Below are 56,087 nucleotides of genomic sequence, written 5' to 3'. Positions count from 1 at the left end.
CGGTCTGGCGGGTTTCCGGCGTGGCGGCGACGATGGTCTCGATGTCGTCGATGAAGCCCATGTCGAGCATGCGGTCCGCTTCGTCGAGCACCAGCATTTCGAGGCGCGAGAAGTCGACGCGGCCCGAGCGCATATGGTCCATCAGGCGGCCCGGGGTGGCGACCATCAGGTCGACCGGACGGCTGATCGCGCGGATCTGGAAGCCGAACGGTGCGCCGCCGACCAGGCACACGGTACGCAGCCAGCGCAGGTGCTTGCCGTACTCGAGGGCGTTCTTCTCGACCTGCTGCGCGAGCTCGCGGGTCGGGGTCAGCACCAGTACGCGCGGGCCAATGCTCTTGACGTCCGAGCGCTTGGCCATCTTGGTCAGCGCCGGCAGCAGGAAGGCCGCGGTCTTGCCCGAGCCGGTCTGCGCGGAAACCAGCAGATCCTTGCCGGCCAGCGCGGCCGGGATGGCTTCTGCCTGGACGGAGGTCGGCTCTTCGTAGCCTGCTTCTTCAAGTGCGGTGAGGATGGAGGGCTCGAGGCCGAGTTCGGAGAACTTCATGATGTCCTTTCTTGCCGGGGTGCCGGCGTTTGCCTGGTAGGCGTGTTTTAGCCCGTTTGGCCAAAAATCATCGGCACCAACCTGGCAAGCGGCGATAAACGGCCCGCCCGTGCGGTCGGGTCGCGGCAAGATCGAAGCCTCGAAGATAGGTCAGGGACGATGAGGGTGACGCCAGAGGCCGCACTCGCTGGGCGGCCGGCGTTGACGTGAGGGGCGCACAATACGCGAAAAAACCGGACCGGGCAAGGATTTCCGCAAATTAACGCCGCTAAGTATTTGATTTTTGCGGGAGGATGCGGCGTTTTTTACAAAATTCCGCGCAAAAAACCGGACGGCGCGGGCCGTCCGGTTTGCGCTGGGGCTTTGGCGGGGCTTACGCCTTGCCTTCGGCGCGCAGCACTTTCAGTTCGCGCACGAAGGCGCGCATCTCGTCCGGCGTGCCCAGCGACAGGCGGTTCCAGCCGTCGGTGTGGTCGAACGGGCGACCGACCATCACGTGGCGGGCCTTCATCGCGGCGCGGTAGTCGGCGCTGGTCGAGTTGACGCGGTGGAAGATGAAGTTCGCGTGCGAGGGCAGGTAGGCGAGCTTGAGTTCCTTGAGCGCGTCGGTGACGATGCGGCGCGACTCGGCAGTTGCGGCCAGGCTTTGCTTGATGAACGGAGTGTCGTCCAGCGAAGCGCTGGCGGCGACGGCGCCGGCGAGGTTGGTGTTGTCGATGCTCGCCCAGGTGTCGAGCTTGCCGACGATCTCGGGTGCGGCGTAGCCGTAACCCACGCGCAGACCGGCCAGCGCGTAGATCTTGGAGAAGGTGCGCGCGACGACCAGGTTAGTGCGGCCGGCTTTCACCAGGCGCTCGGCCGAAGCGTAGCGCGGGTCGGTCACGTACTCGTGGTAGGCCTCGTCGACGATGAAGAACACGTTGGCGGGTGCGCTGTTGATCCACGCCTCGATTTCGGCCGCCGGCAGGATGGTCGCAGTCGGGTTGTTCGGGTTGCACAGGTAGACGACGCTCTGGCCCTTGAACGACTCGGTTGCCTTCTTCATCGCGGCCAGGTCGATTTGCAGCGTGTCCGGCTTCAGGCGCACCTTGGTGATCTTGGTGCCCATCGGCTCGGCGTAGAGTTCGGCGTAGTTGAAGGTCGGATCGGGCACGACCAGTTGGGTGCCCTTGCCGCAGAAGGCGTGAATCGCCATCTGGATCACTTCGCTCGAGCCGTTGCCGATCACCACGTGTTTGTCGGTAAGGCCGGCGCGGGCCGCGACCTTGCCGACCAGATCGGCGCGCGCGTCGTCCGGGTAGCGGAACACCTTGGGCAGTTCGCTGACGACGGCGGCCTGCGCCTTGGGCGACATCCCCAGCGAGTTCTCGTTGAAGTTCAGCAACAGCGGAGTCTTGGCGGACGGAACGACCGGTGCGGCAGCGGGCGCGGCGGCCGGCGCGGCAAACGCGGTACGGCTGGCCAGCGGAGCGAGCCCCAGTGCGCCAATCAGCATGCCGGAAGATTTCAGTAGCGTGCGGCGATCCATGTTTTTGTCCTCATCCTTTGGTTGGTGATATTTCGAGGACATTTTGTATTCAATAGTATTTAGTTTCTTTGATGGAAATCAATCTGGGATAGCGCGTGAAACCATTTAAAGCCGTCGGCGGTGCTGCGGTACTCGGCGCCGCTGTAAAAAGGGTAGGGCAGTTGCGCGATCAGCGGCCACAGTTTGCCAAAAGGGAAATCTCCGCTGCCGGGCGCGCCGCGTGCCGGGGTGTCGGCAAACTGCAGGTGGCCGATGCGCGGCCAGTAGGCGGCCAGGTCGGCCAGCACGTCCTCGCCCATGCGCGCCATATGGTAGACGTCGTACTGCCACCACAGGTTGGCGTGGCCGACCCTCTCCTGTACCGCCAGCATTGCAGCGGTGCTGTCGATAAGAAAACCCGGCATGTCGTAGCGGTTGATCGCCTCGAAGGTGCAGCGTGCGCCGGCATCCGCCAGGCGGGCGGCGGCAAGCGCGAGGTTGTCGCACAGCGTATCCATCGCGTGCCTGGGGTCGACGCCCGCGGGCAGGCGTCCGGCCAGCACGTTGACGGCGGGTACGGTCAGCGTCTCGGTCCAGCGGCAGGCAGTGTCCAGTGCGTCGGCAAACTCGCGGATGCGAGCGGGGTGGGCGGCGAGGCCTGCGCCGCCTGCCATCAGGTCGCCTGCCGGTACGTTGATCAGCGCAAGCGGCAGGCGGTGCGTGTCGCGCAGGCGGCGGATTTCGGCGAGCCCCGCCTCGTACGGGAACTGGATCTCGACGGCGGCGAAGCCCGCCCCAGCCGCTTGCGCCCAGCGTTCGGCCAGCGGGAGCGACGTCATCAGGGTGGACAGGTTGGCGCTCAGTTTCAACATTGGCCGGCCCTCGCTCCCAGCACCAGCGTCGAGAGGTCGGCGTCGGCGTGGCCGGCTGCCGCGTGTGCCGCGATCAGCGCGCGGGCGTGCGTGGCCAGCGGCAACAACGGCGTGCCCTCGGCAGCAGCCAGCGCGTTGTCCAGGTCCTTGAGCAGGGTCGACACTTTCCACTGCACGGGCTCGAAGCTGTCCGCGCTCATGCGCGGCGCGAGGATCTGCAGCGGCAGCGAATCGGCGAAACCGCCGGCGAGTGCCGGCGCGAGCGCGCGCGCGTCGACGCCGCCTTGCTCGGCCAGCGCGACCGCCTCGGCGATCAGTACCGCGTTGCTGGCGACGATCAACTGGTTGCACAGCTTGGTGAGTTGCCCCGAGCCGGTGTTGCCCATGCGGGTGAGGCGGCGGCTGAACGCGGCGGCGCACGGCCGCAACCGCTCGATGTCGGCCTCGTCGCCCCCGGCGAATACCACCAGTTCGCCGCGCTCGGCGCCGCCGGTGCCACCGGATACCGGCGCGTCGATCCAGCGCGCGCCGCAGCTATCGAAGAGGCGCGCCGCCATCTTGCGCGTGGCGGCCGGCGAGATGCTCGAGCAGTCGACGAAGAGGCTGCCTGCGCGCATGCGCTCGGCGGCGCCGTTTTCCCCGAACAGCACCGCGTCGACCGCCTGCGTGTCGCTGACACAGCAGAACACGATGTCGGCGCCCTGCGCGGCGTCCGCGGCCGTGGCGGCCAGCGTGCTGTTCGCGGGCAATTGCAGCGAGGGCAAGACGCTGCGGTTCCACAGCGACAGCGGGTAACCTGCGTCGGCGAGGCGGCGGCTCATGCGGCTGCCCATCAGCCCCAGTCCGAGAAAAGCGATCCTCATGGCGTGCTCCATATATATTGGGTATGCAGATTTCGTGGGGAATCTGCCGAACGGCAATGCTTTTGGCAAGTTTTGCCTTCAGGGTTATGCCCGCGCGCGCCTTTCGCTAGAATGCGCGCTTTTTCTTCGAGCGAGGATCCGCGATGTCAATGCCGTACGCAGCGCAGCGTTATGCCGCCACCCGCCCGTGGGCCAAGCGCGCCGGGCAGATATTCAGCCAGACCCTGAAGGTGGAGGATGCCAGCGCAAGCTTGGCCGAGGCGGTGCGCCGCGAACTGGAGCGTGCGGCGCAGGTATTCGCCGTCAGCGAAGAGACCTGCCGCAACGAAGGCCTGCTCGCGCTCGCCTACGGCTGTTTCGTACGTGGCGGCCGCGTGATCGCGCACCTGGACGGCGCGCTCGCCGCAGCGCTCGCAGCCACGCGTCTGCCGACCCAGTTGCCGGACACCTTGAGGTTGCCGGCCGAGTCGTGCTTCTTGCACGTCGACGGGCTGGGCGGTGCCTTTCTCTACCACGACAGCCGCGACGCCGCACTCGACCTGGTGCTGGTCGGCGCTGAGCTCGGCGACGACAGTACGGCGTGGCTGGAAGAGGCCGAGCCGGTAGTCGCCTTGCGGGTCGGCTACCCGGGTGAACTTGCGGCGCAACTCAGTGAGGTGCCCGAAGCTTGGCAGCCGCTTCTGAACGCCGTGATCGGCGCGATCGCGGTGCTGACCCAGCCCAAGGCCGAGCTCGCCCGCGAATGGGAAGCGGTGGCGCCGGCCGAACTGGTCGCCGCCACGCAAGACGGCGCGACGCCCAAGGCCCGGCAGAAGGCGCGCAGCGCCTTGCTGACCCAGGGCTACGTCGAAGTCACCCATTGCCGTTACCCCGAGCTGGCCGCAGGCGTGGCGTACGGCACGCAGGGCTACTGGCGGCGCCAGCAGTTCGGCGAGGACAAGGCAAACTCTCGCCTCGTTTGGGTGCAGCCGCGCTGAGCGTCTCGCGGCTGACGTACCTTGGCGCGCCGCGTACAATCAACCTTTTTTATAGATTCCTCGCTGCGAACCCAAGACGATGATGTGGCTGTCCTTGTTCGCGCTGTCTGCTTTCGGGGCAGGCGCGTTCTGGTGTTACCGGCGCGGCATGGCGCCGCGCGACGTGCTCGCGTGGCTGCGTGCACGCGCGTTCGGCTTTATCGACGACGCCGACGCGCCGCTCGGCGTCGTGCCGGACGACTTCTCGCCCAGGTTGGCAGAGAAGCCGGCTGCATCCGTCCTTCCCGTGCAGGGTGCACCGGTACGCCCGCCGCGGCGCAGCCTGGCTTTGGGCGAGGAGCCGGTAGCCGCCGGGCGTGCAAAGCCCGAGCCTGAGCCTGTGCTGGTGCCGCCTCCCCGTGTTGCCGCGCCGAAGCAGACGTTGCCGCGGGCGGAGCTGATCACCAGCATTCCGCGCCACCTCGTGAAGAAGCGCGCCGAGGCGCAGGCCCCGGCAAGCGCTACGGCAGCCTTGCCGGAAATCAGCCTGAACGACGTGCAGCGCAACCTCGAAGCCGAAAGCCGTCGCCGCCTGCGGCGCGAGACGGGGCAGGTGTCGCCCGAGCCGGCCTTGCCGACCATTGCCCCCGAGGCCGTGCGCGAGACGGTGCGCCAGTTGCACCCGAAACCGGTGGTGTCCGAGGCTGCCAAGGCCGAATTGCCGCTGTTGAAGGTCGAATTGCCCAAGCGGCACAAGCCGGTCGTGCCGCCGTCGGCGGTGCCGTCGTTCCGGCCTGCCGCCGACGTCGTCTTCGTCCCGACCAAGCCCCAGGCGCCCCGTCCCGCCCCGCAAGCGCCGGCCGTACCCGCGCCGCGCGAGGAAGAGGGGTGGGTGATGCCGCCACAAATGCAAGCCGCGCCGCAACCGGCCTCTTTCCATCCGGTGCCGTCGCCGTCCCCCATGCCGTCTGCCGCTCCGTTCCGGCCGGCGTCCGAGGTGGTGTTTGTCGCTCCTGCTCCTGCTCCTGCTCCGGCGCCCGCGCCCGCGCTACAGCCACGTACCGAGCCTGCCGTCGCAGATGCCGCCGCCCCCGCCCAGCCAGCGCCTGCCGCGGTCTGTCCGCCTTCCGGGGCTGTTGCGCCTGCCGTGACGTGTCCGCCGGCTTCGGCCGCTGCTGCCATCGAGCGCGGCGACCTGGTCTGGCATCTGCTGGACGACGGGGTGTCTGCGCAGGGTGGTGAACCGGATGCGGGCGTCGACGAAGCGGTGCAGGCGACTGGCGAAGTCGAAGCGGACGCGCCGACGGTGGCTTTGGCGTCTGTCGTGCAGCCGGTGGCTGCCCCAGCCCCAATCCCAGCCCCTGGCCTCGTTTGGCAGGTGGTCGACGACACACCGGAGCCGCCCGCGCCTGCAGACCAGGCCGCGCCCGCGTCCGGCCTGGTCTGGCAAGTGGTCGATAGTGCGCCTTCTGTGGCGCCCGTGCGCGCAAGTTGGCACGAATTGCCTGCGCTCGGTTTGTTGCGGCCGGCCGAAACCAAGGCGACGGTGTGCGACCAGGATGCGCTGATCGAGCGCGGCATCGTGATCGAGGAGAAGCTCGCCGAATTCAAGGTGAAGGTCGCCGTGGTCGACGCGTACGCGGGGCCGGTGATCACCCGTTACGAGGTCGAGCCGGCGGTCGGCGTGCGCGGCAACCAGGTGGTCAACCTGATGAAGGACTTGTCGCGCGCGCTGGGGCTCGCGTCGATCCGCGTGGTCGAGACCATTCCCGGCAAGACCTGCATGGGCCTCGAACTGCCCAACCCGACCCGGCAGATGATCCGCCTCTCAGAGATTGTCGCGTCCGACGCGTTCCAGGGTTCGCGCTCGCGCCTGACGCTGTGCCTCGGGCACGACATCACCGGCGAGCCGGTGGTGACCGACCTGGCCAAGGCGCCGCACCTCTTGGTGGCCGGCACCACCGGCTCGGGCAAGTCGGTCGGCGTCAACGCGATGATCGTGTCGATGCTGTACAAGGCGACGCCCGACGAGGTGCGCTTCATCATGATCGACCCGAAGATGCTCGAATTGTCGGTGTACAACGACATCCCGCACCTGCTGGCGCCGGTGGTCACCGACATGAAGCTTGCCGCCAACGCGCTCAACTGGTGTGTCGGCGAGATGGAGAAGCGCTACCGGCTGATGAGCGCGCTGGGCGTGCGCAACCTTGCCGGTTACAACCAGAAGGTGCGCGAGGCGGCCGCGGCCGGCCACAAGCTGACCAACCCGTTCACGGTGACGCCGGACGATCCGGAGCCGCTCGAGCACATGCCCTTCATCGTGGTGGTGGTCGACGAATTCGCCGACCTGATGATGGTCGCCGGCAAGAAGATCGAGGAATTGATCGCGCGTCTGGCGCAGAAGGCGCGCGCGGCCGGCATCCACCTGATCCTTGCCACCCAGCGCCCGTCCGTCGACGTGATTACCGGCCTGATCAAGGCGAACATCCCGACCAGGATCGCGTTCCAGGTGTCGAGCAAGGTCGACAGCCGCACCATCCTCGACCAGATGGGCGCGGAGAGCCTGCTGGGGCAGGGCGACATGCTGTTCCTGCCGCCGGGCACGGGCTACCCGCAGCGGGTGCACGGCGCGTTTGTTACCGACGACGAGGTGCACGCCATCGTCGAGCACCTGAAGTCGCAGGGCGAGCCCTGTTACGTGGAGGGGCTGCTGACCGGCGAGGCGGTGGCCGACGACGAGCAGCAGGCGGCGACGCGCAAGGAGGGCGCGGAGTCGGACCCGCTGTACGACGAGGCGGTCGAGATCGTGCTGCGCACGCGCAAGGCGTCGATCTCGTCGGTGCAGCGCCATTTGCGCATCGGCTACAACCGGGCGGCGCGGCTGATCGAGGAGATGGAAGCCTCCGGCATCGTCTCGGCGATGGAGAGCAACGGCAACCGCACAGTGCTGGTGCCTTCGCGCGATTGAGCACGCCAAGAGCACGTAAAAAAGCGCGGCTGTTAGCCGCGCTTTTTGTTTGGGAGAAGCTGGGGTTCAGCGACGCCGGCGTGGCGAGGCTTCGTGGCGCACGCGGATTGGAACCAGTTTCGGTTGCGGGGTCAGCGCCCCCTGTAGTGCCCGTTCAAGCGCTCTTGCCAGTTGCCGGATCCATTGCTTCATCGCTCGTACTCCCTGTCGGCGTTTTCCGGCTGCAGCCGGAGGGTTTGGTTCGGTTTATATGGGGACGGCGCGCCGGGCGTCAAGCCCTGCTCAGGTGTGGCGACCGATCCGGTGGCGCACGGGCAACGCGGTGGCGCGCGGCGGGGTCGGACGGGCGTGCGGGCGGGCTGGGTTGGGGGTCGGTACGATGCTTGCGGCCTGGCCAAAGGGTAACAGGGTCGGGATTTTCGACTTCATGGCGGACTCCATCGAACAAACAGGGCGGCGCGGAGGCGCCGCCCTTACGTGATGGCATAGCAGGCGGGTGGCTGCAAGGCTCAGTGCGAAGTGCCCTGCCAGGAGAAGACCGGCAGCCCCAGCTGCCAGCGCAGCGCAACCATGCGCAGCACGACGCCGACGAAGAAGCTGGTGAAGATGCCGACTTCCTGCGGCACGCCCAGCTTGACCATCAGGATGAAGGCGAAGGCGACCACCAGCGACACGCTGGCGTACAGCTCTTGGCGGAACACCACCGGCACCCGGTTGCACAGCACGTCGCGCATCACGCCGCCGGCGATGCCGGTGATCATGCCGGCCATCACCACCACCGGCGTTGCGTAGCCCATGCCCAGCGCGACGTCGCAGCCGATCACGGTGAAGGCGACCAGGCCTAACGCGTCGAGGAACAAGAAGAGCGGGGTGAGCCGCTGGATGTGGCGGGCCAGCGGAATGGCGACAAGGCCTGCGCCGAGCACCAGATAGATGTATTCAGGGTGTTGCGTCCAGCCGATCGGGAAGCGGCCGAGCACGATGTCGCGCACGGTGCCGCCGCCCAGCGCGGTCAGGAAGGCAATTACGGCGACGCCGAAGATGTCCATGTTGCGGCGGCCGGCAGCCAGCGCGCCGGTCATTGCCTCGGCGGTAATCGCAATCAGGTAAATGAGGGTCAGCATGCGCGCACCCCCGGCAGGAAGTGGCAGGAAAACGACAAGAGAGCGACATCCACGCTGGACATAGCGAGGCCTTTCTGCGGTAGTGCCGCGTATGTGCCTCTCCCCTTGTCCTTTTACCTGAGAGTTTACGGCACAAGGCCGGCTGCCCCTTCGGTGGGCCGCGTCGCGGCCGCTCTCCAATCGGCGTATCGAAATGCCCGCAGTCTGTTTGCCTGAGCGATCATGGGAGTTTGCGCCTTCGGCGGGCCTGGCGGCCGCTCTCCTGCAGGGGAGCGCGGATGTTAAGCGGCGCGCGCGCTTGAGTCAACCAGCGGTGTTTGCGTTCCGGTAATTTGGATAGCACATGGGATTTATTATGACCGTTCCATGTTAAAGTGGCCTTTTGTCTGGCGAGGCAGGGCCCGCCACGCCTTGGAGGCTCGATGTTGGGAAGTCAGGTTGCCGCAGAGTCGGCACTGTTTGGCGCCTTGCGTGCGTATCAGGAAACTTGCTGGATCAACCCCTCGCGCGTCGCCGCCGCCGAGGCGCTACCGGACGTACCGCTGGACGCGGCCGCGCTCGAGGCCGCCCGTGCGCGGCTGGCGCGCCATGCGCCCGCGCTGGCCCGCCTGTTCGGGCAGGACGAAGGCGACGGGGTGATCGAGTCGCCGCTGGTGCGCCTGCCCAGGTTGCAGGCGGCGATGGGCGCGGGGCAGGGCGCGTTGTGGATGAAGCTCGACAGCCATCTGCCGCTGGCGGGCTCGGTCAAGGCGCGCGGCGGCTTTTACGAAGTGCTCGCGCACGCCGAGGCGCTGGCGTTGGCGCATGGTCTGCCGGTGGGCGGTGCGCTAGCGCTGGACGCGCCCGAATGCCGCGCGCTGTTCGCCCGGCACAAGGTGGCCGTTGGTTCGACCGGCAATCTCGGCTTCGCGATCGGCACGCTCGCCGCCAGGCTCGGCTTTGCCGCGACCGTGCACATGTCGGCCGACGCGCGCGAGTGGAAGAAGGCGCGCCTGCGCGCGTCCGGCGTCAACGTGGTCGAACACGCCGGCGATTACGGCGCGGCGGTCGCGGCTGGTCGCGCCGACGCGGCGGCCGATATCGGCTGCCATTTCGTCGACGATGAGAATTCGCTGGCGCTGTTTACTGGCTACGCGCTCGCCGGCGCCGAAGTCGCCCGCCAGCTCATGCAGGCCGGCGAGGCGATCGGCACGGATCGGCCGCTGGTCGTCTACCTGCCGTGCGGGGTGGGCGGCGCGCCCGGCGGCATCGCCTACGGGCTCAAGCTGGCCTTTGGCGACGCGGTGCGCTGTTACTTTGCCGAGCCGACCCATTCTCCGGCGATGCTGTTCGGGCTCGCCAGCGGGCTGTTCGAAAATGCCTCGGTGTACGACCTGGGGCTCGACAACGCGACACGCGCGGACGGGCTCGCCGTCGCCCGCCCGTCGGCACTGGTCTCGCGCGCGCTTGCCCGGCTGGTCGACGGCTGCTACACGGTCGACGACGGCGTACTCTACCGCTTGCAGGCGGCGCTGGCCGAGAGCGAGGGTCTGCGGCTCGAGCCTTCCGCGCTCGCCGGCGTGCCGGGCCTGTTGCGGGTGGACGACGCGCTGCCGGCCGACACCCTGCACTTGGCGTGGGCGACCGGCGGCGCGCAGGTGCCCGAAGAGGTGATGGCGGCCGACCTCGCCGAAGGCGTGCGCCAGCTGTCGCTGGGTGCGCCCTTGTGGCACGCGTAAGGTAGTCACAAAAAGAAGCCGCGCGATCGCGCGGCTTCTTTTTTGGAGCGACAGCTTTGCTGGTCGGCTCTAGAACAGCTGGCGCCAGCCCAGCGTCAGCGCCTGGCTCGTGCGCTCGCTGTCCGCTTCGAGCGCGTAGTCCAGCGTCAATGCCCCCTTGGCCAGCGGCCGCGCCAGGCCCAGCTCCAGCGTGCCGCGCAGGCGCTGGGTATCGGCCTGTTGCGCGTAGCTGAAGCCGGCAAAGCGCTGGTTCAGTTCGAGGCTGTCGCCGTGCAGCCGGGCACGAGCGCCCAGCGCAGCGCGCGGCTGCCAGGCGTGCGCCGCGTCCTGCCACACCAGCCGCGCGCCGGCGTCCAGCGACGCGGCGCGTACTTTTTCGATTTCGCTATCGGCCCACTGCGCGGCAGGGTTGTCCCAGCCCAGCCGGTAGCCGTCCTGGCGGTGCCACAACTGGTCGAGCGAGCCTTCGAGGGTGAGGGTGCTGCCCAGCGGGCGCGACAGCATGCCGTACAGCCACACGCTATGCGCGCTCGTGTCGGCATTGGCGCGGGCGGCCAGTTCGCGGTCGTGGCGCTGCACGTCGATGTCCGCGTACTGGTAGCGTGCACCGGCACGCAGCGTGGTGTCGTTTGGCAGCGTCCTGAGTGCATGCACGCCGACGCCGAAACGGTCGGCCGTATTGCGGCTGCCCTGCATATAGGCATCGCTGCGCTGGAAGCGGTCGTTCTCGACCGAGAAATCCACCCCCCAGCTGCCCTTGCCCAGCGCGCGGTTGAAGCCGAACAGCGCGCCCGAAGTGTTGGCGCGCCAGCCGCCGTCTTCGTCGCCGCGCACATGGCGGTAGAGCGGGGTGACGAAGCTGCTGTTGCCTGCCGCGATGGCCGCATTCAGCGGACGCATTAGCGCGCGAGTGCTGTCCGTCGCATAGCTGGCGGCCAGCGCGTCGGTGCGGGTGCCCCGGGCGCCTTCGGCCAGCGAGAGCGTCATTTCGGCGGTATCCCAACTGTTGCCCGCGATCGACGCGGCCAGCATGCGGTGCGCGGACTCGACGCTGGCGATGCTGCCGGAAGCGGTGGCGCTGCCATCAGCCGAAATATGGTCGACCAGCTTGAACTGCTGCTGGCCGCCAAAGCCTGCGCCCGGGCTGAGGATCAGCTTGGTGGCAGCAAAATTGAGCGTGCCGCCGTCTTCCACCCGGAACGCGCGCAATTGTTCGTCGGCGGCAGGCGCGCCGACGCCCAGGTGGTAGCGGGTGATGTCCAGTTGCCCGCCGCTTAGCAAAACCTCATGCGCGGTGTTGTTGCCACCGCTGGCGGCTACCTCGATGCGGCCGCTGGCGTTAAGCGTATGCGTGCCGCCACCCTCGATGTAAATGCCGTAGGCGTTGGCGTCGCGGCCAGCTTGCGCCTGGGCGTTAACCATGAGGAAGCCATGCTGCTCGATTGTACTGTTGGTGCCTTTAACCATAATGCCGTAGGCGTTGCCTTTGGCGGAGTTGGAGTCACCGTCCAGTTTGCTGCCGCCGCTGGCGCTCACCTCCAGCGTGCCCAAGTTGGTGATACGGCTGCCGTCGCCATCGGCGTACAAGCCGTACGCGTAGGAGTACGCGTAGGCGCTGGCGGGGCTAGAAGGCGTCTGCTTTCCGCCTTGTGCGCTGACCCGGATCAGCCCTTCATTGCTAAGCGTGTTGCCATTGCCCCTGGTTTCCATTCCGTAGGCGGAAGCCATATTGTGGCCATCCAGGCTGCCGCCTTGTGCCATCGCGTCGATTTGTCCGCGGTTGCCGAGGGTATTGTTGTCGCCCATGGCGGCCAAGGCGCTGGCGCGGGCATTGCCTAGGCCGGACGTGCCGCCGAGGTGTCCGCCCTGCGCGCGCGCCGCAATGGAGCCATCGTTGCTGATTTCGTTGTCATGGCCGCTAGCGGCGAGGGCCCAGGCGTCCGCCGTGCCGCTGGTGGCCTGCGCCGCAACGGTGAGCCGGCCCAGGTTGGCGAGCCGCCCGTCCTGCAGGATGGAGTTGTTCCAGTCCTCGGGATCTGCGGCCAGCATGCCCGCCGCCCGCGCGGACCGGCCGCCGCTGGCGCTGACGTTGAGCTGGCCGCGGTTGGTCAGGGTGGACGCCGTGGCGACCGGAGTGGCGGACAAATCCATGCCGATAGCCATGGATGTGCCGGCTGTTGTCGTGGCCGTCGCGCGGATGTCGAGCCCGCCGCTGTTGTCGATTAGTCTATCCACGCCGCCGAATGCCACCAGTCCATCAGCCACGGCGGTGCCGCCTTGCGCACGGGCGATGATCTGGCCGCTGTTTCGCATGTCTTGCGCGCTATGTGCTGCTGCAGTCATGGCGGACTGATCTCCATCGGCCACGACCTCGATCAGGCCGTTGTTGTCAAAGGTGGCGTTTTCCAGTATTGCGCCGTGTGCATAGGCCTCCTGGCCGCTGGCGTGCACGCGCAGCGTGCCGTGGTTGGTTAGTCCGCTGCCGCCGGCAAGCATGGCCCCGTAGGCGGCGGCCAGCCCGCCGCTGCGGGCGGTGATCTGCAGTGAGCCCTGGTTGACGAAACTCGCGCCGTTGGCAGGGGTGTAAACGCCGATTACGCTGGCGTCTTCGGTGTCGCCGACGACCGTCAGCGAAAGCTGGCCGCGGTTGCCGCTGCTGCCGGCTAGGCCCAGCAGGAGGAGTTCGCTGCCGTCTGCCGGTGCGTCCAGCTCGAAAACATGGGTACCGTCCTGCCACTGCCCGTCGCCGAGGACGGGGAGCAGCGGCACGTAGGGGTCAAACGGGTTGGCGTATGCCGGGCTGCCGATCAGCGCGAGAGAGCAGGCGAGCAGGGTGAGGCGGGGTAAGGTGGAGGCCATTGCGATTACCGCCAATAAATAAAGACAGCAACCAGTCTCTGTTGTTTATGCTTAATAGGTTTTGATTTTAGTCAATTGATGTAAATGTCGTTAATTGGATGGGCGTGGAGCGTTGTGTCTGCTAAAGGCGGAATGGGTGGAGGTTGCCGGTATCGAGGGGCAGGCGTGGCGGCGCCGATACTGAGGTGCTGGCAGGGGCTGTGTGCAGCTTGGTGTCTTGGGGGGGGGGCTGTTGGGCGAGCGGGAAATAAAAAAGACGCCTCGCAAGGCGTCTTTTTTGAATCGGGTGGTGGAGGGAGAAGGATTCGAACCTTCGAAGGCAGAGCCGTCAGATTTACAGTCTGATCCCTTTGACCGCTCGGGAATCCCTCCACTCGAGGAGGCGAATAATGCCCGTTCAGGCCGTGTACGTCAAGTTTTTTTACTATTGATTATCAAATTTGCCGGTTTTGCACCGAGGGTATGCGTGTCAGGTGCCTGCCTAAACGTAACCCTACCGAAGTTCCGGTTGACGCTGATGATGAATGCATTCAAGATCGCGGCTGCTCCGGGGTGCCGGGCCTGGTAAGGCCCAGCTGAGATGGTGACAACCGAACCCGATGGACTTGATCCGGATAATGCCGGCGTAAGAAGAGCCAAGACTGCATGCGCATGCCGCCCCTCCGGGCGGCGTTCCAACGTCACCCGCCCCGGGTGCACGCATGCGTCTATCGCACTCGCAAGCCCCGGAGCGTTGACCCCAACGCTGCCGAGGCCACCATGAACGCACCCGACCGCTTTACCGCCCTGCTCGCCGCTGCCTGCGAGCCTTTTCCCTCTTCGGGCAAGACTTATCTTGCCGGCAGCCGGCCCGACATCCGCGTACCGCTTCGCGAGATCGCGCTCTCCAACGGCGAGCGCGTCACCGTGTACGACACTTCCGGCCCCTACAGCGACCCGTCCTGCGCGCCTGACGTGCGCCGGGGCCTGGCGCCCATGCGCGCGGCGTGGCTGGATCGGCGCGGCGACACCGAGCCTTACGCCGGGCGCGTGGCGACGCTGGGGGACGACGGCGCGCGCGACGACGAAGCCTTCCTGCGCCTGCGTGAACTCTCCGCCGGCCTGCAACGTACGCCGCGGCGCACCAGGGGCGGTGCCAACGTTACCCAGATGCACTACGCACGGCGCGGCATCGTCACCGACGAGATGGAATACGTCGCGCTGCGCGAGAACGGGCGGCGCGAGTGGATGCGCGAGTACCTGGGTGACGACGCGCGCGAGGCGCGGCTGGCGGGCGACGCCTTGGGCTTCGCGCTACAGCCGATCTCGCCGGAAATGGTGCGCGACGAGGTCGCGCGCGGCCGAGCGGTGATCCCGGCCAACATCAACCACCCCGAGCTGGAGCCGATGGCGATCGGCCGCGCGTTCAAGGTCAAGATCAACGCCAATATCGGCAATTCGGCGGTCACCTCGTCGATCGAGGAAGAGGTCGAGAAGCTGGTGTGGTCGACCCGCTGGGGCGCCGATACGGTGATGGACCTGTCCACCGGACGCCACATCCACACCACGCGCGACTGGATCCTGCGCAATTCGCCAGTGCCGATCGGCACGGTACCGATCTACCAGGCGCTGGAGAAGGTCGGCGGCGTGGCCGAAGACCTTAGCTGGGCGCTGTTCCGCGACACGCTGATCGAACAGGCCGAGCAGGGCGTCGACTACTTCACCATCCACGCCGGGCTGCGCCTGGCGCATGTGCCGCTGACCGCGCAGCGGCGCACCGGCATCGTCTCGCGCGGCGGGTCCATCCTCGCCAAGTGGTGCATCGCGCACCACCAGGAAAACTTCCTCTACACGCATTTCGAAGAGATCTGCGAAATCATGAAGGCGTACGACGTGACCTTCTCGCTGGGCGACGGCCTGCGCCCGGGCTCGCTCGCCGACGCCAACGACGCGGCGCAGTTTGCCGAACTTGCGACGCTGGGCGAGCTTACGCAAGTGGCGTGGAAGCACGACGTGCAGACCATCATCGAGGGGCCGGGCCATGTGCCGATGCACATGATCCGCGCCAATATGGACGAGCAGTTGCGCCTCTGCCACGAGGCGCCGTTCTATACGCTGGGGCCCTTGACCATCGACGTGTCGCCCGGCTACGACCATATCGCATCTGGCATTGGCGCCGCGATGATAGGCTGGATGGGCACCTCGATGCTCTGTTACGTGACGCCCAAGGAGCATCTGGGCCTGCCCAACCGCGACGACGTCAAGCAGGGGCTGATCGCCTACCGCATCGCCGCGCACGCGGCCGACGTCGCCAAGGGGCACCCAGGTGCGCGCGCGCACGACGATGCGATGAGCCGCGCCCGCTTCGAGTTCCGCTGGGAAGACCAGTTCGCGCTGGCGCTCGACCCGGACACCGCGCGCGCCTACCACGACGCGACCTTGCCGGCGCCGGCGGCCAAGAGCGCGCACTTTTGCAGTATGTGCGGCCCCAAGTTCTGCTCGATGAAGATCACGCAGGAGGTGCGCGCCTACGCCGAGGAACACGGGCTGGGTGAGGCGGACGCGCTCTCGGCGGGCATGAGCGAGGCGTCGCGCCGCTACCGCGAGGCGGGTAGCGAGCTGTATATCCCGGTCAAGGAAGTCTGAGCATGGCCAGAGTTGCGATTGCCGGTGCCGGCGTCGTTGGCCGCCTGCTGGCCTGGACGCTGTCGCGCCGTGGTCATGCGGTGACGGTGTTCGATCCGGCGCCAGGGGCCGGGCCTGCGGCCGACGGCAAGGGCGCGGCCGGCTTTACCGCGGCCGGCATGTTAAGCCCGCTGGCCGAGCTTGAGCACGCGCCGCCAGAGATCGCGCGGCTGGGCTTGCGCTCGCTCGGGCTGTGGCGGCAAATCGCCGCGGAGCTCTCGCAGGCGACAGGCGAAGCGGCCTGTGCCTTTGCGCGTTTTGACGACTCCCTGCTGCTCGCGCACCCGGGCGATGGCGGCGCGGCGGCGCGGGTGCTCGCGCGTCTGGCGCTCGCACCGGATATCGGCGCGCCCGAAGCCCTGAACACGCAGGCGCTGGCCGCGCTCGAGCCCTCGCTCGCGCCGGGGCTTAACGGCTGGCGGCTGGCGGGCGAGGGGCAGGTGTTCCCGCAGCGGGTGCTGCCGGCGCTGGCCGAAGCTTGCCCGGCCAGTTGGCGCTGGGGCGAGCGGGTGGAGTCGGTCGGGCCGGGTTGTGTGCTTACGGTGAGCGGCGAGCGCTGTGCGTGCGATCTGGCTATCGACGCGCGCGGTGTCGGCGCGGCGTTGGCAAACCTGCGCGGCGTGCGCGGTGAGGTGTTGTGGCTGTACGCGCCCGGTGTGGCGCTGAACAGGCCCTTGCGGCTGATGCACGCGCGCCACCGCGTTTATGTGGTGCCGCGCCCGGGCGATGTCGTAGTGGTCGGCGCCAGCGAGATCGAAAGTGCCGACCGCTCGCCGGTGAGCGTGCGCACCGCCTTCGAATTGATGGGCGCGGCGGTCAGCGCCATCCCTGCGCTGGCCGAGGCGCGCGTCCTGCACATGGAAACCAATCTGCGCCCGGCCTTGCCGGACAACCTGCCGCGTGTCGAGCTGACGGACGGCTTGCTGCGCGTCGGCGGGTTGTTCCGGCACGGCTGGCTGATCGCGCCGGCGCTGATCGAGGACGCGCTCGCGGCCGCCGCGCTGCACTAAAGGAAACCATATGATCACGATCGAACTGGACGACCAGCCGCTGGAGCTGCCTGCCGTGCTGACGCTGGACGCATTGCTCGACAGGCAGGGCGTCGCGCCTGAGACGGTGGCGACCGCCGTTGACGGGGTGTTTGTCGCGCGCAGCGCGCGCGCGAATTGCCAACTGGCCGACGGCGCGCGGGTGACGCTGTTCCAGCCGATAGTCGGGGGCTGACATGGAAGACATTTTCGAGGTATACGGCGAGCGGCTGTCGAGCCGCCTGCTGGTCGGCACTGCCGGCTATCCGTCGCCCGTGGTGCTCGCCGACGCGATCGACGCGTCGGGGGCGGGCGTGGTGACGGTCGGCTTGCGCCGCACGCTGGCATCTGGCGGCGACAACGGCTTTCTGGCCGGACTCGTCGGGCGGTTGACGGCGCGTGGCGTGCGTCTGCTGCCGAATACCGCGGGCTGCCGCACCGCCGTCGAGGCGGTGTCGCTGGCGCGCATGGCGCGTGAATTGTACGGCACGCACTGGATCAAGCTGGAGGTGACCGGCGACGAGTACACGCTGCAACCCGACCCCTGGCAATTGCTCGCTGCCGCCGAGACGCTCGTGGCCGAAGGCTTTGCCGTCTTCCCGTACGCGACGGATGATTTGGTGCTGTGCCAGCGTCTGTTTGACGCCGGCTGCCAGGTGCTGATGCCGTGGGGCGCGCCGATCGGCTCGGGGCAGGGCTTGCTCAACCCGTGGGCGCTACGCACGTTGCGCGAGCGCCTGCCGCAGGCGGTGCTGGTGGTCGACGCTGGCCTAGGTTCGCCCGTGCACGCGGCGCAGGCGATGGAGTTGGGTTTTGACGCCGTGCTGCTCAATTCGGCGATCGCGCACGCGGGCGACCCGGTGGGCATGGCGCGTGCGTTCGGCCAGGTGGTCGCCGGCGCGCGCGCGGGTTATCGGGCAGGGGTGATGGCGCCGCAAGCGATGGCGGTGGCCAGCACGCCGGTGTTCGGCCAACCGATGCTGGAGGGGTGAGCGATGCAGATCACGACGGATGAGGTGTTGGCCCGCGCGTGCGCGGAGCGTGGCGAAGCGTACTGGCTAATCGACGCGCACGCGGGCGTCGACCGGCTGTGCACCCGCGAGGTTGGCGGGGTGCTGGTCGGCCACCGCGGCGCGCCGCTGCCGGTGCTGACCGAAGCGTGGCAGCGCGCGGTGGCGGCCGGTCATGGCGACGCGGACGCGGTGGTGCTCGCCTCGCTCGCCGTGCGTGGTTGTCTGCCCTGGTTGGGGCTGGGTGACGCGCTGCCATGGGCGTGCGAGGGCGTGCGCTTCGCGCCATTCGACGCGCCGTCGCCGCTTTACGGCATCGTCCCCGACCTGGCTGCGCTTGACGAGGTGCTGTCGGCCGGCTTGCGCTTGGTGCAGTTGCGCGCGAAGCGGCCGCTCGAATCCGGCGAGCTGGCTCGTGCCACGGCGCTTGCGCTGCAGCATGGCGCCCAGCTGTGGGTGAACGACGATCACGCGGCGGTGCTCGGCGACGAGGGGGGTATGGCCGGCCTGCACCTGGGGCAGGAGGACTTGGCTGCACTGCCTGCAGCTGCGGTGCGCGCCTTGCGCGCGCGCGCAGCCACGCAAAGGCTGGGCTTGTCCAGCCATTGTCCGTGGGAGCTGGCCCGGGCGGCCGGCTGTGCACCCAGTTATATCGCGTGCGGCCCGGTAAACCCGACCACGACCAAGGACATGCCTTGGCGGGCGCAGGGGCTGGACAACCTGGCGTGGTGGGTTGAGGCAAGTCCCGCGCCTATCGTCGCCATCGGCGGTTTGCTGGATGAGCGGGATGTCGGCTGGGCGATGGGCGCCGGGCCGGCTGCCGTGTGCGTGGTGCGCGGCTTGCAGCTTGGCAGATCGCAGCTGGCCAGCCGGGTCTCGCGCCTGGCGGGGGCGGCGCAAGGCGTGACGCCCGGGTTTCGTGCTCCGGCATGGCCTCGGCCCGCCATCTGACAGGCGCGGCCGCGCGAACGGTTTCAGCGGTTCTTGCCGCGTAGCAGCAGCATGTGCAGTTGTTTTGCCCACGCTTGGGAGAGTGCCTCCAGGTCGCTCCATGAGAGGCGGACGCCTTGGGAGAGGGTGGTGTCTGCCTTGCGCGAGAAAATGGCTGCGCCCAGTTGGCGGTTGTTGGCGTCGAGGACTTCCACCTCGCCGCTCAGTTCCGCCACGCGCGGCGACTGGCCTGCCATCGCGCGCCCGGCGTTGAAGATTGCCTTGACGGGAATGAAGTCGGCAGGGGTTAGTGCGGGGTCGACCGCCTGTACGCCGGTCAGCGCGAGGCGAACGCGCAGGACGTCGGCGCCGGGCGTGTTGACGAGCTGGAAATCCTGTCCAAGTTCCTTCTTCATGGCGGCGGTGATGCCGTCCGCGATGCGTGTCTGAGTGGCGGGCGGCAGTGTGTTATCGCTGTATTCCGGGTTGCTGCTCAGGATGACGGCGACGGGTTCGAGCATGAGCTTGTTGTAACGCTTGAGGCTGGCGGAGCGGTCGAGGTACTGCAGCGTGCCCCGGTCTTGCGGTTGCAGGCGGGAGTAGTCGGTCAGGAACCCGGCTTGCGGCATGTCCGCGACTGCGCTGCCTTCGCTGATCCTGGTGCTGCGGGTGCTGGCGCAGCCGGCCAGGGTGGTGGCCAGTAGTGCAGCCATGGCGATTGACCTGATTTCCATCGGGAGGACTCCATGCGGCGTGTAGGGAGGGGCGCTGTGCGCGGCCGTTTATCTCTCTTGATTAAAGTCTGGCCGGCAAAATATTCCAAAATGATTTTTAGCCAAAAACCACACATTGCGGAGGGCGGATGATTGACGATGCTGCTCAAGGTGCGTATAACGTTCCTCGCAGGATCTTCAAGCAGCAGAATCATTGCGACATCGTAGGCCAAGCGGTACTTCCTTGTTCCATGCTTCATTCCTTGATCGTCATGCATTTTCGGGCTCAGGCCCACCCACAGTAATCCCAAAAGGAATTCATCATGGCTACCGGTACCGTTAAGTGGTTCAACGACGCTAAGGGCTTCGGCTTCATCACCCCGGACGAAGGCGGCAGCGACCTGTTCGCGCACTTCTCTGAAATCCAGTCCCAGGGCTTCAAGTCCCTGCAGGAAGGCCAGAAGGTCTCCTACGAGCCGGGTATGGGTCAAAAAGGCCCGCAGGCTACCAAGATCCAGCCGCTGTAATTTACAGCCCTGATCTGAAAAAAGCCCCGCATCGCGGGGCTTTTTGTTTTTGGCCTGCGCCTGTTCAGCCGCCGGTCATCGACATGAAGCGCACCACCTTGCCCGGCGCCTCGACGAATTCGTGGCGTTCGGGCTTTAGTTCGATCGCCGCGCGGATCGCCGCCTCGAGCTCGGTGTTGCTGGCGCCGCTGCGCAGCAGCGGGCGCAACTCGTAGCTTGCCTCCTGCCCCAGGCACATGTAGAGCGTGCCGTCGACCGACAATCGCACCCGGTTGCAGGTCGGGCAAAAGTGTTGCGACATCGGCGTGATCAGCCCCAGCGTGAACCGGCCGTCGGCGCGCTCCCAGTAACGGGCCGGTCCGCCGCCGAGTTCCCGCGAGGAGGGGCTGAGGCCGAAGCGCTCGCGCAGTCGCGGTAACAGCGCGTTCAGGTCGACGCCACGGGTGTTTTGTCCGGTCTGCCCCATCGGCATCGCCTCGATCAGGCGCAGGATGAAGCCGTGCTCGATACAGAACGCGACCATCGCTTCGATCTCGTCGTCGTTCACGCCTTCCATCGGCACCATATTGACCTTGACCGATGCAAAGCCAGCGCCCGAGGCGGCTTTCAGTCCGGATAGCACCTTGTCCAGGCAGTCGCTGCCGCTGATTGCGTGCACGCGATCGCGCCTGAGCGAATCGAGGCTGACGTTGATGCGGCGCACGCCCGCCGCGGCAAGTGCCGCGGCCTGGCTTGCCAGTTGTGTCGCGTTGGTGGTCAGCGACAAATCTTCGACGCCAGACAGGGCGGTCAGCTTGCGGGCGAGGGCGGGCAGGTTCTTGCGCAGTAGCGGCTCGCCGCCGGTCAGCCGGTAGCGGCGCACGCCCAGGCGTGCGAACGCGGCGATCACGCGCTCGATCTCGTCGAAGGTCAGCCAGTTGGCCGGCTCCTCGAAGCCCTTGAAGCCCTTGGGTAGGCAGTAGGTGCAGCGCAAATCGCAGCGGTCGGTGACCGAGACGCGCAGGTAGTCGATGGTGCGCCCGAAGCGGTCGCTCAGCATGACGAAAGGCTCTTGGCTTGGTTGAATCGTGCCGTCATTGTAAACCAGATGGGCGGTGGCTTGCCGGTTCAATGCACGGAGCGTGCCAGCAATTGTGCTGCGCCGGTCGATGCGTGATAAAATTCACGTAATACGTAAGGAATAATCATGGCCGACGATATTTACGCGAAAATCCGCGCCGCCGCGCAGGAACTGCTGGCAGAAGGGGTGTGGCCGACGGTGGTCGAAGTGCGGGAGCGGCTGGGCACCGGTTCGAACACGACGATCAACAATACGCTGAAAGCCTGGCGCAAGGATTTCCTTGCGCGCGCCGCGGCGGCAAACCGCCGTCCCGAGTGGCCGGCAGCACTGGGCGCGGCGTTCGACGCGGTATGGCAGCAGGCGTGCCAGCACGCAGAGGACGCACTGGCCGAAGCGCGGCGCGAGGCGTTCGCCGAGCGTGACACGCTTGCCGCGGCGTGCACGGCGCTGGAGGCGGAGAAGGCTGCGGAAGCGCAGCGTGTCGCGGCCTTGCGGCTGGACCTTGCCGCGACCCATCAGGAGCTCGCGCAGGCAAAGACACAGGCCGTGCTGCTGTCCGACGAGCTCGCCACCTTGCGCACCCAGCTGGCGGCGCTCGGCGCCGAGCGCGACGCGGCGACGCGGCGCCTCGCGGACGCGCAGGCCGACGCGCAGGCGAGACTCGCCGAGCGCGATACGCAGGCCAAGGCGGAGCTTGCCCACGCGCGCGAGACGGCCGAGCGGCGCGAGGCGCTCGCCTACGAACGGCTGGAGGGCTTGCGCATCCGCCTCTACGAGCAGGTCGAGGACGAGCGGCGGCGCATGCAGGAAGAAAAGTCGGCGGCCGAAGACGCACTGCGCCTCATCCGCCGCGAGCACAGCCGCCTGTCCGATGAGTGGCGCGAACGGCTGGCCGAGCGCGAGCGCGAGATCGGCCGGCTGGACGGCCAGTTGCTCGCCGCGCAGCAAGCCGGCGGTGAAGCGCGCAGCGAGGCCGAAACCGCACGCCTGGCGCTGGCCGCGCTACAGGTAGCCTGGCAGCAACTACCCGCCAGTATGACGGCGCTGGCGGCTGCCCAAGAGGAAGTTGCCGGGGTGCCCGTCGGGGTGCTCGCCGGCCTGGTCGAGGCTGCGCAGCAAGGCTTGCTTACACCGCCTGTTGCGGCGTCAGGCGCATGATCGCCGCGTCGCACGGCGGCGCGAAGCGGTGGCGTACGCCGGCGGGAATCTCGATCACCTCGCCCGGGTCCGCCTGCACGCGGCCGCCGTCGGCGTCTTCCAGCAGTAGCGCGCCTTGCAGGCAGACGATGAATTCCGTCGCGGGGTGCGCCTCGTAAGCGTGTTCGCCCGGTTCGACCCGGCACAGGCGCATCTCGCTTTGCGCGAGCCGCAAGGGCTTGTGCGGGGCATCCTGACAGCAACAGGCCGGGGTGTGGCAGATCATCTCGGTCATTCGTGTTCTCTCTCTATGCATTTCGCGGCTTTTGCTTCATTGGCAAAAGAGACGGTTGCAACGTAAAGCCAGACTGACCCGCGTTGCAACCAGCCGGTTCCACGGAAGTGGATGTTTTGAAAGAGAATGTCGCCGCCTGATACGGGTTTTTTTTAGACTAATCGATCAGGCGAGTGGCCGTTCATCATTCAGCCAACGGTAAAGCAGGCCGCCGATCACGCCGCCGACAATCGGCGCGAGCCAGAACAGCCACAGCTGTTCGATCGCCCAGCCGCCGGTGTACAGGGCGACACCGGTACTGCGCGCCGGGTTGACCGAGGTATTCGTGACGGGAATGGTGACCAGGTGGATCAGGGTCAGGCACAGGCCGATCGCGATCGGTGCGAAGCCGGCCGGCGCCTTCTTCGAGGTCGCGCCCATGATCACGAACAGGAACATCATCGTCATCACGGTCTCGATCAGCGCCGCCGACGCGAGGTCGTAGCCGCCGGGCGAATGCGCGCCGTAGCCGTTGCTCGCGAAGCCGCCGGCGGTCGAGAAGCCCGCCTTGCCGCTGGCGATCAGGTAGAGCACGCCGCCGGCAATCAGGCCGCCTGAGACCTGCGCGATGATGTAGGGCAGCACATGGCGGCCCTCGAAGCGGCCGCCCGCCCACAGCCCGATGGTGACCGCCGGGTTCAGGTGGCCACCCGAGATATGACCGACCGCGTAGCAGGCGGTCAGCACGGTCAGCCCGAATGCCAGCGCGACGCCGGCAAAACCGATGCCAAGATGCGGGAAGGCCGCGGCGAGCACCACGCTGCCGCAGCCGCCCAACACCAGCCAGAAAGTGCCGATCAGCTCGGCCGCGTACGCTTTCATCTTGCTCTCCTTGGGATAGGTACGCGGTCGTTATAGCAAGTGCGGCTGGTGCGCCAGACCTCAGTCGGGCAGGCCCAGCGGGTAGGGCTGGTAACGCGGCGCGGCCAGCCGGTCGCAGGTGACGAAGCCCGGCGGCGCGGCAAGCAGCTGCGGGATGCGGTTGACCAGCGTCGCACAGGTCAGCGCGACGGTGTCCGGCGCGGCGATCTGCAAGGTGGTGGTCGGCTCACCGCGCACGGTCCAGTCGTTGCGGTCGACTTCGCCCGGCAGGTAGACCTTACCGACGCATTGCGCCTCGATCACCACCCCCTGGTAAGTCGCAAGCGTGACCACCGCGCGCATCCCCAGCGCGTGGCCGGATGGGATGGTACGGCCGAGCGTCGCGCTCTTAACATCGTGCGGCGCGAGGATGGGCTCGAGTACCTGGCACACCGACCGCACGCTGAAGTTAAGCTCCGCAGCCAGCCACTCGGCGCTGTTCCACATATACGAAGGCAGTGCTTCCGCGTCGGTGATCCGCCGCTTGAATTCATCTGCCGACAAGCCGGCGCCATGTGCCTCGGCCAGTGCGATGCCGTAATCCTCGACGTTGTAGCTGGACAGCCCCTCGATGCGTTCGATGCGGTGCGTCGCGCCGGCCAGTGCCGACACCAGCTTGCCCCAGAACACGTCCTGGTAGCCCGACGCCGACAGCGTCACCCCGTGCTGCTTGGCCAGGCGGTCGAGCCGGTTGGTCAGCGCCGCTGCCGTCGTCCACGGGTAGAACGCCTCCTCGCAGGTCGACAGCGCGCACACCCCGTGCCGCGCGGCAAGCGCGTACGCGTCTTCAAGTTCGCCGATCAGGCTGCGCGTCGCGATCAGCGCGACATGTGCGTCGCAGCCGGCGAACACCGCCTTGGCGTCCGCCGTCACCTGCACGCCCAGCCGCTGGCCGAGGCCAGCCACCTCGCCGGCGTCGCGCCCGACAAGCGCCGGGTCGGCGTCGATCGCGCCGACGATGCGGCAGCCTTTCTCGTGCAGGTAACGCAACATGATGCGGCCCATCTTGCCGCAGCCGTACTGGATGACGCGGATCTGTTCCATGACTTGCTCCTTCTCGGTTGCCATCATGGACTATCGTAAAGCGCCGGCGCGGGCATACATTTGACATGGCGCAACAAGGCGCTGCCGGTGAAGGCATAGCCTGAAGGAGGTGGGAGCATGCAAGCGCGGATGCGGGCGATGGTATGCGACGGACCGGGGCAAGCCCTGCGGATGCGGCACCTGCCGGTGCCGTCCCCCGGACCCGGACAGTTGCTGGTGAAGGTTGTCGCGTGTGGCGTCTGCCGTACCGACCTGCACGTGCTCGACGGCGAGTTGCCGGGCATTGCCTACCCGGTCACGCCGGGGCACGAGGTGGTCGGCACCGTCGAGCGCAGGGGCGTTGGCGTGACGGCGCTGGCGGTCGGCGCGCGCATCGGCGTGCCCTGGCTGGGGTATAGCTGCGGGCTCTGCGCGGATTGCCGGGAAGGGCGGGAGAACCTTTGCGCGACAGCGCGCTTTCACGGCTACACGCTGCCCGGCGGTTACGCTGACTACATGCTCGCCGACGCGCGCTACGCCTTCGCCTTGCCCGCGCTGCTCGACGACGTGCACAGCGCGCCACTGATGTGCGCCGGGCTGATCGGACAGCGCGCGCTCAACAAGGCTGGGCATGCCCGCAAAATCGGCCTGTTCGGCTTCGGCGCGGCCGCGCACCTGATCTGCCAGGTGTGCGTCGGGCAAGGGCGCGAGGTGTACGCGCTGACCCGGCCGGGCGACACCGCCGCGCAGGCATTTGCACGCGAACTGGGTGCGGTATGGGCGGGAGACGCCAAGCCGCCGTGCCTGCTCGACGCGGTATTGATCTTCGCGCCGGCCGGCGAGCTGGTGCCGCTGGCGCTTTCGAGCGTGCGCCGCGGCGGGGCGGTGGTGTGTGCCGGCATCCATATGAGCGACATCCCGTCCTTCCCCTACGCGCTGCTGTGGGGCGAGCGGCGCGTCGAATCGGTGGCGAACCTGACCCGGCAGGACGCGCTGGACTTTCTGGCGGCGGCAAGCACGCTGCCCTTGCAGGTGCATGTGCGCGCCTACCCGCTGGCGGATGCCAACCGGGCGCTGGACGACTTGCGGCACGGGCGCTTGCAAGGCGCGGCGGTGCTGGTGCCGGGCTTAACGTGAAGGAGAGCAAGATGCGTGTCAGTTTTCTCGGTGCGGCCGGTACGGTGACCGGCAGCAAGACGCTGGTCGAATACGACGGACGGCGGGTGCTGGTCGACTGCGGGCTGTTCCAGGGCTTCAAGCAGCTGCGCCTGCGCAACTGGCAGCCTTTCGAGGTGCCGCCCGCCGAGATCGACGCGGTGGTACTCACCCACGCCCACCTCGACCACTCGGGTTACCTGCCGGCGCTGGTGCGCGACGGCTTTTGCGGCGAGATCCACACCACGCCGGCGTCGGCCGAACTTGCCGCCATCCTGCTCGCCGACAGCGGCCGGCTGCAGGAAGAAGAGGCAGAGTACGCGAACCGGCGCGGCTATTCGCGCCACCAGCCGGCCAAACCGCTGTACACCGAACAGGACGCGGCACGGGTCAGCCACCGCTTCGCGCCGCTGCCGCTGCACACGCCGCGGCAGATCGCGCCGGGCATCACGCTGACGCTCAAGCAAGCCGGCCATATCCTCGGTGCGGCTATGGCCGAGCTCAAGGTGGGCGACAAGACCCTGCTGTTCTCGGGCGACCTGGGCCGGCCGCACGACCCCATGCTGTACCGCCCCGAGCGCGTCGCGCGTTGCGACTACCTGTTTGTCGAATCGACCTACGGCGACAGGCGCCACCCGGCCGAGGACACCGAGGGGCTGCTGGAAGAGGTGGTACGGCGTACCGTGAGGCGCGGCGGCGTGGTGGTGATCCCCGCCTTTGCCGTCGAGCGTGCGCAGACCCTGCTCTTGCTGTTGTGGCGGCTCAAGCAGGCCAGACGCCTGCCCGAGGTGCCGATCTACCTGAACAGCCCGATGGCGACCGAGGTGACCAAGCTCTTTTACGAATTCCACAAGGACCTGAAGCTCGGGCAGGACGAGGTCGCCGCCATGTGCCAGGGCGTGCACTGGGTCCGCACGGTGGAGGAATCGAAGGCGCTCAACCGCATCGACCATCCGGCGATCATCATTGCCGGCAGCGGCATGGCGACCGGCGGGCGCGTGGTGCACCACATCAAGGCCTTCGGCCCGCACAAGCGCAACACTCTCCTGTTCGCGGGCTTTCAGGCCGGCGGCACGCGCGGCGCGCTGATCGTGGGCGGCGCCCCCAGTGTGCGCATCCACGGGCAGGACGTGTTGATCAACGCCGAGGTGGTCTCGCTCGAGCACCTGTCCGCGCACGCGGACGCCGACGAGATCTTGCAGTGGCTGGAAGGCTTCGAGGCGCCGCCGATCCGCACCTTCGTGCTGCACGGCGAAGCCGAGGCAGCCGACGCGCTCAGGCGGCGCATCGAGCACCGCTTAGGCTGGGACGTGTGCGTGCCCGAGCACCGCGAGCAGCACCTGCTCGCCGACGGCTGATCAGGTGCGGCCGGCTTGCTGCTGCCAGCGCCAGAAGCCCGCGACGCGCTCGCGCATGAACGCGTCGGCGCGCGCGGCTTCGGCGGCGTCTGCGCCGGCCTCGACATGCCATGCGCCCTCGCCGCCGTCGCTGTTGTCGACCTCGACGGTGAGGCCGGCGATCTCGGCCTGTTCGCTCAGGTAGGCGAGGTAGGCGTTGACCGATTCGATCAGTTGCGGCCCGTGCGACTGGCTGTCGAGCAGCGCTTTGACGAAGTTGTGGCCGTGGATAACGATGGTGCTCATGGCGCTCTCCTTCAGGTGTGTTCGCCGCGCGCGCGGCGCAGCAAGGAAGCTGCGTCCTCGTCGCCGACCTGCGCGAAATCGCGGTAATGATGGCCGACCGCGGAAAAATCGGCCGGTGCCGACAGGCAGACTACGCTGTCGGCGAGCGCGCGCACCCGAGCGAGCGCGTCCGGCGAGGCGACCGGCGCCGCGCAGATGAGCCGCGCGGGGGTTTGCGCGCGCACGCACATCAGCGCCAACTGCATGGTCGCGCCGGTCGCCATGCCGTCGTCGATGACCACCACGTCGCGACCGGCGGCCGAGCAGGCCGCGCGGCCCGGCGTCAGCAAGGCGCGCCGCGCGCGGATCTTCGCCGCCTCGCGCGTGCGCTCGGCGCTAATCCATGTTTCGTCCGCGCCGGCCTGCCGCGCCCACGGCAGCACGATGCACTGACCGTCCTCGGCGAGCGCGCCGACGGCGAATTCCGGGTTGCCGGGCGCGGCAAGCTTGCGCACCAGCACGACGTCGACTTCACCGCCGAGCCGGGCCGCCAGCTCCACCGCCAGCGGCAGCGCGCCGCGCGGGATCGCCAGCCACAAGGGGTTGGCTAGCTTCAGTGCAGCCAGCTTGGGCGCCAGGCGGCGGGCAGCGTCGACGCGGTCTTCGAAGATCATGCGTGTTTCCCCGCGCCGCGCACCGGCCCGGCGCGCCGTTCGATTTCGGCCGCAAGCGCCGGCAACAGCCCGAGCGCGAACAGCCACTCGGCGACGATGAAGAGCGGGCCGATCGCCAACTGCATCAGGTCGTCGACGAAGGCGGGCTTGCGCCCCTCCCAGAAGTGGCCGACGAACTGGATCGCCCAACCGGTCACGAACAGGCCAACGCCGCTGGCAAGCCACACGGCCTGGCTGCCCGAAGCCAGCCACTGGCCGAGCCACAATGCGGCCCCCATGAACACGACCATCGCCAGCGCCAGCGTGCGCTCGAGCATGAAGTAGTACCCGACGCACGCGGCGGCCAACAGCGTCGCCGGGGTGACGCCGGGCAAGATCTTGGTGCGGCCAAGCAAGGTCGCGACGGCGACGACGATCAGCGGGATGCCGAAAAAGTGGCTGACGATATTGCGCCGGTCGCGATGGTAGGCGGCGTAGGTGGACAGCTGTTCGGTGACGGTCTTCATGGTGCGCTCCTCGTGGTCTTAGTATGGCCGGCGCGGGCAGGCGCGCCGGCCAGTGATGATCGCCATGTTTTTGTCATTGCGGCAAGCTTGCGCTGCAGCAAGGGGAAGGGGCGCGGTACACTTGGCACCGTACCTTTAGTAGAGCCTTTATGCGCCTCCTGCATACCTCCGACTGGCATCTGGGCCAGCACTTCATGGGCAAGAACCGCCAGGCCGAACACGCTGCGTTCATTAGCTGGCTGGTCGACGCCGTCAATACCCACCAGGTCGACGCGGTGCTTGTTGCCGGCGACATCTTCGACACCGGCTCGCCGCCGAGCTACGCGCGCGAGGCGCTGAACGACCTGGTCGTCGCGCTCGCGCGCCATCAGGTCCGGCTGGTGCTGCTCGCCGGCAACCACGACTCGCCCGCGGTGCTCGCCGAGAACAAGCGGCTGTTCGGCCAGTTGGGCGCGACGGTTATCGAGGCGGCGGCAGAGAACATCGAGGCGCAGGCGCTGCTGCTGGCGACCCGTACCGGCGAACCCGGCGCCGTGCTGTGCGCGGTGCCGTTCCTGCGCGCGCGCGAACTTGCCAGGAGCGAGGCCGGGCAAAGCGGCGAGGACAAGGCGCGCGCACTCGCCGAGGCGCTGACCGACCACTACGGGCGGCTGTGGGCGTTTGCCAAGAAGCTTGCAGGGGAGAGCGGCGGTTTGCCCATCGTCGCCAGCGGCCACCTGACCACGGTCGGCGCGAGCAGCAGCGAATCGGTGCGCGAAATCTACGTCGGCTCGCTGGCGGCGTTTCCGACCGCCAATTTCCCGCCGGCCGACTACATCGCCTTGGGTCACATCCACCGCGCGCAGAAGGTCGGCGGCGCCGAGCATATCCGCTACAGCGGCTCGCCCCTGGCCCTGAGCTTTGACGAGGCCGCGCAGGACAAGGAGGTGCTGCTGGTCGACTTGCTGCCGGGCGAACCCGCGCGGGTGACGCCGCTGGCGGTGCCTTGCTTCCAGCGCCTGTTGACCGCCAGCGGCTCGCTTGCGGTACTGCCGGCGAGGCTCAGCGCCCTTGCGCGCGAGCTGGAAGAAAACACGCGGGCGTGGGTCGACGTCGAGGTGGTGTCGGACGACTACCTGAACGACCTGCTCGGGCGCGTCGCCGGCATGGTCGGCGAGCTGCCGCTGGACGTGTTGAGGGTGCGCCGCGCGCGCGGCCAGGCGTGTGTCACGCTCGAGCGCACGGCGCGCGAAACCTTGTCCGAACTCACGCCGGCCGAGGTGTTCGCGCGCCGCCTGGCCGGCGAGGAGATCGACGAGGCGGCGCGCCAAGCGCTCTTGTCGCGTTTTGACGAGGTGGTGCACATGCTCGCCGCGGAGGATGCGCAATGAAGATCTGCTCGCTCAGGCTGAAGAACCTCAACGCGCTCGCCGGCGAGTGGCGCATCGACTTTGACCAGGCGCCGATCGCCGGCGCAGGCCTGTTCGCGATCACCGGCGCGACCGGCGCCGGCAAGAGCACGCTGCTCGACGCGATCTGCCTCGCGCTCTACCACAAGACCCCGCGGCTGGACACGCTGTCGCAGGGCAGCAACGAGCTGATGACCCGCCACACCGCCGAGTGCCTGGCCGAGGTCGAGTTCGAGGTCGGCGGCCAGCGCTACCGCGCGTTCTGGAGCCAGCGCCGCGCGCGCGACAAGGCCGACGGCGCGCTGCAGGCGCCGCGCGTCGAGCTGGCGCGTGCCGACGGCACCATCCTCGCCAACCAGATCCACGACAAGTTGCGGCAGACCGAGGTGCTAACCGGCCTCGACTTCGGCCGTTTCACCAAGTCGGTGCTGCTCGCGCAAGGCGGCTTCGCGGCCTTCCTCAACGCCGACGCCAATGAGCGCGCGGCCCTGCTCGAAGAGCTGACCGGCAGCGAGATCTACGGCCGCATCTCCGAGCGGGTGTTCGAGCGCACCCGGGCCGCGCGCGAGGCATGTGCGGCGCTTGAAGCCGCGTGTGCCGGCATCCGCGTGCTGGACGACGATGCGCTTGCCGCGCTCACGGCCAGCCGCGACACGCTTGTCGTGCGCCAGCAACAAGGCCGCGAGTCGCTGGCGTCGCTCGAGGCGCGGCTGGCCCGTGTCGACGCGCTGGGCCGGGCCGAAGCCGCGCGCGGCGCCGCCGCGCACAGGCTGGCCGTCGCCGAGGCGGCGTGCCTGACCGATGAAACCGACCGGGCGCGCCTCGCCGGCGCGGACGCAGCCGAGGGACTGACGGCACCGTGGCAGGCGCGCGAGGGCGCTCGCGCGGCGCTGGATGCCGCGCGGCAAGCCAGCGTGCAGGCGGCAGAGGGCGAGAAGAGGGCGCACGCACGCGCCGGCGAGGCGCTCGCCGCTGCTGCAGCCGAGGCCGAGGCCGCGTTGGCAGGCCATGCCGCCGAGGGCGCGCGGCTTGCCAGAGGGCAAGCGGAACTGGCCGCCACGCAGCGCGCGCATGAAGGCGACGCGCAACTTGGAGAGGCGCTACCCGAATGGCGCGCGCTATTTGCACGGCAGGCGCGCGAGCAGCAGGCGCTGGCCAGCGAAGAGACGACGCTCGCGGCTGCACGGCAGGCGCTGGCACGCCATGCGCAGGCGCAGGACGCGGCGCGGCAGGGCGTGGAAGGCGCCGAGACCACGCTCGCGGCCCTCGCCGGGCAAGCGAGCGCGCTGGAGGAGAAACACGCGGGCGCCCTGTCAGGCGACGCACTGCCGGCGTTGCAGGCGCGCTGGCGCGCCGCGCACGAAGAGGCGGCACGTCTCGCCACCCTGCAGGGGCTGGCCGAGGCACAGCAGCGCAACGCCGATGCCGTCGCCGCGGCACATGCGGCCGTCGCCGCGGCGGCTGCCAAGCAGCAGCGTTGCGAGGCGGACTACCGGCATCAGCGCGAACGCTACCGCTTGCAAAAGGCGCAGGTGGACACGCTGGAGGAGCTCGCGAAGCTCGCGCGCCGGATGGGCGAGCTGAGCGCCTACCGCGAGGGGCTGGCCGCCGGGGCGCCTTGTCCGCTGTGCGGCGCGCTCGAACATCCGCTGCTGGACGGCGCGCCGCCGCCCGACGCCGATTCCGCGCAGGCGAGGCACGCGCGCGCCAGTGCCGAACTCGAGGCGATCCTGGCGGCCGGGCGGCAGGCGGCGGCGGATTTGGCGCGCGCCGAGGGCGAGCAGGCCGCGGCGCAGGACAAGCTCGCAGCATTGCTGGCCGAAGGCGAGGCGTTTGCGCATGCGTGGCAGCAGGGCGCCGGTTCGCTGGGAACGGATGGCTTGCCGGCCGCCCGCGAGGCGGCGGCACGGGCACTGGCCGACACGGAGCGGCAGCTCGCCGCACGCGAGGCGGCCGAGGCGGCGCTTGCCGCGCTGCGCGAGAAACTGGCCGGTGCGAAAGACGCGCTGGCGAACTGCCGCACGGCACAGGCCCTCGCCGACGAGAAGCACGCCGCGCAGCACGCGCTATGCGCCGCGCAAGAGGCGCGCGTCGCCGAGGCTGCCCGGCAACTGGCCGCCACCGGCGAGCTGCTTGCGGCCGCGCTGGGTAGCGAACCGCCCGCGGACAGCGCCGCGTGGCTTGCCGCGCGCGAGGCGGCGTGGCAAGCCTTCCAGACGCGCGCGGGGCAGTTGCAAACGCTTGCCGCTGCGCTTGCCACGCACGGGGCGCGGGCCGAGGCGCTGCAACAGTCGGCCGCGCGCTGGCGCGCGCGCGTGGCGGATTGGGGCGAAGCCCTGCCGCGCGTTGAGGTCCAAGGGGGCACCGACGCGTTGGAGCGCGCCTTCGACGCTGCGCATGCGGCGCTCTCGGGCGCGCGTGCGGCGGCGGCCGATGCGACGCGACGCGTGCAAAGCGCCGAGCAAGCAGCCACGGTGGCGGAAGACGCCTGGTGCGCGGCGCTGTCCGGCAGCGTTTTTGGCGACGAGGCGGCGTTCGCCGCCGCCCGGCTGAACGCAACCGAGCGGCAACAACTCGCCGCCGGCCTCGCCGCCCGGGCACAGGCGCTCAAGGACGCGCGCGAGGCGCTCTCGCTCGCGCACGAACAGTTTGTCGCGTGCGAGGCGGCCGTGGCGAGCGGCGAGCGCGCGGCCGACTTGCAGGCACAGAAAGCCGAAACCGCCGCCGAGCTGGAGACGGTGGCGCGCCAGATCGGCGAAGCCGACGCGCGCCTCGCCGACGATGCGCGTGCGCGTGAGGCGCTGGGCGGCACGCAGGCGAGGCTGGCCGCGCTGCGCGCCGACCTTGAACACTGGCAGAAGCTCGACGCGCTGATCGGCTCGGCGCGCGGCGACAAGTTCCGCCGTTTTGCGCAGGGGCTGACGCTCGAGCAACTGGTGATGCTCGCCAACCGCCAGCTTGCGCGCTTGCACCCGCGCTACCGGCTCGCACGTAAGGCAGGCACCGAGCTGGAGATGGCGATCGTCGACACCTGGCAGGGCGACGTCAGCCGCGACACCCGCACCCTGTCCGGCGGCGAGAGCTTCCTGGTCAGCCTCGCGCTGGCGCTCGCGCTATCCGACCTAGTCAGCCACCAGCGTCCGATCGACACGCTGTTCCTCGACGAGGGCTTCGGCACGCTGGACGCCGAAACGCTCGACGTCGCGCTCGACGCGCTCGACGCGCTGGGCTTTGATGGCCGGCTGATCGGCGTGATCAGCCATGTGGACGCGATGAAGGCGCGCATCCCGGTGCAGGTGCGCGTCGAGAAGGGCGCCGGCGTCGGCCACTCGCGGGTGCGTACGGTGCCCGCGCCGTGAAGGCTGCGCTGTTCATGCTGGTTGCGCTGGTGCACGGCGCGCTGGCTGTGCTGCTGGTCGCGCCGGGCGATTGCGGCGGCATGGGCAGTCTCGCCGCGCTCTTCACGCTCGCCCTGTGGCTGGCGGCGTACCTGATGGCCGTCGCACTCGGCGCCCTCTCGGCGCGCTGGCTGTGCCGCGCGGTTGCGCTGACGCTGGGTGCGGCGGTTATATATGGCGCGAGCTGGCCGCAACGGGAGGCCGACGCCCTGTGTACGGTGGCGCCGCCGGCGCCGTTATTGTTTGCCCTCGCTGGCGCCGGCGTGCTCGCGTGGGCGCTGCCGGCCTTGCGCCGCCGTTTTGGCTGACGCGTCGCCGGCGGTGCGTTATGCGAGTAAAATCCCGCTCTCTTCGTACTTCCCGTATATGTCATGAAAAAAGCCGTAGCCCTCGCGTTAAGCCTTGCCCTGACCCCCTTGCCGGTGTTCGCCGCGCCCTCTCCGGCCGAAAGGGTGGCGGGTCGCACGCTGGACGCGATTTCCGCGGACGGCACGAGCCTGCTCTTGCGTGCGCCCGGGCAACGTCTGGACGACGCAGGTGCCGACCTGAGCGCCTTGCTGGGTGAACGGCTGCCGGAAGAGCTGCACGCAATTCTGACGCCCGCCCGTGGCCTCGCCATCCGCCACGCTGGTCAGGAAACGCCGCTTGGTCTGCCCGACGACAGCTATTTCGCCCCGCTGACCGCGCGCCTGTCGGCCGATGGCCGGGTACTCGCGGTGTCTGCCGGGCACGGCGGCGCGCTCAAGGCGCTGCGCGTGCGTGTCGGCGAGGCGCCGACCCAGTTGGTGCCGGACGCTCAGGCGCGCTACTCGGGCGTCAGCGGCGTCAGTGACGACGGCCGCGTGGTGGCCGGCTGGCTGCTGAAAGACACGCACTCGCTGCCCAAGGGCTTTGTCTGGCGAGAAGGTGCGGGGCTGACCGTGCTGCCGGTGCCGCTGTCGTTGCCGCGGGCCATCAGCGCCGACGGCCGCGTGCTCGCCGGCACCGCGTATATCGGCTCGCCCGGCCAGCTGCGCCAGGCATCCTTGATCGGGCAGTTTGCCGCCGAAGACCCGCTGGGCGGCAACGCGGCGATCGCCGACTGGGCGTTGGTCGGCGCCAGCGACGACGGCCGCCGGCTGGCAGGCTTCGTCAAACGGGCCGACAAGAAACTGTGGCAGGGCTTCCTGTGGGACCGCGACGCGGGCTTTATCGACACCCCCACGCCGCCGGTATTCGACGTGGCGCGCGGCGCGCCGCCGCAGGCCGACGTCGAGCGCGCGGTGCTGGCGAACTACGGCCTGACCGACGCGGACCGCATCGGCGCGCTGCGCCGGCAGGCGTGGCGCTGGGCGGACGGCAAGGCGGAGGTGTTGCAGGATCAGGCGACGCTGGCGGGGATGTCGCGCGACGGGCAGGTGTTCATCGTGCGCACGGCCGACGGCGCCTTGCTGCAAATGCCCGGCGCCGCTGGGCAGCCGCTTGCCTTCCCCGGCGCGCAAGGCGCGCTTGAAGTGCGCGCGGTCAGCAGCGACGGGCGCCGCATCTGGCTGCGCGACGAGGCCGGCGCCAGCGCCATGCTCGACAACGGCAAGGCCGCGCCCGCCAGCCGCACGGCGGCATTCGCCCAGCCGGCGGCCTTTTCGGCCGACGCGCGTACCGTCGCCGGCATCTACCTGCACGACCCCGCCGGCGTGCGCCCGGCGCTGCGCTGGCAGGGCGACCGCGTCGACGCGCGCGAGTGCCGCTTCGGCGGGGCCAGCGCCGGCCTCGTGTTCCTGTCGGCCGACGGCGGCACGCTGGCCGCCAGCCAGCCGGACGGCTACTGCGTGTTCGGAGGCTTCTGATGCGCCGCGCCTTGCTTTCGCTGCTGTTCGCCGCCTCGTGCGCGGCCACGGCCGCGCCGGTCGAGCAAGCCGGTCTGCGCCTCGTCACCCAATCGGCCGACGGCGGCACGCGGCTCGTGCTGTCCAAGACGGCGCCGTTGCCGGACGCTCTGGTCGAGCGCCTTAAGGTGCTGCCCGAACTGCTGGGCGAAGAGGGCTACCGCACCGAGCCCTTGCACGGTGGCGCTCCGGTGTTCGAAACGGCTGGCCGCGTCACCCCCATCAAGGGTTTTGCCTACGTGCAGCGCGCCCTGTTAAGCGGCGACGGCCGCTACGCCTTGCTCGGCGCGGGCGAAGGCGGTTCGCTTGACGCCTGGCGCATCGGGCTGGACGGCAAGCGCGAGCAGCTGCTGCCGCGTGGCGCCGCGGCGTTCAGCGGCGTGATCGACGCCAGCGCCGACGGCAACACCGTGGCCGGCTGGCTGCTGGCCAAGGCGGACGCCGTACCGCAGGGCTTCGTGTGGCAGGCAGGCCAGGGCTACCGCCTGCTGCCCGCGCCCTTGTGGCTGCCGTACGCGGTGTCGGCCGACGGCAGGCGGGTGTTTGCCAGCAGCCGGCCCCCGGACGCGAACACCCTCGCGCGGCAAGGCCTGATGCGCAGCCTGCAGGGGCCATCTGAGGGCGATTGGGGCGACGCGCTCGCGGTCAGCCACGATGCAAAGAGCGCGGTCGGCTACTATTTCGTGCGCCAAAAGAGCGGCAACCCCGACGCCATCGGCAGCTACCGCGGCTGGTGGTGGCAGGCGGGCACCGGCTACCGGCACAGCGCGCGCGCCTTGTACCTCGATGAATCCGAAATGGACGACCCCGCGCGCTTTGCCGCCTTCCGCGGCCAGTTGCTCGCGCTCGCAGGCTTGGCATCCGACACCACCGAAACGGTGGCCAGCGGCGTCGCGCAGTGGCGGATAGGGGAAGACGCGCGCGAGCTTGTCGCCGACGCGCGGCCGGTGCTGTTCGCCCGCGAGGGGGCGCTTGCCGCGTGGAAGGTGTGGCAGGACGAGGCGTGGCGGATCACGCTTGCGCACGGCGACGAGACCATCGCCGCCGAAACGCTGGGCGGGCCCGCTTTTGGTCAGGTGTTTGCCGTACGCGCGTCCGCCGACGGGCGCGCGCTGCAGATGGCGGGTGAGGAAGGCAAGGTGCGCTTGCGCCGTGCCGGCAACAAGTTCGACCTGCCTTCCGGCCTGCACCTGCTGGGCGCGTTCACGCCCTCCGGGCGCTACTACCTGTGGCCGGACGGTGAGGGCTTTGAAAACCGCCACGTCAGCTGGATCAATCTGCAAGACGGCGAACGCGGCGCGCTTGCCGCGTGCCCGCTGGCCGACGGCCATTACAGCGCGCTTGCCTTGCAGGTGGGGGACGGCGGCAAGACCGTCGCGCTCGGCGGCGAAGCCGGTTACTGCGTGTACCGCACCGGCTTCAAGGACGACGCACGATGAGGCGCACCGCCTTGGCCTTGCTGCTGGCGCACGGTGTGGCGTCTGCCACCGACTGCCCGGGTCTTGCCGGCCGCTTCGAGATCCTGTGGCCGGGCGAGCGCGCGCAGCCCATGCGCGTGGCGGAAACCCGGCAGGATGGGCAACTAGCCTACCGTGTCGAGGTCGCCCTGCCCGACGGGCAGTGGGTGGTGCAGCGAGCCGGCACGCTGGCCAACCGCGACCGCTCCGAGCTGGGCCTGCTGCCGCGCTGCGCGCTCATGGTCGAGGGCTACGGCCTGTTTGCCGTGCGCCGGGCGTTCGACTGGACCGGCCTGCCCGGCACGGCAGGCGCCGGCTGGGCATTTTGGGCCGAAGAGCGGCTGTGGCCGGTAGAGCGGCTTGGCGACTAGCAGCTAAAGCACAGCGGCGCGGGTTCGGGTGGCAGCATGCCTTCGGCGTCGCGCATGAAGTCGCCGCCGCTAAAGTCGCGCGGGCAGTCGAAGTCGTCCAGCGGCTTGACCCGCACCTTGTAGAAGTTGACGCTGCCGTTGGCGCGCAGCCCCAGCACGCCGCCGGCAAGCTTGGGGTCGCTGTGGCGCAGCAGCGGCTGGCCGTCGACCCACGCGGTCATCTGTTTGTTGCACACGTTGACGGCAAGGCGGTAGCGGCGGCCGGTATACAGCTCGAACGCCGACTGCACGTGCGAGGGCACCCCGCGGTCGATATCCGGCAGGCGCAGGTAGCCGACCCCCGCGTACGCGCGCCGGTCTATGCCGTACAGCACGAAGCGGGTGAAGCGCGCCTCGTGCCAGGACAGCATCAGCTCGGCGAGCACGCCCTGGTGGACGACGACTTCGGTCTCGACGCGGTAGTTGGCCGGCAAGGGCACGCGCGAGCGCAGTACCGCCATCTTGTCGCCGCCGCAACTGCTGTTCGGCTGCCGCTGCCCGGGCGTCAGGCAGTTGCCGTTCACGCCGTGTTCGTCCACGGCATGCCACTGGCCACGCACCACCTGCCAGTCGGGGCCGGGCACAAGCGGGGTGGTGTCGGGAGAGGTGCTCGCGCAGCCGGCTAGCGCCAGCACCATGAGCAGAAGGGTCGGTTTTTTCATGCCGGAATTTTACCGCCATTGCCTCTGCCTTCTATTTGGTTTTTCCCTATCTTGAGAGGATGACTTGATGCATGCCCAGATGCGCTACGCCAGCTTGCTCGCCGCCTGCACGTTGGCCGTGCCAGCCGCCGCGGAGGCCGACCTGTTCCAGGGGACGCTCGTGCGCGAGGGCGCGCAGTGGGTGCTCGTGCGCTGCAATGCGGTGAAGACGCGTTACCGGCTGGACCTGCCGGCCAGCGAAGCCGGGCGCTTCGACGCGGCGTGGCAGGCGGGCGCGGGGGTCGTACAGGCGAGCCTGCTTGCCAGCGCCGAGGCCGAAGGCGGGGGTTACCGGCTAAACGTCGAGTCGGTGCGCGCGCTCGCGCCGGGTAGCTGCCATCTGGAAGACCTGCTCTGAACTTTGGCCAGCCGGCGCCTGTCTGCCCGAGAGAAGCCGAATCAATGAAGCCAAATCAATCCTGCAAGCGGAGTTGCCCGATGTCCCTGAAAATCTACCTGGCCGGCCCCGACGTGTTCCGCGCCGACGCCGATGCCTATTTCTCCCGCCTCAAGGCCGAACTCTCCGCGCTGGGGCTGGAGGGCGTCTCGCCGCTGGACGGCGAACTCTCCGCGCACGAAGCCCCGGCCGAGTTGGCCCGCGCGATCTACCACGCCAATATCGCGCGCATCGCCGAGGCGGACGCGCTGCTCGCCAATCTCGCGTGGTTTCGCGGCACCGAGCCCGACTCGGGCACCGCCTTCGAGCTGGGCTTTGCCGCCGCGCTGAAAAAGCCGGTGTTCGCGTACAACGTGCCGGCGGTGCCGATGCTGCGCCGGCTGGCCGGCGAGGTGCAGCTGACGGCCGATGCCGACACCTTCCGCGACGCGGAGGGGATGGCGGTCGAGAACTTCGGCCTGCCGCTGAACCTGATGCTCGCCGTGAGCGCGCATTGTCACGAGACACGCGAGGCGGCGGTCGCCGCGCTCGCCGCCTTCCTGCGCCCGGCGGCGCGTTAGGGTCGGGATGGACAAGTTGACCGCAAGGGCCGGCGTCAGGTGCGGGCTGGGCACCCTGGCGGTGTGCCTGTCACTCTTCATGGCGGGGCCAGTGCTGGCCGAACCGGTCGGCCCCAGCGGTTTTACCCGCGCTGAAATCGCCGCCTTCGCGCGTGAGGTGCAGGGCGCGCTCGAGCGCCATGACACCCGGCGCCTGGCGCATCTGAGCCAGTGGCCGCTCAGGGTGAACGTCGCGCCGGGCAAGGTGCGCCTGGTCGGGCGCAGCGCCTTGCCGCGCGAATTCGGCCGGGTGTTTTCCCCGGCGCTGATTGCCAAGGTGCGTGCGCAGGAGGCGGACACCCTGTTCGAAAACGCCGACGGGGTGATGTTCGGCGACGGCGAGTTGTGGGCGCATGGCGTGTGTGAAGACCGCGTGTGCCGGCGCGCCCGGCTGCTGCTGTTTGCCGTCAACCCGCCGCCTACTTAAGCGGCAGGGCGCACGGGGCGCCTGCCGCTTGCCCTGCTGCCCGGCCCGTCAGGCCAGCATCACCTGCGCGATTAGCAATAGCGCGCCAAAGCCCAGCACGAAGCCGACCATGGGCAGCACGAAGCGCACCCAGTGGTTGAAGCGCATGCCCAGCATCTGCGTGGTCGCCAGCACCAGGCCGGTCGGCGCCAGATACAGCATCGCGTACTGGCCCCAGTTGTACGCCGAGACGACGATGTAGCGCGGGATGCCCACCGTGTCGGCCAGCGGCGCCATGATAGGCATAGACAGTACGGCAAGGCCGGACGAGGACGGCACCACGAAGCCCAGCAGTGTGAACACCAGCATCTGCGCGACCGCGAACACGCTGCCGTGCATGCCGGCCACCAGGCCCGACGCGTAGTGCAGCAGGGTGTCCGAGATCATGCCCTGGTCGAGCACGATATTGACGCCGCGGGCGAGGCCAATGATCAGCGACACCCCGACCAGCTCGGATGCGCCCTTGGTAAACGCATCGACCAGGTCTTTCTCGGCCTCGCCCGAGATGAACATGATGATGATCGCGATGGCGAGGAAAGACGCGGCCATCTGCGGGAACCACCAGCCGCCGGCCATCACCCCCCACACCATCAGCGGGAACGCCGCGACAAACAGCGCGAGGATCAGCTTGCGGCGCAGCGTCAAGGGCTCGGCCTCGGTCAGCGAGCCGCCTTCCAGGAAGCGCGCGCGAAACGCCGCGCTGTCCTCGTAGGTGTACGAGAAGCTCGGGTCGGCCTTGATCTTCTTGCAGTACCAGTGGAGGTAGCCGATCACGGTGGCGGTGCCGACCACCAGGCCGAACGCGCGCCACAGGATGCCCTCGGTAAACACGATGCCGGCAGCGTTGGAGGCGATCACCACCGAGAACGGGTTGATCGTCGAGAAGGTGGTGCCCATAGACGCGGCGAGGAAGATGGCGCCGACGCAGACGATGGAGTCGTACCCCAGCGCGAGGAAGATCGGCACCAGGATGGGGTAGAACGCGACCGCCTCTTCTTCCAGCCCGCAGGTGGTGCCGCCCAGCGCCATCACCGTGCACACCAGGGCGACGAACATGAATTCGTTGCCCTGCGCCTTCTTGGAGAGTGCCACCAGGCCCGAATTGAACGCGCCGGTCGAGTTGACCACGCCGATCAGCCCGCCCAGCACCAGGATGAACACGATGATGTCGACGCCCTCGATGGTGCCCTTGACCATGCTCTCGGTCACGTCGGCCAGCCCCTTGGGCGACTGCGCGAGCCGCTCGTAGGTGCCGGGGATGGCGATCGGCTTGCGGATGGTGCCGTCGACGAACTGGCGCACGTCGATGCTCACGCCCAGCCGGTCAAGCTCGGCCTGCGTCGCCGGCACCTTGTGGCTCGCGCCGGTTGGCGGCGTGACCACCAGTGTTTGCGCCGCCTTGTCGTACGAGAGCTTGGCGAAGGCGCCGGCCGGGACGATCCAGGTCAGTCCGATGGCGACCAGCATGATCAGGAACAGGATGGTGAAGGCAGACGGAAAGGTCTTGAACAACCGCCAGCGCGGGGGCGTGGTACTCATGCGACGCTCCTTATCGAAGTCACCCGGCAAAAGCCGGTAGGCAAGGTCGCGCGCGGCAGGGCGGCAGGCGTGTGCCGGCCGCAGGCAGCCGGCTGATAACCGGCTGGTCGTGGAGGCGACCCGTGAAATCGATAGCGCTATCGCAGGGGCCAAGATACGCCGATGGCGTTGCCAGACAACCCCTTCGGTGTATACGTCATTTGATTGGCGTCAAGTATTAGTAAATTGGAATAGAGTGCTCGAACCGGGGCGAGAATGCCGGCAAAGCTGCTTCGTCCGTGCTAAGGACATGCGTGTCCAACTGCCCGAGAAAGACGGGGACGGGCACGGGATGGCCGTACAGGAAGCCCTGATGGTAGTGAACGCCGAGCGCCAGCAGATAGGCGCGCACGCCTTCGTCGGCGACCCCTTCGCCGATCAGTGCCAGGCCCATGCGCCGCCCGATCATGATCACCGCGTCGAGCAGCGGGTTGTCGTCGCCCGGACGGTGGCCGTCGACAAAGCTGCGGTCGATCTTCAGCACCGATACCCGCTCGCTGTCGTACAGGGTCGAGAGGTTGTTGCGGCCGGTGCCGAAGTCGTCGATCGCCAGCGTGATCCGGTAGCGGTCGAGTAGTTCGGTGAACGCAGGCGGCAAAGTGCCGAGCGAGGCGTGCTGGCGTTCGGTGACTTCCAGTACCAGCCGGGCATTGTCGTGCGCAAGGCGCGCGGCGAGGCTGGCGCAGCGCGCATGGAAGGCCGGGGCGTTCAATAGCGCGGGCACCACGTTGACGCTCAGGTAAAAGCCCGACGGCAGGCGCCGGTCCATCAGCGCGACCTCGAGCTTGGCCATGATCGCGCAGGTCATCGGCACGATCTGCCCGCTTTGCTCGGCCGGGGGGATGAAGACATCCGGCCCGCGGCAGTGTTCGGGCGCGGCAGGCCAACGCATCAAGAGTTCGGCGCCGACCGGCCGCCCGTCACGCCCGTCGACAATCGGCTGCAGGTAAGGCTCGAACGCGTCGTGTCGCAAGCCCCGTTGCAACATTTCCTCGATGCCCAGGCTGCGGCGCAGCCACACGTAGGCAAATCCCCCAGTGGTCAGCGACAACAGCGCCAGCGCCAGCAGGGTATGGTGCGACTGGCTGATAAACAGCTCGTCCCGGTTGTCCGCGCTTAGCAGCGTCCTGATCGTGTAGGGGTAGCGCGGGCTGCTATGCGCCCAGACCATCTCGTCCGGGGCTGTCGGCGCGGCAGCTACGCCGTTGTCGGCGAGCACGCCGTCGATCAGCAGCTGGTGTTCGAACAGGTCGTTCTCGGCGTTGTCCAGCAACAGGGTCACCGCCGCCAGCGGCACACTGGTCTTGACCGTGAGGCCGTCTCCGACGCTCGTGTGGGACAGCAGTGCCAGGCCTTGTGCCGGCTGCGCCGGTGGCTGCTTCGGGTAGAGCACGGTGAAGCTGTTGTCCGGGCGCGGGTCCATCCGCCAGACGGTACCCGTCTTGTAGTTGCTGCACTGGACCTGCCAGTCCCTGTCACCGACCAGCAAGACGCTGACAAAGGGGTGCACGAACTCCCACTCAGCCAGGCGCGGGTTGAGGGCGGCACAATCCGGGTTTGCCCGGTAGAGCGCCTGCGCAAAGCGGCTGCCCGCCGCCAGCTCGGCAAAAACGGCGTCGACCATCCGGCTGCTGCGCACCTGGGCCGGGCGCACATGCTGGTCGAGGTCGGCGCAAAATTGCCAGAACAGCAAGGCGAAGGAACAGGCGGCAACCACCAGCGCGGTGGCGATCGCCGTCGCGAGGGCGAACGGTACGGTATGGCGTCGGTTCATCGGGTACCGTCAGGTGGCGGGCGCGGGACGCCCGCAGGAAAAGGGAGGTGCGTGGCTTACATGGGGCGCGGCACGTCGATGATCCGTGCCGCATGCCCGGTCAACGCCAAAAAGCGCTCGAGCGTCTCGTGCGGCAAGGACAGCGTCGCCGTGTTGACCAGCGGATGCGCGAGCACCGCGTCTGCGTCCCATAGCGCGCGGTCGATCACCACCTCGACCGCGTGGTCGGTGTCGTTGCAGGTGGCAAGCAGCGTGACCGCACCCGGGGTCAGGCCCAGGCAGCGCAGCAGGCGCTCGGGCGACGCCATGCGCACGCTCTTGGCGTCCAGTAGCGGCGCCAGCGCCTTCAGGTCCACGCTCGCGTCGGCCGGCACGGTCACCAGGAAGTGGCGTTTACCCTTGTTGTCGCACAGGAACAGGTTCTTGGTCTCGGCGCCGGGCATGGCCGGGCACAGCCGTGCCGCTTCCTCGCAGGTGAATACCGGCGGGTGGGTGTAGCGCTGGTAGGGCAGGGCGTTGCTATCCAGCAACGCGTAGAGGGTGGTTTCCATGTTCGAAAGCTAATGCACGCCAAGTTGGCTTGTCAATTGGGTTGGATGCCCGCTTTTGTGCACTTTGCAGACCGCGCCACCCGAATTGAGCAAATGTAAAAGATAGATAAGTTTATATGGATATACTGTACTTTTGACTCATGCAGTTCCCGGCCTCGGCTGCGCACGCCAGCCCGCGCCGGTTTGACGAGGAGCGTTCGTGTTCAAGACCCTGAAAGCCCGGCTGGTCATCCTGTGTGCTGGCCTGTTGCTGCTGTTGGCAGCCATCCTGTTTGCCATTTCGTTCACCCAGATGCGCCGCGCCCTGATCGACAGCAGCGACGCCGAGATCAGCTCGCTCGCTCGCAGCGAGGCCGCCTTGCTTGGCCAGTGGTATAGCGACCAGCTGCGCGACGCCCGCAGCATCGGCGACGAAACGCAGGCTGCCGACCTTCCCCGGCTGCTCGACCGCCAGGCGCGGGTGAGCGGCTTCGAGAACCTCGGCGTCGCCTACGAGGACGGCCGCTTCGTGTCCGACCACGGCAAGGTGTTGCCCGCCGGGCTCGACGTGCGCACCCGCCCGTGGTACCAGCAGGCTAGGCAAGGCGGCGAGGCGGCGCTGTCCAAACCCTACGTCGACGTTGTCAGCAAGAAGCTGGCCGTCACCCTGAGCGTACCGTTCAAGGAAAACGGCGCCTTTGCCGGCGTGATCGCCGCCGACGTGCTGGTCGACAAGCTGTTCGCGCAACTGGCCGGGCGCAAGGTGCGCGCCGACGGCTACGTGTTCCTGCTGGACAAGGACGGCACCGTCATCTCCTTCCCGCAGGCCGACCATATGCAAAAGCCGGTCGCCCAGATCGCCCCCGCGCTGACCGCCGACAAAGTCGCCAGCATGTCGTCCGAAGACGAGGGGCGTTCCGTCGTCGTCGACGGGCGCGAGATGGTGGTCGCCTTGCACCCGGTCGAGGGCACCGACTGGATCGCCGGCGTGGCGATGGACGAGGCGCTGCTCGACGCGCCGATCACCCGACTGAGCTACCTGTTGGGTGGCTCGACCTTCGGCGTGATGCTGGTGCTGGTGTTGGTGGGGGGCGGCGTGATCGGCGGCATGCTCGCCGGGCTCACCCGCCTGCGCGACGCGATGCGCGAAATCTCGCAGGGCGACGCCGACCTCACCCGCGCGCTGCCGGTGAAGGGCGAAGATGAGATCGCCGAGACTGCGCAGGCGTTCAACACCTTTGTCGCCGGCCTGCGCACGCTGTTCGGCAGCCTGCGCGGCGAAGCGGGGCAGGTCGCCAGTGGCGTGGCCGACTCCAGCCGCCTGGTCAGCGAAGTGGCGGCCGGCTCGCGTTCGCTGTCGGACGTCTCCAGCGCCAACGCGGCGACGCTGGAACAGATTACCGTCAGCATCGCGCAGATCGCCGACGGCGCGCAGCAGGCCGACCAGCTGGTGTGCACCACGCGCGGCGAGTTGGAAGAGAGCGCGCAAGGCATCCGCCGGCTGTGCGAGAACATGGAAGGTACGGCAGGGTCGGTGCGCGCGCTGGAGAACATGCTGGGCGTGCTGGGCACCCGTTCGCAGGAGATTTCCGGCATCACCGACGTGATCCGCGACATCGCCGACCAGACCAACCTGCTGGCGCTGAACGCAGCGATCGAGGCGGCGCGTGCCGGCGAACAGGGCCGCGGCTTCGCGGTGGTTGCCGACGAGGTGAGGAAGCTCGCCGAGCGCACCGCGCAGGCGACGCAGGAGATCGCCGGCATGGTGACTGCCATCCGCGACGAGACCGCGCAGGCGGTGGGCGACGTCAACCGGACCGTCGAGTCGGTCGAGGGCGGCGTCGCCGTCACCCGCGAGGCGGCGGCGCAGATCGAACGCATCCGACGCGCGATGGGCGAGGTGGTCGCCAAAATGGGCGAAATCAGCCACTCGACCAGCGAGCAGCAGGTGGCGACCACGCAGATCGCGCAGAGCACCGAGCAGATCAACGGCCAGGTGCTGGAGAACGACAGCCGGCTGCAGGACGTCAGTGCCACGCTGGGCGAGCTGGATATCGCCGCGCGCCGCATGGGCGACGAGTTCGGGCGGTTCAGGCTGTAAGCGTTGCGGATAGCTGGCCGGCAGACCGGAGTCTGGCCGGCTGTTATCCGCCCCCGGTGGACTTCCATTGCCTGCCCTTCTAATATCGCTCTTGTCATATCAAGAGACGTGAGAGGGTTGCACATGCAAAAGACCGCCATCCGCACACCGCGTGTGCACCGTCCATCGAATGCGTCCCTGGCCATGCTGTTGCTATTGAGCGCACCGGCGTGGGCGCAGACGCCGCCTCCTGCCGACACCCTCTACCGCAACGGCACCATCATCACGCTGGACGAGCAGCAGCCTGAAGTGCAGGCGCTGGCGGTCAAGGACGGGCGCATCGTGTTTGCCGGCAGCCAGGCCGGCGCGCAGGCCTATCTGGGGCCGGCCACGCGCGTGGTCGACCTCGCCGGCAAAACCATGATGCCCGGCTTTATCGACGCGCACGGCCATGTGTTCAACGCCGGCATCCAGGCGCTGGCGGCCAACCTGCTGGCACCGCCGGACGGCAAGGTCGGCAATATCGCCGCCTTGCAGCAAAGCCTGCGCGACTGGGCGGCACAGCCGGGCAACCGCCAGCACGGCATCATCCTCGGCTTCGGTTACGACGACTCGCAACTGGCCGAGCAGCGCCACCCGACCCGGCAGGAACTGGACGCCGTCTCGAAGGATGTGCCGGTGCTGATCATCCACCAGTCCGGCCACCTGGCGGCGCTCAACAGCAAGGCATTGCAATTGGCCGGCATCAGCCGCGACAGCCAGGACCCGGCCGGCGGCAAGATCCGGCGCGAGGCCGATGGCAAGACGCCTGACGGCGTGCTGGAGGAAACGGCGTTTTTTGCCACGGTGATGCCGCTGTTCAACAAGCTCGGCCCCAAGGAGAACGCCGCCATCCTGCAAGCCGGGATCGACCTCTACACCCGCTACGGCTACACCACGGCGCAGGAAGGGCGGGCCACCAGCAACAGCGTCAAGTTCATGTACGGCGACGCCCAGGCCGGCAAGTTCAAGATCGATATCGTCGCCTATCCCGACATCCAGTCGGCACAGGATGTGCTGCGCCCGCCCTACCTTAGCCGCAACTACATGAACGGTTTCCGGGTCGGCGGCGCCAAGCTGAACCTGGACGGTTCGCCGCAGGGCAAGACCGCCTGGCTGACCCAGCCCTATTTTGTGCCGCCGCCAGGGCAGAAGCCCGGCTACAAGGGCTACCCGAGCATGCCGGACGCAGACGCGCAGCGCTACGTCGCGCTGGCGATGAAAAACAACTGGCAGTTGCTGACCCACGTCAACGGCGACGCCGCGATCGACCAGCTGATCGGCGCCGTCGCAGCCGGCCAGCGCCAGTACGGCCAGCAAGACCGCCGCTTTGTCGCCATCCACGCGCAAACCGCGCGCGAAGACCAGGTCGCCGCCTTCCAGCGGCTCGCCATCCTGCCGTCGTTCTTCCCGATGCATACCTTTTACTGGGGCGATTGGCACCGCGACTCGGTGCTGGGCGCCGCCCGCGCCGAGAACATCTCGCCGACCGGTTGGGCGCTGCAACGGGGAATGCGCTTCACCTCGCACCACGATGCGCCGGTGGCGCTACCCGACTCGATGCGGGTGTATTCGGCCACCGTCAACCGCACCACCCGCAGCGGCAAGGTGCTGGGCGCAGATCAGCGCGTGTCGCCGCTGGTCGGGCTCAAGGCGCAGACCCTGTGGTCGGCGTACCAGCACTTCGAGGAAAACGACAAGGGTTCGCTGGTGCCGGGCAAGGTGGCCGACCTGGTGGTGCTGTCGGCCAACCCGCTGACCGTTGCGCCGCAACAGATCGCCGACATCAAGGTCGAGGAAACGATCAAGGGCGATCAGACCGTGTACCGCCGCGCGGCGGCCAGCCCAAGCGCCGCCTGCGTGGACAACGTGCGTTGCTCAGAGCGTATCTTGCCGGCGTTTGCGCTGGCGGGGCTGGCACCCCATCCGCCGCACGATTGAACGCCCGGTCTCGGCGCCTACGCGGCGCCGGCTTCGACCCGGTGCCGGCCGCGCTGCTTGGCGCGGTATAGCGCCGCATCCGCCTGTTCTATCAGCATGGCGGGCGTGTTGTCCGGCCCCGGCACCAGGCTGGCCACGCCCACGCTGGCGGTCAGAATGCCAAGCGGGATACCGGCATGCGGCAGCGCGAGCGCGTCAAGGTCGGCCAGGAAATCGCGGCCGATGGCTTGCGCCTGCTTAAGGCTGCTGCCAGGCAGCAACAGCGCGAACTCCTCGCCGCCGTAGCGGGCGGCCAGCTCTCCGCTGCGGCGGGCATGCGCGGCCAGCAGCCGTGCCAGTGCCTGCAGGGCCTGGTCGCCGGCAAGGTGGCCGTAGCTGTCGTTGTAATGTTTGAAGTAGTCGACGTCGACCATGGCCAGCGTCAACGGTTGCGCATGGCGGCACGCGCGCTGCCATTCCTCGGCCAGCCGGGTGTCGAACAGCCGCCGGTTGGCAATATGGGTCAGCCCGTCGGTTTGGCTCAGCGCCGCGAGCTGGCGGTTGGCTTCTTCCAGTTCGGCGGTACGCGCGGCCACTTCCGACTCGAGCAGCTGGTTGCGCTCGGCCAGGCTTTGCAGCGGGTACACCTCGTCGCCGGCGGTGCCCACCTGGTAGGGCAGCGAGATGCCGCTATGCGCGACCTTCCAGACGCCGGCCTCGCAGCGGAAAATCAGCGTCAGCCGCGCGGTTTCGTCCGCCAGAAAGCGGGCCGCCAGCGGTAAATGGATATGGAAGAAGGCGACGGCCACCACCACGTCCGGCGCCAGGTCCTGCAGTTGCAGGTCGAGCATTTCCCAGTGGATAGGCTGTGGCACCTGCGCGAAGTCGGTGCGGGTGATCGCCTGCCATTGCGCAAGATCGTGCACCAGAAAGTCGCCGCAACCGGTGTAGCCGGTGAAGTTGTCACTGAAATCGTCAAGCAGCCGCAGGTCGCGGTTCAGGTAGCGCTGGCGGTAGGTTTCGAACAGGGTGCGCATCAATGCCAGGCGGTCAGGTGGCGGGGACTCCATGCGTATTCCTGGCAAAGTGGACGCGCCCATTTTACCTTTTTCCGTGGAAATACTAAGATCATTTTTTACCGCCCGCCGGCCATGTCAATTGGGTGTCGCCACGAGCCCGGGCACGGTTTAGGCCAGCGCTCTCCGTACTTGCGCGGCAAACGGCCGGAACACAATCCATGTAACACCCTATTTCGCATTGCGTTTACCACAGGAGCGGCCGTATGCATTCACTCAAAAAAACGTGCGTTTTCTTTGCTCTGAGCGGTGTTGCCCATGTCGCGCTGGCGGATGGATCGATGAATGAAGCCATCGGCAAGGGGCTGGCCGGCCCGGTTGCGGCGACGGCGGCGCAGGAAGTCGTTATTTTCCCGGCCAAAAAAGTGATCACGATGGAGGACGCGCAAAAAACGGCCGAGGCGGTAGCGATCAGCGGCAAGCGTTTTGTTGGCGCGGGAACGGTCAGCCAGCTCACCCGGTTGGCCGGAGACCGCCCGGTACGCATCGATAACAGCCTGAAAGACAAGATCATCATGCCCGGCTTTATCGACCAGCATTTGCATCCGGTGTTGGGCGCGTTGACGCTGGCAACCGAAGTCATCGCCACCGAAGACTGGAACTTGCCAGGCAACAGCATTAAGGCGGCCTATACGCCGGACGAATACATGTCTCGCCTGAAGGCCGCCGAGAAAAAGATGAGCAAGCCGAATGAACCGCTGGTGAGTTGGGGCTATCACAAATTGTGGCATGGCAAAATGAACCGCCAGATCCTGGACCAGATCAGCAGCACGCGGCCGATCATTATCTGGCAACGTTCCTGTCACGAAGTGTATCTGAATACAGCGGCACTCAAATTGCTGAATATCTCGGAGCAGGATGTTCAGGGCAAGGGTTCTGCCAGCAAGATGGTCAATTACGCTGAAGGCCATTTCTGGGAGCGGGGCTTTATGAGCACCAAAGTATTGCCCAGCTTTCTCAAGATTGTCGCGACGCCAGAGCGCCTGACATTCGGGCTGAAGCAGATGGTGGCGTACGAGCACGCTAATGGGGTCACCGCTTATAACGAGCCGGGCGCAGTGGTCACCCCTGAAATGTGGGCATTGTACGAGCAGATCCTAGGTGCAAAAGATACACCGATGTATTCCACCTTCCTGGCGGATGGCCGCGGCATTGTGGATCAGGTAGGGCTGGGCAAGGCGCTGGACGTGGTGGAAGAGACCGTGGCCTCGGCACCCGAGGCGCCAGGCAAGAAGCTGATGTTCTTTCCAAAGCAAATCAAACTGTTTGCCGACGGGGCGATCATTTCCCAGCTGATGCAAATGAAAGAGCCCTATACCGATGGCCACCATGGTGAATGGATGATCAACCCGGATGATCTGGAACGTCGCGCCAAGCTGTTCTGGGATGCGGGCTATCAACTGCATATCCATGTGAATGGAGACCTTGGCGCAGAGGTCGTGCTGGCGACGCTGGAAAAGCGGCTGCAAGAAAACCCGCGCCAGGACCACCGTTTTGTGGTGGTGCATTTTGCCAATTCGACGGAAACGCAGATCGCCCGTTTGGCCAAGAATGGCGCCATCTTTAGCGTGAACCCTTACTACCCGGTCGGTTTTGCCGACAAGTATGCCGACGGTTTGGGCAAGAAGCGGGCCGATCAAATGGTGCGCAACGCGTCGGTTATCAAGCATACGCCGCATCTCTCGTTCCACTCTGATTTGCCGATGGCGCCCTCCGACCCGTTGTACCTGGCTTGGGCTGGCGTGAACCGCATCACCCCCAGCGGGCGGACCGCCGCACCCGAACAGCGGATTTCTGTAGATGTTGCCCTGCGGGCGATTACGATTGAAGCGGCCTACTCTTGGCGCAAGGAAGACCTGCTGGGCAGCATCAAGGCCGGCAAGATTGCCAACCTGACCGTGCTGGAGCAGGACCCGTACCAGGTCGACCCGAAAAAGCTGAAAGACATTCCGGTGTGGGGGACGGTGTTTGAAGGCAAAGTCTACCCGGTGCCGGCAGAAAACAAGCGCAAGCTGGCCCGCACCGATGGCGCTGTAAAAACCAGCTTGGCCACGCTGCACCAGCATGCAGCGCCTTTGTCCGAGCCGCTGGCTTCGTTAGCAGAAAATACCGACAGCTGCCAGCTGGGGGCGATTGCAGAGGGGACCGCGATTGCTTATGCGCAAAATCTGGCTGTCCATTGAAGGCATAGTAAAAATATGCGGCGTTAGCTGATCGTGCCGAGAAAGTGGCGGGCATTGCCCGCCACTTTGCTATGCATGCGAATCCGACTTTTCTTTGGCGGCCGGCTTCAGATACCAGTTTTCAGGTTTTACCACCTTGGCCGTTGCGGTATCGTCCATGTAGTGTGGCGACATGATCTGAACATCGTATCGATTGAATACATCCTGAATATTGGCATGCAGCATGGTCAGTATTTCTGCGCGCGGGCGGGGCTGGGCCGGTATGGCTTGGGCGACAAGCCGGTATTCCGGGTAAAAATCCGACAAGGCCGTCTGAAATACAACGGGTGGCGGGCTTTCCAGAATGCCCGGCGTCATTTTTGCCGCCTCGAGCAGCATCGCTTCCACTTGTCTCCACGGAGTGTCATAGCCAATGGTTACCGTGGTATCTATGATATACCCTGCGCCTTTTACGGTGCGGGAGTAGTTTTTGGTCACGGTGCTGGCAATCACGGAATTTGGCAGGCAAAGCTCCTCGCCAAGGCCGGTGCGGATGCGCGTGGTAAACATTCCCATGGCAACGACGGTGCCTTCATGTTCACCGATACGTACATATTCTCCAATGCGCAAGGTGCGGGTATACGTCAGGATGAGCCCGGCCGCCCCCTGGCCTACCAGGCTGGAACTGCCCAGCGATACCATGATGCCAAGCAAAACGGATAGGCCCTTGAACGCCTCGCTCTGTGAACCGGGCAGATAGGGGTAGGCCATGGCGATGGCAAACAGCCAGATGGCAATGCTGAACAGGCGGCGAGTCGTCGGCATGGTTTCCTGGTTGAGCCAGCTGATTGGCTGATCGGCATTGGCCATGCGTTCAAATACTTGCCCCATCAGCTTTGTACATAGCCTTGCCAACAGGAAAATGACCAGCGCAATGCCCAGCCCAGGGACCGCGGAGACAATGCTGCCGAATACTTCGGTCAGAATGCCTGTCAGGTAGTCATTCAGGCTCTCGCCCCAAGGGCGGGTATAGGGAAACTGCCGGAAAACGAAACTTAACCACTCATAGGTCAGCAACGCCATGAGCAGCCAGTGCAAGGCAACGAGCAGGTGCCCAAGAGCAGGAAGCAGGTGCTGAATATCCAGGATCTGAGTGTCGCCAATGCGGAGTTTGCGTACATGTTGTTCGGCTTGTCTCATCAGCAGGCCGGTTACCCAAACCCTGACTTTTTTCATGATCCATAGCAGGAATAGGTAGCAGGCCGTCGCCGCCAGTGTAAACAGGCAGGAAAGCAGGATCGAATGCATGTTACGAGATTCGCGGGTCTCGCTGACGATCTGACTGAGTTGGGCTGCCGCTGCTTGCGCCACGCTGGCCGGTGTTTGCCCAAGCAGCGGGTCGGCGTCCCCTGCTGTTACGGCAAATGCCATGCGGTTTCCCAGCATGACAAGTTCCCCTTCCGGATTGCTCCTTATCGAGACAGTCAGGTCCTCGCCATCGCTGAGCATGTTTTCCAGCAGGGTATGGGCGCGCTCGGCCCGGATTGATGGGGGGGCGCCAAGAAAATCTGCCTTGAACGTAATGACTTTACGATTGAACAAGAATAGAGAAGCATCTTCATGCTGTTCTGTTGGCGGGTTTTGCAGTTTTCCTGGTGGCGTCGTAACGGCAGATGCTGACAAGGAAAATAACAAACTGGCCAGTGCAGCCAGCCAAAAAATGAAGCGTGGGCGCACGATGCTCCCCCCTGATGAATCGTTAGTAACATGGAATGCGATTGTCCCTGCCATCTGGCGATCATGCATCCATTCATTCTGCTTTTGGTTTTTTCTGGCTTGTATTTGTGGTTGGCCTGCCATGCGTGCATCCGGCACAAAGAGTGGCTCTGCGTCATGGTTGCCTTGCTGTTTTGCTATCCCTGGCGGCATTGTGACGCTTGATTCCACAGCCTTGTCCACTGTCGCACGGAGATCAAATCGTGGCAATAGTGTGAGCAGGACTTGGCAAATCAGCTTGGGCAAAGTAGGGCGAATGAGGACATTGCGTCATGAACAGTATGCCCCAGCGGAACGGTCGGGCAAGGCTAATCTCCCGCGTCGGCCGTACCAGCTCTGGTAAAAGCAAAACCGGCCAGACGAAAGTCTGGCCGGTTTTTCGTGCAGGCAGGATTGGCCGCCCTATGGGATTGGGCGGTCCAGCGCCTTTGCGTGATGGCGCAGGTGGTCGTCGATCAGGCTGGCGATGAAGAAGTAGCTGTGGTCGTAGCCGGGGTGCCTACGCAGCGTCAGCGGGTAGCCGGCGGCACTTGCCGCCGCCAGCAGCGCGTCCGGGCGCAACTGGGTGGCGAGGAAGGCGTCGGCCTCGCCCTGGTCGATCAGCAGCGGCAGCTTTTCCTGCGCCCGGACGATCAGCACACTGGCGTCCCATTCCTGCCAGCGGCTTTCGTCGTCGCCCAGGTAGTGGCGGAACGCCTTCTGCCCCCACGGGCAGTCGCAGGGGTGGCAGATCGGCGCGAACGCCGACACCGAGCGGTAGCGCCCCGGCCGGCGCAAGGCGGTAACCAGCGCGCCGTGGCCGCCCATCGAGTGGCCACTGATCGCACGTTGATCGCTGGCCGGAAAGTGCGTCTCGATCAGCAGCGGCAACTCGTCGGCGACGTAGTCGTGCATGCGGTAGTGCGCCGCCCACGGCGCTTCGCTGGCATTCAGGTAAAAGCCGGCGCCAAGGCCAAGGTCCCACTCGCCGTCGGGCGCTCGGGCAACCTCAGCCCCGCGCGGGCTGGTATCCGGACAGACCAGGATCAGCCCCAGTTGGGCGGCCATGCGCTGGGCGCCGGCCTTCTGCACGAAGTTCTCGTCGGTACAGGTCAAGCCCGACAGCCAATACAGCACCGGCAGCGGCGTGCCTTCCGCCGCTTGCGGCGGCAGGTAGACGCTGAAGCTCATCTCGCAGCCAAGGGTGCTTGAACGATGGCGCCAGCGCTGTTGCCGCCCGCCAAAACACAGGCTGTCGGAAAGTTTTTCCAGATCCATGAAAGCCTCCCGGCGCGGGCCGCGCGCGGGCGGCCCGGCGTGCGTGCGTTAGAAGTGGATGACGGTGCGGATGCTCTTGCCTGCGTGCATCAGCGCAAACGCCTGGTTGATTTCTTCCAGCGGCAGGGTGTGGGTGATGAAGGTGTCGAGCGGGATCTCGCCCTTTTGCGCCTTGTCCACGTAAGCCGGCAGTTCGCTGCGCCCGCGCACGCCGCCGAAGGCGCTGCCGCGCCAGACGCGGCCGGTCACCAACTGGAAGGGGCGGGTGCTGATTTCCTGCCCGGCGCCGGCCACGCCGATGATGGTGGATTCGCCCCAGCCCTTGTGGCAGCACTCCAGCGCCGCACGCATCAGCTTGACGTTGCCGACGCACTCGAACGAGTAGTCGACCCCGCCGTCGGTCAGCTCGACGATCACGTCCTGGATCGGCTTGTCGTAGTCGTTGGGGTTGATGCAGTCGGTGGCGCCCAGCTCGCGCGCCTTGGCGAACTTGTCCGGGTTGATGTCGACCGCGATGATGCGCGCGGCCTTGGCCATGGTGGCGCCGATGATGGCCGCTAGGCCAATGCCGCCCAGCCCGAACACGGCGACGGTCGAGCCGGCCGTTACCTTGGCGGTGTTGAGCACGGCACCGATGCCGGTGGTGACGCCGCAGCCGAGCAAGCACACCTTCTCCAGCGGCGCATCCTTGGGGATCTTGGCGAGCGAAATCTCCGGCACCACCGTGTATTCGGAGAAGGTCGAGGTGCCCATGTAGTGGTAGATCGGCTGCCCTTTATAAGAGAAGCGGGTGGTACCGTCCGGCATCAGGCCCTTGCCCTGGGTGGCGCGCACCGCCTGGCACAGGTTGGTCTTGCCGGACTTGCAGAACTTGCACTCGCGGCATTCGGCGGTGTAGAGCGGGATCACATGGTCGCCCACAGCCAGCGACGTCACGCCTTCGCCGACCGCTTCGACGATGCCGCCGCCTTCATGGCCGAGAATCGCCGGGAACACGCCTTCCGGGTCGTCGCCGGACAAGGTGAAGGCATCGGTGTGACAGACGCCGGTCGCCACGATGCGCACCAGCACTTCGCCCTTTTGCGGCGGCGCGACGTCGACTTCGACAATTTGCAGCGGCTCTCCGGCAGCAAAGGCCACGGCGGCGCGAGATTTGATAGTCATGATGCCACTCTCCTTGTTCGGCTAGGATTCGTAGCATATCAGAATATTTGATTGTTTAAGCGAGGCTGGATTTTGTGTCCGCTACGCGGACGTGTTTGAGTGCCGCTTCCGCGCGGCGAACGGGCAAGGGGCTTGTAGCGACAAGCCCCTTGCATCCCAAACGCCCCCGACGGACCGCGAAACCCCGGCGTAAAAACGGTTGGCGAGGCGCTGGCCAACTCGCGATTCGCTACCGTCGAATCGCTCGAACAAGGGCCAGCTTAAAACCTCGCCAACCGCTTTTCCGCCGGCGCGGTCCTGACGGGGTTGGGCACGGTGGTAGCTTCTAACTTCATTTACAGGCGTGAATTTTCAAGCCCTCTGGGTTGTTGGACACTCCGGGCAAGTTCCTCAAAAACCTGCTGGATAAACGGGCGGAACACGACCCAGTTTTGATAATCCCTATCCCAGTAGCCGCGTCCCGTGCAGATCTTTTGCACGATCTTGCGCACGGTGGTGGCGTGGGAGGGGTGCCAGATCGAGTGGTTGCCGCTGCTAAAGCGGGTGACGCGCGCGTAACCGGGGCCGACCGGTATTTGCCAGCGATCAAATTCCTTGGCCGGTTCCGGTTCAGCCGGCGCTTCTTCTGCTTTGCGCACTTCGGCGCAGGGCAATTCGCCCAAAGGCAGTTCATCGGGCAGCCAGCGGCGGTTTCCCGGCGTCTCCAGCACTTGCACAGACAACGTATTCCACGTCCACGCGTCACTGGCGAGGCCGGACAGATCAATTTCCAGCGTCGGCAAGGCCAGCGCGCGCAGGCGGCGCGCCTTTTCAGCGTCGATAAAATGGGTGACGGCGACTTCCACCGCAAAGGTCACGCCTTCGCAAGCCGTCAGCGCGTCGACAATCACTTCTCCGTGCGGGCTCTCCAGCCTTTGTTCCAGCAACACCGTATCTAGATGCCTGACCCCGGCTTGCCCGTTGCCGGACAAGCCGGCGGGCAGGTAGAGCCGGGCATGATCGGCCAGCACTTGTTTGGCGGCCAGATGTAACGCGCTTTCCGCGCAATGGGGGCCGCCGACACCTTGCAGGTGGGCAAAGTGGTGTTCGCGTACCGTGCCCTTGTTCTTGGCGAGCAAGGGTGCGTCACAGCTGGGGCAATGGCAGGCGCAGGCCGCCCCGTTATCGACTTCATCGATATGGACGATGCGTGCATCGGCGCGGCGGGCAAAACGGATCAGGGCTTGTTTGAGTTGCGTCATGGCAGGTCTTCCTCACGTTTCTGCTTAGAGCCGCTAACAAAACCATATTGATGCCACGGGAGCGAGCCCCCATCTGGCTGGCATGAAGCGAAGTATTGTCAGCCAGAAGCTTTGGAAATCATTGCAGCCACTGCTGCCGGTCGTGCCCCGT

48 protein-coding genes, 1 tRNA gene and 3 riboswitches (1 of these 52 running past the window's edge) are annotated in these 56,087 nt (G+C 67.2%); of the genes, 24 read left to right on the top strand and 25 right to left on the bottom strand.

The annotated features are described in order from the left end of the window. The 4 genes from GZH52_RS13175 to GZH52_RS13160 form a co-directional block, all read right to left on the bottom strand. Window positions 1–547, bottom strand: the start of a protein-coding gene (locus GZH52_RS13175; protein ID WP_163316974.1) for a DEAD/DEAH box helicase. 983 nt of this gene lie to the left of the window's left edge; only the first 547 of its 1,530 coding nucleotides appear in the window; its start codon is at window positions 545–547; its stop codon lies beyond the left edge, outside the window. A gap of 373 nt (window positions 548–920) precedes the next feature. After that, window positions 921–2,075, bottom strand: a complete 1,155-nt coding sequence (locus GZH52_RS13170; protein ID WP_163316972.1) for a pyridoxal phosphate-dependent aminotransferase — start codon at window positions 2,073–2,075, stop codon at window positions 921–923. A 59-nt stretch (window positions 2,076–2,134) separates the two neighbouring features. Beyond that, the gene (locus GZH52_RS13165) at window positions 2,135–2,926 is read right to left on the bottom strand and encodes a hydroxypyruvate isomerase family protein (protein WP_163316970.1); all 792 of its coding nucleotides are present in this window, start codon (window positions 2,924–2,926) and stop codon (window positions 2,135–2,137) included. Then, complete coding sequence (locus tag GZH52_RS13160; protein ID WP_203525756.1) at window positions 2,920–3,789, bottom strand: NAD(P)-dependent oxidoreductase; 870 nt, start codon at window positions 3,787–3,789, stop codon at window positions 2,920–2,922. Before GZH52_RS13160 ends, GZH52_RS13165 begins: the two co-directional genes overlap by 7 nt. A 143-nt stretch (window positions 3,790–3,932) precedes the next feature. Between GZH52_RS13160 and GZH52_RS13155 the strand changes: the two genes are divergently transcribed. Together GZH52_RS13155 and GZH52_RS13150 are read left to right on the top strand one after the other, a co-directional pair. Then, window positions 3,933–4,766 carry an AcrVA2 family anti-CRISPR protein gene (locus GZH52_RS13155; protein WP_163316966.1) on the top strand — a complete coding sequence of 278 codons (834 nt, stop codon included), beginning with the start codon at window positions 3,933–3,935 and terminating at the stop codon, window positions 4,764–4,766. 79 nt (window positions 4,767–4,845) lie between these two features. Next, a complete protein-coding gene (locus GZH52_RS13150; protein WP_163316964.1) occupies window positions 4,846–7,713 on the top strand; it encodes a DNA translocase FtsK in 2,868 nt (955 codons plus the stop codon). A gap of 282 nt (window positions 7,714–7,995) precedes the next feature. On the opposite strand, the gene GZH52_RS13145 is transcribed toward GZH52_RS13150, so the two are convergent. Together GZH52_RS13145 and GZH52_RS13140 are read right to left on the bottom strand one after the other, a co-directional pair. After that, window positions 7,996–8,142, bottom strand: a complete 147-nt coding sequence (locus tag GZH52_RS13145; RefSeq protein WP_163316962.1) for a hypothetical protein — start codon at window positions 8,140–8,142, stop codon at window positions 7,996–7,998. Between the two features lie 80 nt (window positions 8,143–8,222). Then, complete coding sequence (locus GZH52_RS13140; protein ID WP_163316960.1) at window positions 8,223–8,837, bottom strand: trimeric intracellular cation channel family protein; 615 nt, start codon at window positions 8,835–8,837, stop codon at window positions 8,223–8,225. Between the two features lie 96 nt (window positions 8,838–8,933). Next, a riboswitch (glycine riboswitch) is annotated at window positions 8,934–9,026 on the bottom strand. A gap of 1 nt (window position 9,027) precedes the next feature. Then, window positions 9,028–9,112, bottom strand: a riboswitch (glycine riboswitch). 147 nt (window positions 9,113–9,259) lie between these two features. On the opposite strand from GZH52_RS13140, the gene dsdA reads away from it, so the two are divergent. Beyond that, window positions 9,260–10,555 (top strand): D-serine ammonia-lyase, encoded by a 1,296-nt coding sequence (dsdA, locus tag GZH52_RS13135; RefSeq protein ID WP_163316958.1) that lies wholly within the window; start codon window positions 9,260–9,262, stop codon window positions 10,553–10,555. Window positions 10,556–10,624: 69 nt separating this feature from the next. Here dsdA and GZH52_RS13130 read toward each other — a convergent pair whose 3' ends face one another. Together GZH52_RS13130 and GZH52_RS13125 are read right to left on the bottom strand one after the other, a co-directional pair. Continuing rightward, complete coding sequence (locus GZH52_RS13130) at window positions 10,625–13,414, bottom strand: autotransporter outer membrane beta-barrel domain-containing protein (protein WP_163316957.1); 2,790 nt, start codon at window positions 13,412–13,414, stop codon at window positions 10,625–10,627. Between the two features lie 287 nt (window positions 13,415–13,701). Then, window positions 13,702–13,786 (bottom strand) — tRNA-Tyr (locus GZH52_RS13125). Window positions 13,787–13,952: 166 nt separating this feature from the next. Continuing rightward, a riboswitch (TPP riboswitch) is annotated at window positions 13,953–14,063 on the top strand. Window positions 14,064–14,173: 110 nt separating this feature from the next. On the opposite strand from GZH52_RS13125, the gene thiC reads away from it, so the two are divergent. From thiC to GZH52_RS13100, 5 genes are read left to right on the top strand one after another with little or no spacing between them, the layout of a single operon-like run. Next, a complete protein-coding gene (thiC, locus tag GZH52_RS13120; RefSeq protein ID WP_163316955.1) occupies window positions 14,174–16,039 on the top strand; it encodes a phosphomethylpyrimidine synthase ThiC in 1,866 nt (621 codons plus the stop codon). A 2-nt stretch (window positions 16,040–16,041) separates the two neighbouring features. Continuing rightward, window positions 16,042–17,088, top strand: a complete 1,047-nt coding sequence (locus GZH52_RS13115; protein ID WP_163316953.1) for an FAD-dependent oxidoreductase — start codon at window positions 16,042–16,044, stop codon at window positions 17,086–17,088. Between the two features lie 10 nt (window positions 17,089–17,098). After that, on the top strand, window positions 17,099–17,302 hold the full coding sequence (gene thiS / locus GZH52_RS13110; protein WP_163316952.1) for a sulfur carrier protein ThiS: 204 nt from the start codon (window positions 17,099–17,101) through the stop codon (window positions 17,300–17,302). Between the two features lies 1 nt (window position 17,303). Then, a complete protein-coding gene (locus GZH52_RS13105) occupies window positions 17,304–18,098 on the top strand; it encodes a thiazole synthase (RefSeq protein WP_163316950.1) in 795 nt (264 codons plus the stop codon). 3 nt (window positions 18,099–18,101) lie between these two features. Then, a complete protein-coding gene (locus GZH52_RS13100) occupies window positions 18,102–19,067 on the top strand; it encodes a thiamine phosphate synthase (protein WP_163316948.1) in 966 nt (321 codons plus the stop codon). Between the two features lie 23 nt (window positions 19,068–19,090). On the opposite strand, the gene GZH52_RS13095 is transcribed toward GZH52_RS13100, so the two are convergent. Further along, window positions 19,091–19,780 carry a DUF3313 domain-containing protein gene (locus GZH52_RS13095; protein ID WP_203525755.1) on the bottom strand — a complete coding sequence of 230 codons (690 nt, stop codon included), beginning with the start codon at window positions 19,778–19,780 and terminating at the stop codon, window positions 19,091–19,093. A gap of 302 nt (window positions 19,781–20,082) precedes the next feature. Between GZH52_RS13095 and GZH52_RS13090 the strand changes: the two genes are divergently transcribed. Continuing rightward, window positions 20,083–20,286, top strand: a complete 204-nt coding sequence (locus tag GZH52_RS13090; protein ID WP_136550912.1) for a cold-shock protein — start codon at window positions 20,083–20,085, stop codon at window positions 20,284–20,286. Between the two features lie 64 nt (window positions 20,287–20,350). On the opposite strand, the gene moaA is transcribed toward GZH52_RS13090, so the two are convergent. Next, on the bottom strand, window positions 20,351–21,325 hold the full coding sequence (moaA, locus tag GZH52_RS13085; protein WP_163316944.1) for a GTP 3',8-cyclase MoaA: 975 nt from the start codon (window positions 21,323–21,325) through the stop codon (window positions 20,351–20,353). A 147-nt stretch (window positions 21,326–21,472) separates the two neighbouring features. Here moaA and GZH52_RS13080 point away from each other — a divergent pair, with 147 nt between their 5' ends. Continuing rightward, window positions 21,473–22,504, top strand: coding sequence for a DNA-binding protein (locus GZH52_RS13080; protein WP_163316942.1), 1,032 nt, complete (start codon window positions 21,473–21,475; stop codon window positions 22,502–22,504). Here GZH52_RS13080 and GZH52_RS13075 read toward each other — a convergent pair. The 3 genes from GZH52_RS13075 to GZH52_RS13065 form a co-directional block, all read right to left on the bottom strand. After that, complete coding sequence (locus GZH52_RS13075) at window positions 22,473–22,778, bottom strand: cupin domain-containing protein (RefSeq protein WP_163316941.1); 306 nt, start codon at window positions 22,776–22,778, stop codon at window positions 22,473–22,475. The genes GZH52_RS13080 and GZH52_RS13075 overlap by 32 nt on opposite strands. A 165-nt stretch (window positions 22,779–22,943) precedes the next feature. Then, entirely contained in the window at window positions 22,944–23,639 is a 696-nt protein-coding gene (gene aqpZ, locus GZH52_RS13070) for an aquaporin Z (RefSeq protein ID WP_163316939.1), read from the bottom strand. 60 nt (window positions 23,640–23,699) lie between these two features. Beyond that, window positions 23,700–24,722 (bottom strand): NAD(P)H-dependent amine dehydrogenase family protein, encoded by a 1,023-nt coding sequence (locus GZH52_RS13065; RefSeq protein ID WP_163316937.1) that lies wholly within the window; start codon window positions 24,720–24,722, stop codon window positions 23,700–23,702. Between the two features lie 117 nt (window positions 24,723–24,839). Here GZH52_RS13065 and GZH52_RS13060 point away from each other — a divergent pair, with 117 nt between their 5' ends. Both GZH52_RS13060 and GZH52_RS13055 read left to right on the top strand, forming a co-directional pair. Next, window positions 24,840–25,838, top strand: coding sequence for a zinc-dependent alcohol dehydrogenase family protein (locus tag GZH52_RS13060; protein ID WP_203525754.1), 999 nt, complete (start codon window positions 24,840–24,842; stop codon window positions 25,836–25,838). Between the two features lie 11 nt (window positions 25,839–25,849). Beyond that, window positions 25,850–27,214, top strand: coding sequence for an MBL fold metallo-hydrolase RNA specificity domain-containing protein (locus GZH52_RS13055; protein ID WP_163316935.1), 1,365 nt, complete (start codon window positions 25,850–25,852; stop codon window positions 27,212–27,214). On the opposite strand, the gene GZH52_RS13050 is transcribed toward GZH52_RS13055, so the two are convergent. From GZH52_RS13050 to GZH52_RS13040, 3 genes are read right to left on the bottom strand one after another with little or no spacing between them, the layout of a single operon-like run. Beyond that, a complete protein-coding gene (locus GZH52_RS13050; RefSeq protein WP_163316933.1) occupies window positions 27,215–27,499 on the bottom strand; it encodes a hypothetical protein in 285 nt (94 codons plus the stop codon). It abuts the gene before it with no gap. A gap of 11 nt (window positions 27,500–27,510) precedes the next feature. Next, window positions 27,511–28,152 carry a phosphoribosyltransferase gene (locus GZH52_RS13045; protein WP_163316931.1) on the bottom strand — a complete coding sequence of 214 codons (642 nt, stop codon included), beginning with the start codon at window positions 28,150–28,152 and terminating at the stop codon, window positions 27,511–27,513. Continuing rightward, window positions 28,149–28,658: an Mpo1 family 2-hydroxy fatty acid dioxygenase gene (locus GZH52_RS13040; RefSeq protein ID WP_163316929.1), complete on the bottom strand. Its 510-nt coding sequence runs from the start codon at window positions 28,656–28,658 to the stop codon at window positions 28,149–28,151. Before GZH52_RS13040 ends, GZH52_RS13045 begins: the two co-directional genes overlap by 4 nt. A 149-nt stretch (window positions 28,659–28,807) precedes the next feature. Here GZH52_RS13040 and sbcD point away from each other — a divergent pair, with 149 nt between their 5' ends. From sbcD to GZH52_RS13010, 6 genes are all read left to right on the top strand, one after another. Beyond that, window positions 28,808–30,028, top strand: coding sequence for an exonuclease subunit SbcD (gene sbcD / locus GZH52_RS13035; protein ID WP_163316927.1), 1,221 nt, complete (start codon window positions 28,808–28,810; stop codon window positions 30,026–30,028). Further along, on the top strand, window positions 30,025–33,405 hold the full coding sequence (locus GZH52_RS13030; protein WP_163316925.1) for an AAA family ATPase: 3,381 nt from the start codon (window positions 30,025–30,027) through the stop codon (window positions 33,403–33,405). The genes sbcD and GZH52_RS13030 overlap by 4 nt, the downstream gene beginning before the upstream one ends. After that, complete coding sequence (locus tag GZH52_RS13025; protein WP_163316923.1) at window positions 33,402–33,752, top strand: hypothetical protein; 351 nt, start codon at window positions 33,402–33,404, stop codon at window positions 33,750–33,752. The genes GZH52_RS13030 and GZH52_RS13025 overlap by 4 nt, the downstream gene beginning before the upstream one ends. Before the next feature lie 63 nt (window positions 33,753–33,815). Next, entirely contained in the window at window positions 33,816–35,270 is a 1,455-nt protein-coding gene (locus tag GZH52_RS13020) for a hypothetical protein (protein WP_163316922.1), read from the top strand. Continuing rightward, the gene (locus GZH52_RS13015) at window positions 35,270–36,748 is read left to right on the top strand and encodes a hypothetical protein (RefSeq protein WP_163316920.1); all 1,479 of its coding nucleotides are present in this window, start codon (window positions 35,270–35,272) and stop codon (window positions 36,746–36,748) included. Before GZH52_RS13020 ends, GZH52_RS13015 begins: the two co-directional genes overlap by 1 nt. Next, window positions 36,745–37,137, top strand: a complete 393-nt coding sequence (locus tag GZH52_RS13010; RefSeq protein ID WP_163316918.1) for a hypothetical protein — start codon at window positions 36,745–36,747, stop codon at window positions 37,135–37,137. The genes GZH52_RS13015 and GZH52_RS13010 overlap by 4 nt, the downstream gene beginning before the upstream one ends. On the opposite strand, the gene GZH52_RS13005 is transcribed toward GZH52_RS13010, so the two are convergent. Continuing rightward, the gene (locus GZH52_RS13005; protein WP_163316916.1) at window positions 37,134–37,838 is read right to left on the bottom strand and encodes a hypothetical protein; all 705 of its coding nucleotides are present in this window, start codon (window positions 37,836–37,838) and stop codon (window positions 37,134–37,136) included. The two genes, GZH52_RS13010 and GZH52_RS13005, sit on opposite strands and share 4 nt — an antisense overlap. Before the next feature lie 67 nt (window positions 37,839–37,905). Here GZH52_RS13005 and GZH52_RS13000 point away from each other — a divergent pair, with 67 nt between their 5' ends. The 3 genes from GZH52_RS13000 (at window position 37,906) to GZH52_RS12990 (ending at window position 39,300) form a co-directional block, all read left to right on the top strand. Next, a complete protein-coding gene (locus GZH52_RS13000; protein ID WP_163316915.1) occupies window positions 37,906–38,235 on the top strand; it encodes a hypothetical protein in 330 nt (109 codons plus the stop codon). Window positions 38,236–38,315: 80 nt separating this feature from the next. Next, window positions 38,316–38,834 (top strand): nucleoside 2-deoxyribosyltransferase, encoded by a 519-nt coding sequence (locus GZH52_RS12995; protein ID WP_163316913.1) that lies wholly within the window; start codon window positions 38,316–38,318, stop codon window positions 38,832–38,834. Between the two features lie 7 nt (window positions 38,835–38,841). After that, window positions 38,842–39,300 (top strand): hypothetical protein, encoded by a 459-nt coding sequence (locus GZH52_RS12990; RefSeq protein ID WP_163316911.1) that lies wholly within the window; start codon window positions 38,842–38,844, stop codon window positions 39,298–39,300. Window positions 39,301–39,348: 48 nt separating this feature from the next. Here the strand turns inward: GZH52_RS12990 and GZH52_RS12985 are convergent, their stop codons facing one another. From GZH52_RS12985 to GZH52_RS12975, 3 genes are all read right to left on the bottom strand, one after another. Continuing rightward, window positions 39,349–40,878 (bottom strand): YfcC family protein, encoded by a 1,530-nt coding sequence (locus tag GZH52_RS12985; protein ID WP_163316909.1) that lies wholly within the window; start codon window positions 40,876–40,878, stop codon window positions 39,349–39,351. A 217-nt stretch (window positions 40,879–41,095) separates the two neighbouring features. Beyond that, entirely contained in the window at window positions 41,096–42,691 is a 1,596-nt protein-coding gene (locus tag GZH52_RS12980; RefSeq protein ID WP_163316907.1) for an EAL domain-containing protein, read from the bottom strand. Between the two features lie 56 nt (window positions 42,692–42,747). Further along, window positions 42,748–43,242, bottom strand: a complete 495-nt coding sequence (locus GZH52_RS12975; RefSeq protein WP_163316905.1) for a prolyl-tRNA synthetase associated domain-containing protein — start codon at window positions 43,240–43,242, stop codon at window positions 42,748–42,750. Between the two features lie 199 nt (window positions 43,243–43,441). Between GZH52_RS12975 and GZH52_RS12970 the strand changes: the two genes are divergently transcribed. Further along, the gene (locus tag GZH52_RS12970) at window positions 43,442–45,322 is read left to right on the top strand and encodes a methyl-accepting chemotaxis protein (protein WP_163316903.1); all 1,881 of its coding nucleotides are present in this window, start codon (window positions 43,442–43,444) and stop codon (window positions 45,320–45,322) included. A gap of 123 nt (window positions 45,323–45,445) precedes the next feature. After that, on the top strand, window positions 45,446–47,281 hold the full coding sequence (locus GZH52_RS12965) for an amidohydrolase (RefSeq protein WP_163316902.1): 1,836 nt from the start codon (window positions 45,446–45,448) through the stop codon (window positions 47,279–47,281). Between the two features lie 17 nt (window positions 47,282–47,298). On the opposite strand, the gene GZH52_RS12960 is transcribed toward GZH52_RS12965, so the two are convergent. Then, window positions 47,299–48,330 (bottom strand): diguanylate cyclase domain-containing protein, encoded by a 1,032-nt coding sequence (locus GZH52_RS12960; RefSeq protein ID WP_163316900.1) that lies wholly within the window; start codon window positions 48,328–48,330, stop codon window positions 47,299–47,301. Window positions 48,331–48,542: 212 nt separating this feature from the next. Between GZH52_RS12960 and GZH52_RS12955 the strand changes: the two genes are divergently transcribed. Continuing rightward, window positions 48,543–50,519, top strand: a complete 1,977-nt coding sequence (locus GZH52_RS12955; protein WP_163316898.1) for an amidohydrolase — start codon at window positions 48,543–48,545, stop codon at window positions 50,517–50,519. A gap of 69 nt (window positions 50,520–50,588) precedes the next feature. On the opposite strand, the gene GZH52_RS12950 is transcribed toward GZH52_RS12955, so the two are convergent. The 4 genes from GZH52_RS12950 to GZH52_RS12935 all read right to left on the bottom strand — a co-directional run bounded on the left by GZH52_RS12950 (window position 50,589) and on the right by GZH52_RS12935 (window position 55,936). Further along, a complete protein-coding gene (locus tag GZH52_RS12950; protein ID WP_203525753.1) occupies window positions 50,589–52,358 on the bottom strand; it encodes a mechanosensitive ion channel family protein in 1,770 nt (589 codons plus the stop codon). A gap of 318 nt (window positions 52,359–52,676) precedes the next feature. Then, complete coding sequence (gene fghA / locus GZH52_RS12945; RefSeq protein WP_432417439.1) at window positions 52,677–53,525, bottom strand: S-formylglutathione hydrolase; 849 nt, start codon at window positions 53,523–53,525, stop codon at window positions 52,677–52,679. 54 nt (window positions 53,526–53,579) lie between these two features. Then, window positions 53,580–54,695, bottom strand: a complete 1,116-nt coding sequence (locus tag GZH52_RS12940) for an S-(hydroxymethyl)glutathione dehydrogenase/class III alcohol dehydrogenase (protein ID WP_163316894.1) — start codon at window positions 54,693–54,695, stop codon at window positions 53,580–53,582. A gap of 335 nt (window positions 54,696–55,030) precedes the next feature. Further along, complete coding sequence (locus tag GZH52_RS12935; RefSeq protein ID WP_163316892.1) at window positions 55,031–55,936, bottom strand: competence protein CoiA family protein; 906 nt, start codon at window positions 55,934–55,936, stop codon at window positions 55,031–55,033. Between the last annotated feature and the right edge of the window lie 151 nt (window positions 55,937–56,087).

It is taken from the genome of Crenobacter caeni (assembly GCF_010435965.1).
In the GTDB taxonomy this organism is placed as follows: domain Bacteria; phylum Pseudomonadota; class Gammaproteobacteria; order Burkholderiales; family Chromobacteriaceae; genus Craterilacuibacter; species Craterilacuibacter caeni.
Note: the sequence above shows the minus strand (reverse complement) of the source record. Positions and strands in the feature narration are given on the sequence as shown.

Bases quoted from the DNA above. Each gene is read 5' to 3' on its own strand.
- thiC (WP_163316955.1), top strand. From the start codon at position 14,174: ATGAACGCACCCGACCGCTTTACCGCCCTGCTCGCCGCTGCCTGCGAG.
- GZH52_RS13130 (WP_163316957.1), bottom strand. From the start codon at position 13,414: ATGGCCTCCACCTTACCCCGCCTCACCCTGCTCGCCTGCTCTCTCGCG.
- GZH52_RS13050 (WP_163316933.1), bottom strand. From the start codon at position 27,499: ATGAGCACCATCGTTATCCACGGCCACAACTTCGTCAAAGCGCTGCTC.
- GZH52_RS13005 (WP_163316916.1), bottom strand. From the start codon at position 37,838: ATGAAAAAACCGACCCTTCTGCTCATGGTGCTGGCGCTAGCCGGCTGC.
- GZH52_RS13045 (WP_163316931.1), bottom strand. From the start codon at position 28,152: ATGATCTTCGAAGACCGCGTCGACGCTGCCCGCCGCCTGGCGCCCAAG.
- GZH52_RS13100 (WP_163316948.1), top strand. From the start codon at position 18,102: ATGCAGATCACGACGGATGAGGTGTTGGCCCGCGCGTGCGCGGAGCGT.
- GZH52_RS12995 (WP_163316913.1), top strand. From the start codon at position 38,316: ATGTCCCTGAAAATCTACCTGGCCGGCCCCGACGTGTTCCGCGCCGAC.
- GZH52_RS13040 (WP_163316929.1), bottom strand. From the start codon at position 28,658: ATGAAGACCGTCACCGAACAGCTGTCCACCTACGCCGCCTACCATCGC.
- GZH52_RS12965 (WP_163316902.1), top strand. From the start codon at position 45,446: ATGCAAAAGACCGCCATCCGCACACCGCGTGTGCACCGTCCATCGAAT.
- GZH52_RS12985 (WP_163316909.1), bottom strand. From the start codon at position 40,878: ATGAGTACCACGCCCCCGCGCTGGCGGTTGTTCAAGACCTTTCCGTCT.
- GZH52_RS13055 (WP_163316935.1), top strand. From the start codon at position 25,850: ATGCGTGTCAGTTTTCTCGGTGCGGCCGGTACGGTGACCGGCAGCAAG.
- GZH52_RS13000 (WP_163316915.1), top strand. From the start codon at position 37,906: ATGCATGCCCAGATGCGCTACGCCAGCTTGCTCGCCGCCTGCACGTTG.
- GZH52_RS13010 (WP_163316918.1), top strand. From the start codon at position 36,745: ATGAGGCGCACCGCCTTGGCCTTGCTGCTGGCGCACGGTGTGGCGTCT.
- GZH52_RS13015 (WP_163316920.1), top strand. From the start codon at position 35,270: ATGCGCCGCGCCTTGCTTTCGCTGCTGTTCGCCGCCTCGTGCGCGGCC.
- sbcD (WP_163316927.1), top strand. From the start codon at position 28,808: ATGCGCCTCCTGCATACCTCCGACTGGCATCTGGGCCAGCACTTCATG.
- GZH52_RS13160 (WP_203525756.1), bottom strand. From the start codon at position 3,789: ATGAGGATCGCTTTTCTCGGACTGGGGCTGATGGGCAGCCGCATGAGC.
- GZH52_RS12990 (WP_163316911.1), top strand. From the start codon at position 38,842: ATGGACAAGTTGACCGCAAGGGCCGGCGTCAGGTGCGGGCTGGGCACC.
- GZH52_RS13155 (WP_163316966.1), top strand. From the start codon at position 3,933: ATGTCAATGCCGTACGCAGCGCAGCGTTATGCCGCCACCCGCCCGTGG.
- GZH52_RS13115 (WP_163316953.1), top strand. From the start codon at position 16,042: ATGGCCAGAGTTGCGATTGCCGGTGCCGGCGTCGTTGGCCGCCTGCTG.
- GZH52_RS13075 (WP_163316941.1), bottom strand. From the start codon at position 22,778: ATGACCGAGATGATCTGCCACACCCCGGCCTGTTGCTGTCAGGATGCC.
- GZH52_RS12980 (WP_163316907.1), bottom strand. From the start codon at position 42,691: ATGAACCGACGCCATACCGTACCGTTCGCCCTCGCGACGGCGATCGCC.
- thiS (WP_163316952.1), top strand. From the start codon at position 17,099: ATGATCACGATCGAACTGGACGACCAGCCGCTGGAGCTGCCTGCCGTG.
- GZH52_RS13090 (WP_136550912.1), top strand. From the start codon at position 20,083: ATGGCTACCGGTACCGTTAAGTGGTTCAACGACGCTAAGGGCTTCGGC.
- GZH52_RS12950 (WP_203525753.1), bottom strand. From the start codon at position 52,358: ATGGCAGGCCAACCACAAATACAAGCCAGAAAAAACCAAAAGCAGAAT.
- GZH52_RS13065 (WP_163316937.1), bottom strand. From the start codon at position 24,722: ATGGAACAGATCCGCGTCATCCAGTACGGCTGCGGCAAGATGGGCCGC.
- GZH52_RS13165 (WP_163316970.1), bottom strand. From the start codon at position 2,926: ATGTTGAAACTGAGCGCCAACCTGTCCACCCTGATGACGTCGCTCCCG.
- GZH52_RS12960 (WP_163316900.1), bottom strand. From the start codon at position 48,330: ATGGAGTCCCCGCCACCTGACCGCCTGGCATTGATGCGCACCCTGTTC.
- GZH52_RS13095 (WP_203525755.1), bottom strand. From the start codon at position 19,780: ATGGAAATCAGGTCAATCGCCATGGCTGCACTACTGGCCACCACCCTG.
- GZH52_RS13170 (WP_163316972.1), bottom strand. From the start codon at position 2,075: ATGGATCGCCGCACGCTACTGAAATCTTCCGGCATGCTGATTGGCGCA.
- GZH52_RS12940 (WP_163316894.1), bottom strand. From the start codon at position 54,695: ATGACTATCAAATCTCGCGCCGCCGTGGCCTTTGCTGCCGGAGAGCCG.
- GZH52_RS13145 (WP_163316962.1), bottom strand. From the start codon at position 8,142: ATGAAGTCGAAAATCCCGACCCTGTTACCCTTTGGCCAGGCCGCAAGC.
- GZH52_RS13060 (WP_203525754.1), top strand. From the start codon at position 24,840: ATGCAAGCGCGGATGCGGGCGATGGTATGCGACGGACCGGGGCAAGCC.
- GZH52_RS12955 (WP_163316898.1), top strand. From the start codon at position 48,543: ATGCATTCACTCAAAAAAACGTGCGTTTTCTTTGCTCTGAGCGGTGTT.
- GZH52_RS13150 (WP_163316964.1), top strand. From the start codon at position 4,846: ATGATGTGGCTGTCCTTGTTCGCGCTGTCTGCTTTCGGGGCAGGCGCG.
- GZH52_RS12935 (WP_163316892.1), bottom strand. From the start codon at position 55,936: ATGACGCAACTCAAACAAGCCCTGATCCGTTTTGCCCGCCGCGCCGAT.
- aqpZ (WP_163316939.1), bottom strand. From the start codon at position 23,639: ATGAAAGCGTACGCGGCCGAGCTGATCGGCACTTTCTGGCTGGTGTTG.
- GZH52_RS13140 (WP_163316960.1), bottom strand. From the start codon at position 8,837: ATGCTGACCCTCATTTACCTGATTGCGATTACCGCCGAGGCAATGACC.
- dsdA (WP_163316958.1), top strand. From the start codon at position 9,260: ATGTTGGGAAGTCAGGTTGCCGCAGAGTCGGCACTGTTTGGCGCCTTG.
- GZH52_RS12975 (WP_163316905.1), bottom strand. From the start codon at position 43,242: ATGGAAACCACCCTCTACGCGTTGCTGGATAGCAACGCCCTGCCCTAC.
- moaA (WP_163316944.1), bottom strand. From the start codon at position 21,325: ATGCTGAGCGACCGCTTCGGGCGCACCATCGACTACCTGCGCGTCTCG.
- GZH52_RS13080 (WP_163316942.1), top strand. From the start codon at position 21,473: ATGGCCGACGATATTTACGCGAAAATCCGCGCCGCCGCGCAGGAACTG.
- GZH52_RS13105 (WP_163316950.1), top strand. From the start codon at position 17,304: ATGGAAGACATTTTCGAGGTATACGGCGAGCGGCTGTCGAGCCGCCTG.
- GZH52_RS13030 (WP_163316925.1), top strand. From the start codon at position 30,025: ATGAAGATCTGCTCGCTCAGGCTGAAGAACCTCAACGCGCTCGCCGGC.
- GZH52_RS13020 (WP_163316922.1), top strand. From the start codon at position 33,816: ATGAAAAAAGCCGTAGCCCTCGCGTTAAGCCTTGCCCTGACCCCCTTG.